Source organism: Vibrio sp. V38_P2S17PM301, assembly GCF_009904845.1.
In the GTDB taxonomy this organism is placed as follows: Bacteria; Pseudomonadota; Gammaproteobacteria; order Enterobacterales; family Vibrionaceae; genus Vibrio; species Vibrio proteolyticus.
Genome location: NZ_WXWO01000050.1, coordinates 1 through 57,671, shown reverse-complemented (window position 1 = coordinate 57,671; position 57,671 = coordinate 1). Strand labels below are relative to the sequence as shown.

The 57,671-nt window shown below is 50.7% G+C and carries 48 protein-coding genes (1 of these 48 running past the window's edge); 17 read left to right on the top strand and 31 right to left on the bottom strand.

Annotation, left to right across the window (positions count from 1 at the left end):
• Positions 1 to 2,444 carry the 3' portion of an efflux RND transporter permease subunit gene (locus tag CAG64_RS10865; RefSeq protein WP_161448358.1) on the top strand. 598 nt of this gene lie to the left of the window's left edge, so the window shows 2,444 of its 3,042 coding nt (coding positions 599-3,042); its start codon lies off the left edge, out of view; the stop codon is at positions 2,442 to 2,444.
• A gap of 62 nt (positions 2,445 to 2,506) precedes the next feature.
• Here the strand turns inward: CAG64_RS10865 and CAG64_RS10860 are convergent, their stop codons facing one another.
• Entirely contained in the window at positions 2,507 to 3,262 is a 756-nt protein-coding gene (locus tag CAG64_RS10860) for a TetR/AcrR family transcriptional regulator (protein WP_202599241.1), read from the bottom strand.
• A gap of 208 nt (positions 3,263 to 3,470) precedes the next feature.
• Here CAG64_RS10860 and CAG64_RS10855 point away from each other — a divergent pair, with 208 nt between their 5' ends.
• The 5 genes from CAG64_RS10855 to CAG64_RS10835 all read left to right on the top strand — a co-directional run bounded on the left by CAG64_RS10855 (position 3,471) and on the right by CAG64_RS10835 (position 9,841).
• A complete protein-coding gene (locus CAG64_RS10855) occupies positions 3,471 to 5,099 on the top strand; it encodes a methyl-accepting chemotaxis protein (protein ID WP_161448356.1) in 1,629 nt (542 codons plus the stop codon).
• A gap of 248 nt (positions 5,100 to 5,347) precedes the next feature.
• Entirely contained in the window at positions 5,348 to 5,983 is a 636-nt protein-coding gene (ompW, locus tag CAG64_RS10850) for an outer membrane protein OmpW (RefSeq protein ID WP_021706386.1), read from the top strand.
• Positions 5,984 to 6,200: 217 nt separating this feature from the next.
• A complete protein-coding gene (gene pepT, locus CAG64_RS10845) occupies positions 6,201 to 7,433 on the top strand; it encodes a peptidase T (RefSeq protein ID WP_161457927.1) in 1,233 nt (410 codons plus the stop codon).
• A gap of 75 nt (positions 7,434 to 7,508) precedes the next feature.
• Entirely contained in the window at positions 7,509 to 7,976 is a 468-nt protein-coding gene (locus CAG64_RS10840; RefSeq protein WP_021706384.1) for a DM13 domain-containing protein, read from the top strand.
• A 1,010-nt stretch (positions 7,977 to 8,986) separates the two neighbouring features.
• Positions 8,987 to 9,841, top strand: coding sequence for a mechanosensitive ion channel family protein (locus tag CAG64_RS10835; RefSeq protein ID WP_161488258.1), 855 nt, complete (start codon positions 8,987 to 8,989; stop codon positions 9,839 to 9,841).
• A gap of 49 nt (positions 9,842 to 9,890) precedes the next feature.
• Here CAG64_RS10835 and CAG64_RS10830 read toward each other — a convergent pair whose 3' ends face one another.
• The 13 genes from CAG64_RS10830 to CAG64_RS10770 all read right to left on the bottom strand — a co-directional run bounded on the left by CAG64_RS10830 (position 9,891) and on the right by CAG64_RS10770 (position 20,696).
• Positions 9,891 to 11,525, bottom strand: coding sequence for a pilus assembly protein TadG-related protein (locus CAG64_RS10830; RefSeq protein WP_161488257.1), 1,635 nt, complete (start codon positions 11,523 to 11,525; stop codon positions 9,891 to 9,893).
• 2 nt (positions 11,526 to 11,527) lie between these two features.
• Positions 11,528 to 11,788 carry a DUF3613 domain-containing protein gene (locus CAG64_RS10825; RefSeq protein ID WP_021706381.1) on the bottom strand — a complete coding sequence of 87 codons (261 nt, stop codon included), beginning with the start codon at positions 11,786 to 11,788 and terminating at the stop codon, positions 11,528 to 11,530.
• On the bottom strand, positions 11,785 to 12,471 hold the full coding sequence (locus tag CAG64_RS10820) for a tetratricopeptide repeat protein (protein ID WP_237668198.1): 687 nt from the start codon (positions 12,469 to 12,471) through the stop codon (positions 11,785 to 11,787). The genes CAG64_RS10825 and CAG64_RS10820 overlap by 4 nt, the downstream gene beginning before the upstream one ends.
• Positions 12,472 to 13,356, bottom strand: a complete 885-nt coding sequence (locus CAG64_RS10815) for a type II secretion system F family protein (RefSeq protein ID WP_021706379.1) — start codon at positions 13,354 to 13,356, stop codon at positions 12,472 to 12,474. It lies immediately after the preceding gene.
• A gap of 9 nt (positions 13,357 to 13,365) precedes the next feature.
• Complete coding sequence (locus CAG64_RS10810; RefSeq protein ID WP_161451962.1) at positions 13,366 to 14,226, bottom strand: type II secretion system F family protein; 861 nt, start codon at positions 14,224 to 14,226, stop codon at positions 13,366 to 13,368.
• On the bottom strand, positions 14,223 to 15,485 hold the full coding sequence (locus CAG64_RS10805) for a CpaF family protein (RefSeq protein WP_021706377.1): 1,263 nt from the start codon (positions 15,483 to 15,485) through the stop codon (positions 14,223 to 14,225). The genes CAG64_RS10810 and CAG64_RS10805 overlap by 4 nt, the downstream gene beginning before the upstream one ends.
• 11 nt (positions 15,486 to 15,496) lie before the next feature.
• On the bottom strand, positions 15,497 to 16,657 hold the full coding sequence (locus CAG64_RS10800; protein ID WP_161488256.1) for a type II and III secretion system protein family protein: 1,161 nt from the start codon (positions 16,655 to 16,657) through the stop codon (positions 15,497 to 15,499).
• Positions 16,658 to 16,667: 10 nt separating this feature from the next.
• Complete coding sequence (cpaB, locus tag CAG64_RS10795) at positions 16,668 to 17,621, bottom strand: Flp pilus assembly protein CpaB (protein WP_161488255.1); 954 nt, start codon at positions 17,619 to 17,621, stop codon at positions 16,668 to 16,670.
• Positions 17,622 to 17,630: 9 nt separating this feature from the next.
• Positions 17,631 to 18,173 (bottom strand): TadE/TadG family type IV pilus assembly protein, encoded by a 543-nt coding sequence (locus CAG64_RS10790; RefSeq protein WP_021706374.1) that lies wholly within the window; start codon positions 18,171 to 18,173, stop codon positions 17,631 to 17,633.
• A 20-nt stretch (positions 18,174 to 18,193) separates the two neighbouring features.
• On the bottom strand, positions 18,194 to 18,592 hold the full coding sequence (locus CAG64_RS10785; RefSeq protein WP_161452968.1) for a prepilin peptidase: 399 nt from the start codon (positions 18,590 to 18,592) through the stop codon (positions 18,194 to 18,196).
• An 18-nt stretch (positions 18,593 to 18,610) separates the two neighbouring features.
• A complete protein-coding gene (locus CAG64_RS10780) occupies positions 18,611 to 18,823 on the bottom strand; it encodes a Flp family type IVb pilin (RefSeq protein ID WP_161452970.1) in 213 nt (70 codons plus the stop codon).
• A 330-nt stretch (positions 18,824 to 19,153) separates the two neighbouring features.
• Positions 19,154 to 20,224 carry an ACR3 family arsenite efflux transporter gene (arsB, locus tag CAG64_RS10775; protein WP_161488254.1) on the bottom strand — a complete coding sequence of 357 codons (1,071 nt, stop codon included), beginning with the start codon at positions 20,222 to 20,224 and terminating at the stop codon, positions 19,154 to 19,156.
• Between the two features lie 130 nt (positions 20,225 to 20,354).
• Positions 20,355 to 20,696 carry an ArsR/SmtB family transcription factor gene (locus CAG64_RS10770; protein WP_021706370.1) on the bottom strand — a complete coding sequence of 114 codons (342 nt, stop codon included), beginning with the start codon at positions 20,694 to 20,696 and terminating at the stop codon, positions 20,355 to 20,357.
• Positions 20,697 to 20,879: 183 nt separating this feature from the next.
• Between CAG64_RS10770 and CAG64_RS10765 the strand changes: the two genes are divergently transcribed.
• A complete protein-coding gene (locus CAG64_RS10765) occupies positions 20,880 to 23,747 on the top strand; it encodes an alkaline phosphatase family protein (RefSeq protein WP_161488253.1) in 2,868 nt (955 codons plus the stop codon).
• Positions 23,748 to 23,777: 30 nt separating this feature from the next.
• Here CAG64_RS10765 and CAG64_RS10760 read toward each other — a convergent pair whose 3' ends face one another.
• The 8 genes from CAG64_RS10760 to CAG64_RS10725 form a co-directional block, all read right to left on the bottom strand.
• Positions 23,778 to 24,395 (bottom strand): esterase/lipase family protein, encoded by a 618-nt coding sequence (locus tag CAG64_RS10760; RefSeq protein WP_161454546.1) that lies wholly within the window; start codon positions 24,393 to 24,395, stop codon positions 23,778 to 23,780.
• Positions 24,396 to 24,503: 108 nt separating this feature from the next.
• Positions 24,504 to 26,564 (bottom strand): VIT and vWA domain-containing protein, encoded by a 2,061-nt coding sequence (locus tag CAG64_RS10755; protein WP_161488252.1) that lies wholly within the window; start codon positions 26,562 to 26,564, stop codon positions 24,504 to 24,506.
• A 127-nt stretch (positions 26,565 to 26,691) separates the two neighbouring features.
• The gene (locus CAG64_RS10750; RefSeq protein ID WP_161488251.1) at positions 26,692 to 27,438 is read right to left on the bottom strand and encodes a helix-turn-helix domain-containing protein; all 747 of its coding nucleotides are present in this window, start codon (positions 27,436 to 27,438) and stop codon (positions 26,692 to 26,694) included.
• On the bottom strand, positions 27,431 to 28,075 hold the full coding sequence (locus CAG64_RS10745; RefSeq protein WP_021706365.1) for an HD domain-containing protein: 645 nt from the start codon (positions 28,073 to 28,075) through the stop codon (positions 27,431 to 27,433). Before CAG64_RS10745 ends, CAG64_RS10750 begins: the two co-directional genes overlap by 8 nt.
• A 17-nt stretch (positions 28,076 to 28,092) precedes the next feature.
• Complete coding sequence (locus CAG64_RS10740) at positions 28,093 to 28,887, bottom strand: PhzF family phenazine biosynthesis protein (protein ID WP_161488250.1); 795 nt, start codon at positions 28,885 to 28,887, stop codon at positions 28,093 to 28,095.
• 111 nt (positions 28,888 to 28,998) lie between these two features.
• Complete coding sequence (locus CAG64_RS10735; RefSeq protein ID WP_161488249.1) at positions 28,999 to 31,839, bottom strand: FAD-binding and (Fe-S)-binding domain-containing protein; 2,841 nt, start codon at positions 31,837 to 31,839, stop codon at positions 28,999 to 29,001.
• A 95-nt stretch (positions 31,840 to 31,934) separates the two neighbouring features.
• The gene (gene lldD / locus CAG64_RS10730; protein ID WP_021706362.1) at positions 31,935 to 33,074 is read right to left on the bottom strand and encodes an FMN-dependent L-lactate dehydrogenase LldD; all 1,140 of its coding nucleotides are present in this window, start codon (positions 33,072 to 33,074) and stop codon (positions 31,935 to 31,937) included.
• A gap of 167 nt (positions 33,075 to 33,241) precedes the next feature.
• Positions 33,242 to 34,933 carry an L-lactate permease gene (locus CAG64_RS10725; RefSeq protein ID WP_021706361.1) on the bottom strand — a complete coding sequence of 564 codons (1,692 nt, stop codon included), beginning with the start codon at positions 34,931 to 34,933 and terminating at the stop codon, positions 33,242 to 33,244.
• A 165-nt stretch (positions 34,934 to 35,098) separates the two neighbouring features.
• Between CAG64_RS10725 and CAG64_RS10720 the strand changes: the two genes are divergently transcribed.
• Positions 35,099 to 35,998, top strand: a complete 900-nt coding sequence (locus CAG64_RS10720) for a LysR family transcriptional regulator (RefSeq protein ID WP_021706360.1) — start codon at positions 35,099 to 35,101, stop codon at positions 35,996 to 35,998.
• Positions 35,999 to 36,055: 57 nt separating this feature from the next.
• Here the strand turns inward: CAG64_RS10720 and CAG64_RS10715 are convergent, their stop codons facing one another.
• The 5 genes from CAG64_RS10715 to CAG64_RS10695 form a co-directional block, all read right to left on the bottom strand.
• Positions 36,056 to 37,942 carry a methyl-accepting chemotaxis protein gene (locus CAG64_RS10715; protein WP_161454554.1) on the bottom strand — a complete coding sequence of 629 codons (1,887 nt, stop codon included), beginning with the start codon at positions 37,940 to 37,942 and terminating at the stop codon, positions 36,056 to 36,058.
• Between the two features lie 231 nt (positions 37,943 to 38,173).
• The gene (locus CAG64_RS10710; protein ID WP_161454555.1) at positions 38,174 to 38,635 is read right to left on the bottom strand and encodes a VOC family protein; all 462 of its coding nucleotides are present in this window, start codon (positions 38,633 to 38,635) and stop codon (positions 38,174 to 38,176) included.
• 11 nt (positions 38,636 to 38,646) lie between these two features.
• Positions 38,647 to 39,276 carry a glutaredoxin 2 gene (gene grxB / locus CAG64_RS10705; protein ID WP_161488994.1) on the bottom strand — a complete coding sequence of 210 codons (630 nt, stop codon included), beginning with the start codon at positions 39,274 to 39,276 and terminating at the stop codon, positions 38,647 to 38,649.
• A 67-nt stretch (positions 39,277 to 39,343) separates the two neighbouring features.
• Entirely contained in the window at positions 39,344 to 40,531 is a 1,188-nt protein-coding gene (locus CAG64_RS10700; RefSeq protein ID WP_161488993.1) for an MFS transporter, read from the bottom strand.
• 76 nt (positions 40,532 to 40,607) lie between these two features.
• The gene (locus CAG64_RS10695; RefSeq protein ID WP_161488992.1) at positions 40,608 to 41,276 is read right to left on the bottom strand and encodes an SDR family oxidoreductase; all 669 of its coding nucleotides are present in this window, start codon (positions 41,274 to 41,276) and stop codon (positions 40,608 to 40,610) included.
• Positions 41,277 to 41,393: 117 nt separating this feature from the next.
• Between CAG64_RS10695 and CAG64_RS10690 the strand changes: the two genes are divergently transcribed.
• Entirely contained in the window at positions 41,394 to 42,314 is a 921-nt protein-coding gene (locus tag CAG64_RS10690; RefSeq protein WP_161454558.1) for a LysR family transcriptional regulator, read from the top strand.
• A gap of 674 nt (positions 42,315 to 42,988) precedes the next feature.
• Complete coding sequence (locus CAG64_RS10685) at positions 42,989 to 43,891, top strand: hypothetical protein (protein ID WP_161488878.1); 903 nt, start codon at positions 42,989 to 42,991, stop codon at positions 43,889 to 43,891.
• A gap of 61 nt (positions 43,892 to 43,952) precedes the next feature.
• Here CAG64_RS10685 and gcvP read toward each other — a convergent pair whose 3' ends face one another.
• The 3 genes from gcvP to CAG64_RS10670 form a co-directional block, all read right to left on the bottom strand.
• Positions 43,953 to 46,823, bottom strand: coding sequence for an aminomethyl-transferring glycine dehydrogenase (gcvP, locus tag CAG64_RS10680; protein ID WP_161488879.1), 2,871 nt, complete (start codon positions 46,821 to 46,823; stop codon positions 43,953 to 43,955).
• A gap of 109 nt (positions 46,824 to 46,932) precedes the next feature.
• On the bottom strand, positions 46,933 to 47,313 hold the full coding sequence (gcvH, locus tag CAG64_RS10675; RefSeq protein WP_021706351.1) for a glycine cleavage system protein GcvH: 381 nt from the start codon (positions 47,311 to 47,313) through the stop codon (positions 46,933 to 46,935).
• Positions 47,314 to 47,349: 36 nt separating this feature from the next.
• A complete protein-coding gene (locus tag CAG64_RS10670; RefSeq protein WP_161488880.1) occupies positions 47,350 to 48,645 on the bottom strand; it encodes a serine hydroxymethyltransferase in 1,296 nt (431 codons plus the stop codon).
• A 420-nt stretch (positions 48,646 to 49,065) separates the two neighbouring features.
• On the opposite strand from CAG64_RS10670, the gene CAG64_RS10665 reads away from it, so the two are divergent.
• The 5 genes from CAG64_RS10665 to CAG64_RS10645 all read left to right on the top strand — a co-directional run bounded on the left by CAG64_RS10665 (position 49,066) and on the right by CAG64_RS10645 (position 54,067).
• Positions 49,066 to 49,689 carry a helix-turn-helix domain-containing protein gene (locus CAG64_RS10665; RefSeq protein ID WP_040902896.1) on the top strand — a complete coding sequence of 208 codons (624 nt, stop codon included), beginning with the start codon at positions 49,066 to 49,068 and terminating at the stop codon, positions 49,687 to 49,689.
• 286 nt (positions 49,690 to 49,975) lie between these two features.
• Entirely contained in the window at positions 49,976 to 51,094 is a 1,119-nt protein-coding gene (gene gcvT, locus CAG64_RS10660; RefSeq protein ID WP_161488881.1) for a glycine cleavage system aminomethyltransferase GcvT, read from the top strand.
• A gap of 110 nt (positions 51,095 to 51,204) precedes the next feature.
• Positions 51,205 to 52,197, top strand: coding sequence for a S1 family peptidase (locus CAG64_RS10655; RefSeq protein ID WP_161451460.1), 993 nt, complete (start codon positions 51,205 to 51,207; stop codon positions 52,195 to 52,197).
• Positions 52,198 to 52,447: 250 nt separating this feature from the next.
• Positions 52,448 to 53,122, top strand: a complete 675-nt coding sequence (locus CAG64_RS10650; RefSeq protein ID WP_439654059.1) for a LuxR C-terminal-related transcriptional regulator — start codon at positions 52,448 to 52,450, stop codon at positions 53,120 to 53,122.
• Between the two features lie 222 nt (positions 53,123 to 53,344).
• On the top strand, positions 53,345 to 54,067 hold the full coding sequence (locus CAG64_RS10645; protein WP_161488882.1) for a carbonic anhydrase: 723 nt from the start codon (positions 53,345 to 53,347) through the stop codon (positions 54,065 to 54,067).
• A 44-nt stretch (positions 54,068 to 54,111) separates the two neighbouring features.
• Here the strand turns inward: CAG64_RS10645 and CAG64_RS10640 are convergent, their stop codons facing one another.
• The gene (locus tag CAG64_RS10640) at positions 54,112 to 54,558 is read right to left on the bottom strand and encodes an exoribonuclease R (RefSeq protein WP_161488883.1); all 447 of its coding nucleotides are present in this window, start codon (positions 54,556 to 54,558) and stop codon (positions 54,112 to 54,114) included.
• A gap of 254 nt (positions 54,559 to 54,812) precedes the next feature.
• On the opposite strand from CAG64_RS10640, the gene rarD reads away from it, so the two are divergent.
• Positions 54,813 to 55,685: an EamA family transporter RarD gene (rarD, locus tag CAG64_RS10635; protein WP_237668272.1), complete on the top strand. Its 873-nt coding sequence runs from the start codon at positions 54,813 to 54,815 to the stop codon at positions 55,683 to 55,685.
• A gap of 473 nt (positions 55,686 to 56,158) precedes the next feature.
• Complete coding sequence (locus CAG64_RS10630) at positions 56,159 to 57,367, top strand: NupC/NupG family nucleoside CNT transporter (RefSeq protein WP_161451931.1); 1,209 nt, start codon at positions 56,159 to 56,161, stop codon at positions 57,365 to 57,367.
• Positions 57,368 to 57,671 lie beyond the last annotated feature (304 nt).

The window sequence follows — 57,671 nt, the reverse complement described above, 5'->3', positions numbered from 1 at the left end:
AACCTGAGGTGATCATTGGACAACTTCGGCAAAAAGGGTTAGCCGTTGACGGAGGGCGCGCTCGTCTTGGTCGTGCGTTCGTGACGATTAAACCGACTGGTGGTCTGCAGTCACTTCAGGATATTGAAAGTTTGTTGATCAGCAGCCCTGTTAATGGGCGGCAGATCTATCTACGCGATGTGGCTGCAGTTACCCGAGATTATGTTGATCCAGTGAATAATGAGATTCGTTTCAATGGGTTAGCTGGGATCGGGCTGGGAATCTCAACGGTTTCCGGTGGCAATGTGGTGACCATGGGAGAGGCTTTGCTATCTCGCTTAGCCGAGCTTGAAAACCAACGGCCAGTTGGCATCCAAGTCAACACCGTATCCTTTCAATCCGATTCAGTACAAAACGCGATATCAGGTTTTGTCACTAGCCTTATTGAGGCAACGGCGATTGTCATTGTTGTTTTGTTGTTGTTTATGGGGTTGAGAAGTGGTCTCTTGATCGGCTTCATCCTGATTTTGACGATTGTAGGATCGTTCCTATTCCTAGCGCCTTTTGGTGTTGCACTGGAGCGGGTGTCATTAGGAGCACTCATCATTGCGTTGGGGATGCTGGTCGATAACGCTATTGTTGTTGTCGATGGTGTTCTGATACGGATGCAAAAAGGGAAGCCAGCGAAAGAAGCGTCAATCGATGTAGTCAGAGAATCAGCCTGGCCATTGTTGGGAGCAACTCTCATTGCGATTCTGGCTTTTGCCGCTATCGGAACATCAAATGATGAAACCGGTGAGTTTTGTCGCTCTTTATTCCAGGTCGTATTGGTGTCGTTGTTGCTTAGTTGGCTGACAGCAGTAACGGTGACGCCGTTGATGTGTGTCTTATTTTTCAAAAAAACTCCGGCGTCCGACAGCAATAGTGACCCGTACGATACTCGTTTTTACAATCGCTATAAGACGTTTCTGCGTAGCTGTATCCGTCACCGATACCTCAGCTCAGCGTCGGTGGTGGGTTTATTTGCCCTATCTATGTGGGGGTTTACGCTCATAGAGCAAAACTTCCTTCCCAGTGCAACACGACCACAGTTTTTGGTTGATTACTGGTTGCCGCAGGGGACACACATAGATGAAACCCGCGAAGATGCCAAAGTAATCGAGAAGATATTACTTGAGCAAAATGGTGTTGAGACCGTGACCAGCAGCGTCGGTGAAGGAGCACTTAGATTTTTGCTGACTTATCAACCTGAGCAGCCAAACAGTTCTTACGCGCAATTTATTGTGGGAGTGTCTGATCAAAGTGTTATTGATGAGTTGCTTCCTAAAGTTGAAGCCCAGATTTCCGCGGCGCTTCCAGATGGCCAGGTTTATGCTTCAACATTTCTACTGGGGCCTGGTTCAACGGGGAAAATTCAGGCACGTATAAGTGGTCCGGATACTGATGAACTTAGACGCATTGCCACACAAGTCGAACATATATATCGAATGGAGCCAAACACTAAGTCTGTACGCACCGATTGGCGCCAACCAGTAAAAGTGATCAAAGCCGTCATGGCTGAAGAGCAGGCCGATACGAATGGCATCACGCACCAGATGGTGGCTCAGGCTATTCAGGAGGGCTTCCAGGGGGTCGTGAGTGGTGTGTACCGTGAGTCAGATTTACTTCTGCCTATTATTGTTCGCTCAGATGAGAAAAGCCGCAATGACATAGGCAGCCTGTCGGATCTGCAAATATGGAGCCATTCGGCTCAACGAATGATTCCGCTAAGACAGGTGGTGACGTCTTACGAGGTCGCGTTTGAGGATGAAATCATCCATCGCAGAGATCGTAAACGAACGATCACCGTTTTTGCCGACCCTATAAAAGGAAATGCCAGCAAGCTATTTGAGCAAATTCGTCCTAAGGTTGAAGCACTAAACCTGCCGGCTGGCTACACACTGGAATGGGGCGGCGAATATGAAGATTCACGGAAAGCTGAGTCTGGTTTAGCGTCTTCGATACCGATTTTTGTGATTGCGATGATCCTCATTACCATCATGATGTTCAACTCATTACGCCAGCCTCTGGTCATCTGGCTTTGTGTGCCGCTGGCTTTGATTGGTGTTACGGTTGGCCTGTTGGTGTCGGGAGAAACATTTGGTTTTATGGCCTTGTTAGGGTTTTTAAGCCTGGTCGGAATGCTGATAAAAAATGCGATTGTCCTTATCGAGCAGATTAATTTGGAGCTACCGTTAGGTCGAGGTCTCACCACTGCGATTGTGGATGCATCAGTGAGTCGTTTAAGGCCAGTATCCATGGCAGCGCTTACTACGGCGCTCGGAATGATTCCTTTGATCTTCGACAATTTCTTCTCGTCCATGTCGGTGACGATCATTGGTGGGCTGCTCTTTGCTACCCTGCTGATCATGATTGTGTTGCCGGTTCTCTACGCATTGATATACAGGGCACCGCACACAGAATAATCTTAAAAAGCCGGATATTTATCCGGCTTTTTATTATTTGGGGGGCATTAAGGGACGCCGATTTATTGGCCGGGTTTGATCAGCGTAAGGACTGCGTCGGACAGCAATTGAATTTTCTCCGGTGTGAACCTTTCTGGTTCAATAGACATCATCATCATCCAACCATCACCAAGCGCACTAAGCTGTTCAGCCAACATATCGGCAGTAATATCATTTCGGATAATTTGATTTGACTGACCTTTTTCTACCAGAAATGTCAAAGCTTCTCTGATTTTTGCATAGTGACGTTGAATGACTGGGGCAAATGCGGGCTCTTGTCTAGCGTGAGTGAGTAGCTGTAAAAATGCCAGCCATAAGCCCGGTTGTTCAGAATCATCCCAGGTTAACAGCTTTTCTATGACTAAGTTAATGTCGGCGTGTGGCGTATCAAATGCAAGCTGCTTGTGGAAGCGTATAAACAGTTCTTCTGCGACTGCGGCTAGCATTTCTTCTTTATTGGCGAAGTAATACGTTACGGTGCCTGTCGTCGCCCCCATTCTCTTGGCGACTTTGCGCAGTGACGCACCCGAATAACCTTCTTCTGCCGTTACGGCAATTGCCGCAGACATCAGCTCAGCCTTTCTGGAGGCTCGATCACCAACAGGGCGTCCCCGGTTGCGTTTGGTGACGCCTTTTTCAGTCGGCTCCTCTGAAGTCGATCCTATATTGCTCATAGAGTTTTGACTAATGTCTCTCAAAGTATGGTCTTTGTATTCTATTACTAACCCCAAGTTGATAGAAGGGCTGGTGTCCAATACCGCAACGTTTGAAGATGACATTTTTCTTCATAAATTGTTATTTCCTGTCATGTTGTCATTAATATGTCGAGCTGTCATAACTTTGACAATGATTTTTATGCAACTCATTGTAATAAATGCACTTTTACCTAGACTGATTTGTGATCTAAGTCTAGAATTCTGGCCTCAAAGAAGTGGGAATAATCTTAATCAGTAGGGACACGCTCAAATTCACCATAAGGGCCAAGAAATGCAGTTTTCCCTAAAAAACATGTCTATTCGCAAGCAGGTGCTACTGCCTGTCATGTTTACCACTCTGGCGTTGTTGATCTCACTGTGGGTGACGAAAAACAATCTGGAATCTGAACAAGCACTGATCATCTCCAACACCAACGATCTGGTGTTCTACAAAGACACTCTCGCTCAGATTGACGATGAGGTTTATCCATTGCGCATCAGCGCCGTGTACGCCATTTACGATGCTGACCGCCGCGACGCCTTTCTCGCTGAGCTAAAGCAAAGCATGCAAGCCATTCAGCACGATCTGAATGAAATGGCCAAGCGCAAAACCTTTGCCGATGATGTGCAAAATGTACGTCAGGCGATTGAAGGTTACGTGAACTATTCCGTGCGTGCGGTCGAGTTTTTGTTTCGCAGCGATCAGGGGCTGGTCGGTGAGCACGAATACGACCAGTTTATCTCAGGCTACCGTGATGCAGGTATCCAGATGGTTAAGGCGATCAACACCCTGTCTCGCAAGGTCAATGAGTTCTCCACCCGTTCAATGGAGAAAAGTGCTGAGCAGAATAAGCATGTACAGAATGTCGCGTCGTTGTCGGTACTGGCTGTGCTGGCAGTCTCATTACTGGCGGCTTGGTTCCTGTCGGGCATGATCGTTACCCCAATTATCAAGTTGCAGGGCGTGATGCGTGAACTGGCGTTAGGGCATCTCAATGTTCGGGCTGATGCTGACGGCGAAAATGAAATCGCGATGCTGAGTAAAGACGTCAACAAGACAGCTATACAATTACACTCAACTGTAGAGCAACTGATCCGCATCAGTGAAGAAGTGGCCTCTGCCTCAACTGAGTTGGCGGCGGTCATGACTCAGGCAGAACAGAATGCGCAGCAGGAGCTGTGTGAAATCGAGCAGGTGGCATCGGCGGTTAACGAACTGGCCAGCACTGCCAACAATGTCAGTGACAACGCAACGGCAGCTGACTCTACTGCCCGTGAAGCCGACGAACTGGCGAAATCAGGTTTAGCGATATTTGGCGAAAGCAAACAAGCCAGCGAACAGATGTCGAATGCACTCAATGACGCTGCGTCGGTCGTGCAGACACTGAAACTGCAATCGGAACAGATCAGCAATGTCATCGAAGTAATCCGTGATGTGTCTGAACAGACAAACCTGTTGGCACTGAACGCGGCGATTGAAGCTGCGAGAGCGGGAGAATCTGGACGCGGCTTTGCCGTGGTGGCTGATGAAGTTCGTATGCTGGCGGCGCGCACCCAGGAATCGACGGGCGAAATTCAGGCGATCATCGAAGAGTTACAAAAGCAATCTGGTCTGGCTGATACCAGCATGCAAACCAGTTTGGAAATGCTGCATCGCAATAACGAGCTGGCGCAGCGCGCTAATGATGCTCTGGTGGGGATTACGGAGTCGGTATCAGACATCAATGATTCCAATACTCAGGTGGCCACTGCCGCGGAAGAGCAGTCTCAGGTCACTCAGGATATCAATCGCAGTGTCGTGAATATGTCTGAACTGGTCAATCAGAATGTGGCCGGGATAAGCCAGAGCGCCAGCGCGAGCAGTGAGTTGTCACACCTGGCAGAGAAACAGAAATCACACCTGTCGTTCTTCCATTTGTAAACGACCCAAATGGTCAAAAGCCGCTGCGCATCAGCGGCTTTTTTGTACCCGAAAAACAGTGTGATGCACACAAAGTTTGCATTACATAACTGTAATTTTGATTGCAGAAAAAAGTGATCGATGTTTGGAAAATGTATTTGAGAGTTAGATAATTTTTACAAATTGATTTCCATCAAAATGGTGGGGTTTTTATGTGTTAGGGTGCTCACCAATTCCAATAAATATTGCCACACCAAAAGGAAATAATAATGAAAAAGACGCTTTGCGGCCTTGCCGTACTTTCTGCCCTGATGTCTGCGAATGTTCTTGCGCACAGCAAAGGTGACTTTATTCTTCGCGCTGGCGCAGCGACCGTGGTGCCAAACGACAGCAGTGATAAAATTCTTGGTTCTGATGAAGAGCTGAAAGTCGATTCCGATACTCAACTGGGACTGACTTTTGGCTACATGTTTACCGACAACATCAGTTTCGAAGTACTGGCGGCATCGCCGTTCAAACACAACATTTCGACCGGTCTGGGTGACCTGGGTGATATCGCAGAAACCAAGCATTTGCCACCGACTTTTATGCTGCAATATTACTTTGGTGATGCACAGAGCAAGTTCCGTCCGTATGTGGGGGCAGGTATTAACTACACCATCTTTTTCGATGAGAAGTTCAACAACAAATCGGGTCTTAAAGATCTGGATCTGGACAACTCATGGGGACTGGCGGCAAACCTGGGTGCTGACTACATGATCAACGACAAATGGTTTGTGAACGGTGCGGTCTGGTATGCAGACATTGACACTGAAGCCACTTACACCGACGGCGTCAACAAGTACAAAACCGACGTTGAAATCGACCCTTGGGTCTTTATGGTGGGTGTTGGCTATAAATTCTGATCAACTCTGATTGTGTAAAAAGACGGCTCCGGCCGTCTTTTTTAATGGGCCGTACCTCTGAAAACACGGCGACGCCGAGAGCATAAACTGAGTAAAAAGCTGATTTACAACAAAGCCCGTGAAATTGTGGAGAGTAGTATAAAAAGTCACTCACGGCTCCGCTGAACACGAACAGACCGGGCAACCCGGATAGAATAGACAGATTGAGAATACGAACATGAAGAATCTGGTAAATCGCTTTTTAAAATACGTCAGTTTTAATACCCAATCGAACCCTGCTAAGTCATGCTGCCCGAGCTCGGCGGGTCAGATGACGTTTGCCGAATACCTTCGTGACGAACTGACCGAACTGGGCCTCAGTCAGGTCAGTCTGGACGAGCACGGCTACGTGATGGCAAAACTGCCGACGAATGTCGACTTTGCAGTACCGGCGATTGGGTTTATCGCCCATATGGACACTGCTCCCGATGCGTCTGGTCGTAACATTGCACCACAGTCTATCGAAGAGTATCAGGGGGGAGATATCGCTCTGGGTAAAGGTGACGAAGTACTGTCACCGATTCGCTATCCAGAGCTGCATCAACTGCATGGGCACAACCTGATTACGACAGATGGCCGGACACTGCTCGGAGCCGACGATAAAGCCGGCATCGCCGAGATTGTTACGGCAATCGAAGAGTTGATTCAACACCCCGAGATCGCGCATGGCGACATTTGCATCGGTTTTACCCCGGATGAAGAAATTGGTCGCGGGGCAAATTTGTTCGACGTAGAACGTTTTGGGGCGCAGTGGGCTTACACCGTGGATGGTGGGCCACTGGGTGAACTGGAATACGAAAACTTTAACGCCGCAAATGCAGAAGTGATCATTTACGGCAACAACGTCCATCCTGGTTGGGCAAAGGATAAGATGGTCAACGCAATGAACATTGCGGCCCGGTTTCAGGTGATGATGCCGCAGGCAGAGACACCAGAGCAGACCGAAGGCTATCAGGGGTTTTATCATCTTAAATCAGCGAAAATGAGCGTGGCTAAGAGCCAGTTGAGTTACATCCTGCGTGATTTTGAACGTGAAGGGTTGGAAGCGCGCAAAGCCTACGTGCGACAGCTGGTGGATACGTTGAATGCCCAACTGCATCATGGGCGTGTCGAATTGCAAATGGAAGACTGTTACTACAACATGCGCGAAATGATTGAGCCGCATCCCCATATTGTTGAACTGGCTAAGCAGGCAATGATGGAGTGCGATGTTGAGCCCGTGGTTAAACCCATTCGTGGCGGCACCGATGGGGCGCGATTGTCGTTCATGGGATTGCCTTGCCCGAACCTGTTCACTGGTGGGTATAACTTCCACGGTATTCACGAGTTTGTTTCGGTCGAAGCGATGGAACAGGCCGTCAAAGTGATCCTGCGTCTGTCAGAAAAAACCGCACAGTATCACAGAGAATAAGGCGTCAGGCGGTGTCAACCATTACACTGATGGTGTAAAGTTATCTTATCTCTCTGATTTTACGGATGATAAGACATGAAATGGTTATTTTTGCTGGTGTCACACTTAGCGGTGGGCGTGTTGGGCGTTGGCTTGGGAATCTATCTGCTGCCGATTTTAACGCAACCAGACTCCCCGGATATGGCGAAAATTGAGCGCCTCAGTCAGGATGCCCGCTATACGGGGCAATTTGATCGCGCACGCAAAGACAGTGATTTCCTGCATTGGGGAGAAGGGGAGATCAAGATAACCAACACGGATGTGGTGTTTCAGGGGAAACTGGCCCCGGGTCCAGATTACAAACTGTATCTTTCACCGATTTTTGTCGAGAGCGAAGCTGACTTTGCCACGTATCAATCATCGATGGTGCAGATTGGCGATGTGAAAACCTTTGACCGTTTTACTCTCAAACTGCCTGAGGGAGTCAATATCGACCAGTACAATACCGCGGTTGTCTGGTGTGAAAGCTTCGGTGAGTTTATCAGTTCGGCAAAGTACCAGTAACAAAACCAGAGACGAAAAAGCGACACTTAGAGTGTCGCTTTTTTTGATCGTCAGAAACGGACTGTTATTCATTTGTTGAATAAAATGGATAACATGCTTATTACTCAGTAATTTCAGTGAATTAATCATCATGATGCAATCACGGTAATGTTTTCTGCTCAAATGAATATTCCCCGTCAAGTCGGAACTTTCCGATAATTTTAGAATATCAAACCTGAGAGAATTATATGTTTCAAGTGATTGAGGATTCGCAACTAATAATGCAAGGTGTTTAATATTGGGCGTTCCTTTAGGAGATGGAGAGCGCAGTTAATATTTTGCTACGAGATTATGACATTCTGAGCTTAGTCCAGTTATTCCCGGTGATTTTTTAATGGTGTCGAGAAGACGCTCACCAAAGCGCCACTTGTGCAAGCAATGGATAAATATCAAACAATAAGCGACATAGATGCTGATCTCCAAGCAATATCAAAGAGGTGGTCATGAAAACGATCTTTTTTAATAAAGTTGTCATCAAAGGGTAAAACACGTCATTTGTCTTAAATTTAATATTTTTTCCTGTGTTATACTCCTCACGGCCAAGTTGATTATCCCTTACTCAACCGAGTCAGTTGGTGTTGACGATTTGTCTGTAGGAATTAACCTCATTGAAAATAAGAAAAATGAACTTCTTTGTATTTGTGGTGGCGTTTAACTTTCTGTATTTAACGTTTGTGGCAGCCTATTATAATTTTTTATATTAATACTGTTTCTTTTATTGTGCTTATTATATTGGCGCAATATATTCGCGTTGCTACTTTATCGTTGTGTTAAATACTTCCCCATTCCTGCTTCTCTGCGCCCGCTTTTGGCGCGGTGTAAAAGATACTGCTGTTATAACGTCCAAATGGCCTACATTTGCTTAACACAGAGCACACTATTTATAGATTTATTTGCCTTATACTAAGAACGCTTCACAATGTTCGCAAACTAATCAGAGAGTGTGCCTTTCTCTTTTTCAGGGGTGATGAATGGAAAAAGTGGTGGTGGTATGGGATTTTCTCATCAACCATAAGTTATTGTTTACAGCACTGATTATGCTTCTGGTGGTGCTTCTGCGTCGCCTGATCCTGGCCAGAATACGCGGTGACGACGCGTTCCTCTCCGACAAACAACGTAAATGGATGTCGCGCACCAAAAACAGTAGCTTTGCAATGTTCCTACTGATGATGTTTATGCTCTGGCAATCGGAAATCAGTGAGTTTGCACTCTCAGTCACCGCAATTGCGGTTGCTATCGTGGTGGCGTCAAAAGAGATCATCCTCTGTTTTACCGGTTCAATTCAACGTGCCAGTTCGCGCTCTTTTCGCGTTGGGGACTGGATTGAAGTCGGCAAGTTGTGCGGTGAAGTGATTGACCACAATATGATGGCGACCGTGATTCAGGAGATCGACCTTCACCACGGCCAGTATCACTACACCGGCAAAACTGCGACGTTGCCAAACAGCATGTTCTTTACCTATCCGGTAAAAAATCTCAACTTTATGAAGCGATACGTGTACCACAACTTTTCCATTGTGGTAAAAGACTTCGTGAACCTTTATCCGATGCTGGAAAAAGTTGAGCATAAAATTGAGGAGCATTTTCACTACTTTGCCGATGTTGCCCGACGCTACAACGCCATGATTGAAAAACACGCCGGTGTGGATTTGCCAGGTGCAGAGCCGCACATACACATCAGCAGCGCGGCAACCGGGGAGCAGATCGTGCATATCATGATTTTCTGCCCGACCGACAAAGCCAACGAGCTTGAACATGCGATTCGCCAGGATTTCATGCAGGAGTACGAAAAAGCCTTTCCGGCAGAAACGTCACCGACTGCTTAAGTGCGCGTTATCATCGAATCAGGCGACAGAAATCAGGCGGTTTCTGTCGCTACTCAATCAAGCCATATTGGCTGACATTGGCCGCATCCACCCACATATCTGCTCCGCCCACTTGCAGGCCCAGCGACTCCAGAATCGGGATCAGCAAATCAGAAAGTAAACTGTCCACGATGGTGGAGACTAACGGGTTAAGTGTCGCAAGCAGGGTGTTATTGACGATCGCTTTGATCAACGGCCCGAGGATGGGAATGGCATCGATATCCGTTTCCACTGTCAGGACCACGCTGGTGGAGAATTCTTGATCGCGAGTAACGGTCACGACGTATGAGCCGTCCGCTGTAGCGACGTCTTCCAGATCGATGCTTAAGGTATTGCTGACCGGGTCTTTGTTCTCGACGTTGATTTGCGCTGTAATATCGATATCTATACCGAGAATGGTTGCCGTAATAGTCAGGTTATCAACGGAAATATCCGCCAGTGAACTGAGCGTAGAGAAGTTCGCGGTGTTGTCGGCCACGTCAGTGAGTGTGGCGGTTGATTGCGACGTATCGACCTGTATCGACAGCGGGGTGGTGCTGATATCAGTGACATCCCCGATGCTGATAAGGCCGAACAGATCCAGATCGGCCTCTATATTGACCTGTGTCTGGGCATTGGTGACTTTCGGCTCCATGCCAGCGACCACTGGCAGAGTAGCGATCGTGAACTGGGGTGGTTCAATCACGCTGACTTGTGATGTTGAACTCAACACGCCAGGAATCCCCAGCGACAAATCCGGTATAGAGAGGAAGTTATTCTGGTTGGCGGCATAGACGGTGGCAGTCAGTAAGTCGAGGGCGTTCAGGTCGCTGGTCAGTGCGGCGGCTTGCGTGTTACTGCCATCCGGAATAGTCAGAATGTCACCCAGCACCACCTCAGGTAGCCCGACTGCCAGAGCGAGCTGGTCAACGACCAGGTCAAGTCCATACGTGGCATCGTCGTCATTGGTCAGCAGCGAGACATACGTTGTCATGAGGTCGGCAATGTTAATGCTGGCATCCAGCACTTCCTGCGGTGTCGCCAGACCTTCTTTGATCGCCAGTTCCGTCAGAACGTTGCTCAGCTTGATGGTGCTGTTGGCGACGCCCTGATAGTCGGCGACCGTAAGATCAACATCGACCCCCAAAGCATCGCTGAGCACCGCATTCAGAATATTCCCTTCTTTAGTGGCGAGGGTTTTGGAGCCGATACCAAAGCGGATTAGGCCACTTTTTTGAATGGCCGCCTGGGCTGTCAGTGTCATGGTGGCATTATTGAACAGCCCCCCGGCAATCATGCTTTGAGGAACCACTTTGGTGACGATGACCTGAGCGGCGGAGTAGCCGTTTTCAGGTGAATCGTCAGTATCGACAACCCATTGATTATCAACAACCCGAGCGGTGCCAAAGCGTACCTGAACGGAACTGATTTTATCTTGATACTTGTTCGAGAGCGCCGTTTCCAGCTGTGTTTTGACTGCGTCGTCGACAAAGTAGGGGGTGGAGCGCACCACTTCGAGCGCCGACAGATCCGCAATCGACTGGAGTGACTGTCGCTGGTACACCAAACGCGCCGTATCGACCGCCAGAGAAGCAAACAGAATCAGGCTCAGCATCGCTGCGACAAGTCCAATTCCGATGGCACCCCGCTGGCGTCGGAAGGTCATGGTTATTCACCAAATTCGTTGTCGATGAAGCTGTCAGGCAGCGGGTGTTTGAAGCTGTTTTCAACTCGCTCCTGCGCGGCTTTAGCCTGCTCTGGTGTCAGTTTATCTTCGTATTGGGTCGACTGAAGATTCTTTTTCTGAATCAGTAACCAGGCCCTTGTAGTGTCTTGCTTTACGACAGTTTGGTTAGGTTTAGTGCTTTCGTAAGCCGCACTGGTCACACTGGTGGTGAACAGCAAGGTTCCAAGGATCAAGCGTATCATTGCGTTTTCTCCATAACAGATATCGGTTTGAGCTGTTTGGCGGCTTGGGTCATCTTCTGACTTTCGGTATCGCTCCAGGCAAAGCGCGCTTTCAACTGAGAAGCAGCCATATCCTCGTGGTTTCGCAGTAACACCAGCCAGAGGTTTTTGGCCGCGGTCTGGTGTTGAGGATTGAGTTCAAGCGCGGTGATAAACTCATTGCGCGCCTGTTGTTCCTCGCCGGTTGAGAGCAACAGGAAGCCGTAATCGTTGCGGATATTGGCATTGGCCGGCTCTTCGCGCACGGCCTGACTCAGCCATTGCTGCGCCTGTCTGACATCACCCTGATAAGCGGCGATCAGGCCAAGCCCATGCGCCGCGTTGCCTTCGATGCAACTGGAGAGCAAGTGGGTGTAGAGGGTTTGCGCTTTCGCTAGCTGGCCTGTTTTTCGGTAGGCGCTTGCTTGTAACGCTTGCTTGGTCACTAGGCTGCTGTCGATCTGCTCAAGCGTGGCCAGCGATGAGAAGTATTGACCACGCTGGAAAGCCTGCTTCGCCATCGAGATCTTCATGCCATCCTGTTTTGACAGCGATTCACCACACAGGCCTTTGGTGGTCTGGGGTGTTTGCTTCGCGACTGGCGCAGGGGTAACCGCACAAGCCGACAAGGTGATTGCCACAGCCGTAATCACAAATCCTTTCATTTAACCTCCAAATGCGGCGATGAGTGCCAGTGCGGCTGGGCCGCCCAGTACGATAAACAGAGCAGGAAACATAAATGCCATCATGGTGACAGAGATTTTTCCCGACATTTTGGTCACCTTTTCCTGTAAATCCGTTCGTTTGCGTTCCTGAAGAATTTTGGCCAGTGATTGGAATGAACTGCGCAAACCACCGCCGGTATCACCGGCTTGAGACATCATGGTCAGTAAATCCTGAAAACCGACCGACAAGCTGATGGTCGCCACGTCGTTGAACACAGTTTCGCGGCTCTGGCCGGCATCAATTCGCGCCAGAATCAGAGCGATCTCTTTATTGACCTCGGGCGTTAAGTCTTTGGCTTCGTTGTAATAGGCGCGCAGCAGGCTTTCTAACGACAACCCGACCTGCCACAAGATGGCCATCAGATGTACTGAGACCAGCATCTCTTCGTCGATTTTCTTGGCGCGTTTTCGCGCCTGCGCTTTGAGCCAGCGTAGGGTTAACCAAAAGCCAGCCGCGAACAACAAGGTGACATACAAGAAGGTGTCGCCGAATGTGGGTGTTGTGATGACGAGCTGTCCGAACACCACCATCGCCAGGCTCATCCAGACAAAAGCGATTTTAAACAGACACATGATTTGCTGACGGCTGCTGATGTAGCCGGCCTGACGCATGGTGACCACCATGTCGGATAACTGGCTCTGGTGCTGTTGCTTCGAGCGTCCCCACCACTTTTGGCTGGTCTGGAGGATTTTTTCTTTTTGTACCGAGCCGGTGGAGGGGGCCCGGGCTTGGTTGAGGGTCAGTGCCAGATAGATGCAAACCACAGACAACCCCAGCACCAACATGGAGCCGCCCAACCAGTAGAATGTGATGTCACTGTACATACGCGCCTCCTACAAGCTGCGAAACATCCGCCAGATCATAAAAATCCCTGTGGCTTGCAACCCCAGTCCAAAGAGCAAGGCGTGCCGGCCACTGTCTGATTGCCACATGTTCACCAGTAGCTCCGGGTTCTGGCTCATCATGTAAATGCCGACCATGGTGGGGGCAATACCGATAACCCAGGCGGTAATGCGCGTTTCTCCGGTAATGGATTTGAGCTCCCGCTGACTGAGATCCTGCTGGCGCAGTAACTGAACCAGGCTGTCGAGCGGATCGGTGATGCTGCCGCCGAAACGAGCATTGATGTTGAAAATCGAACCCAGAAGGCGAAACGGCTTTACTCCGGTAATCACACTCTCTTTGTAGAACGCATCTTGTAGTTCAATACCGATGTTTTTGCGGTGGTTGACTCTGTCCAGCACCAGACTGAGTGGCTTCGAGGTGGTTTTGGCCGATTGCTCGACGGCTTTGGCGATACTCATGCCGACTTTGATACGCCGGTTAACCTGATCGATGAACGAAGGGAGTTGCTGGATAAGGCGACGTTTGATGTTGCTACGTCGCCACTGTGCCAGAGCAAACAGCACCAGCATGGTCAGCGCTGCGCCCAGCATGGCTCCCGGTAGGCCAAGCACGGTGTCGCTCAGATAGGTATTGGTCGCCAGCAGCAAAGCCAGTACCAGGTTTTTGGCTGGCGAGCGACTAAATCCGGCCCGTTGCCACCATTCGTTCAACTGTTCCTGATAATTGGTTTGTTTTTTCTTGCGCTTGGCAAGCGTTACCGGTTCGATACTTTGTTGTTTCACTAGCCATAAAAGTGCTGCCACGACCATACAAAGCAGCAGTGCCGACGCCAGTAACCAGATGTTCATAGCATGTCCTCCAGTTGCTGCAGGAGATGATCCGACAGGGAATTCATGCTGTTGAACTGCTTTCGGGCAGCGTCGTAGCGATAGAGTGGGGTGGTGGTAATGTGACTGCCTTTCACCTGATTCACTTCGACAATCTCGGTGATCAACCGTTTACCGCTTGGCAGACGGTTGACCTGAACGATCACATCCACCGCCGACGCCACCACTTTGCGAATGAAGTTTTCGCTCGAACTGAAGCCGGCCAGGGTCACCATCATTTCCAGTCGGATCAACGCATCGCTGGGTGAGTTGGCGTGCAGCGTACTCATTGAACCCAGATGACCGGTGTTCATCGCTTGCAACATGTCCAGTACTTCACCACTGCGGCTTTCCCCGAGAATGATTCGGTCTGGCCGCATCCGTAGCGCGTTCTTGAGCAGTTCACGCGCAGTGACTTCACCGCTGCCTTCTGAGTTTGGCGGACGAGTCTCCAGGCGCACCACGTGACCGTTTCGCAACTGTAATTCCGCCGCATCTTCGATAGTGACAACACGTTCGTGGTCGTGAATATATTGGCTGAGGATGTTCAGTAGTGTGGTTTTACCGGCTCCGGTCGCACCGCTGATTAGGATATTGAAGCGGGCTTTGACGCCCTGTTTCAGGAAGGTCATCATTTCATGACTCAGCGCGCCATGCTCAAGCAGGTAGTCTTCGGTTAAGGCGTCCTGTTTGAACTTACGCACCGATAAGCATGCACCATCCAGCGCCAAAGGCGGAATAATCGCGTTGATCCGGCTGCCATCAGGTAAGCGGGCATCGACCATGGGATTCGACTCATCAACGCGTCGGCCAAGAGGAGACAACATACGTCGAATCACCCGAATCACGTGTTCATCGTTGAGGAAGTGGTGGTTCACGCGTTCCAACTGGCCGTTGCGTTCGACATAAACGCGCTTGGGGCCGTTGATCAGAATATCGTCGACACTTGGGTCTTGCAGCAGAGATTCGATGGGCCCGAAGCCGATCATCTCATCCAGGATCTGTTTGGCCAGACTGTCAATTTCAACCGGAATGTCCAGTTTGTGGGTGTCCAGATATTGATGAATATACGAGGTCACGGGCAGCAAAATGTTGTCTTTTTCAACCGCTGCCATATCGAAAATGACGCCGTCATCTTCCATTCGCTCCAGAATAAACTGATGGAGATCCGCTTTCAGCTTGAGATCCAGCTCCTGATAGGCCGGCGGTATAGGTGAAGAAAACCAACTCATCCCTGTCATGGTGTTCTCCTTTACAAGCCTTCCGAGAAGCCGATGCCTGCAGGCAGTTCGTCCGGCTCCTGGTTAAGAAAAATCAGTTCAAAAAAATTGGGGTTATAGCGGCGGTAAACCTCTCCCGGTAACGGCGGTAGTTTGGCGTCTTTGGCCAGCGGTTTGACCAGATGCGGAGTAACGACCATCATCAGTTCTTTGTCGTTTTGCTCCAGGCGGCTGGAGCGAAAGAACGCGCCGAGAATCGGGATATCGCCCAAGCCAGGAAAGCGGTCGGAGTTTTTCATGGTATTGCTGCTGATCAACCCACTGATCACAAAGCTTTCGCCGTTGCCTAGTTGTACGGTGGTGTCGGTGCGACGTACGCTGATGCCGGGCACGATAATACCGGCGGTGCTGACGCCCTGGTTATAGTTCAACTCGCTGACTTCCGGTGCCACTTTGAGCAGAATACGTTCGTCTTCCAACACCGTCGGAGAGAGGTGGAGGCGAACACCAAACTCTTTGAAATCAATAGTGATGTCGCCTTCGTCTGAGCTCTTTGGATACGGAAATTCACCTCCAGCCAGAAAGGTCGCCGTGTGACCCGACATAGTCACTAAGCTGGGCTCGGCCAGCGTGTAAGCAAAACCGTTGGCGTTCAGTGCACTGATGGTGCCAAGAATGCCTTTGGAAGCGTCTCCAATAATCACGTTGAACGCATCTGAGAAGGGCAGAAAGCCGTTATTGGAAAACAGGGAGCCATCGCCAAAGCCGTTGACTGACGAGCTGTTGCCTATCCCTATGGTGGTATTGCCGGTTTGTTTGCCGAAGAAAAAGCCGGCCTCTTTGAGAGCGGTTTTACTGATCTCGACGACTTTGATGTCGGTTTGGACCTGAATATTGGCCAATGCGACTGAACCAGGCGACACGGCGACGGTATGGCGCTCTGGTTCAGACTGATTGCGATACCAGAGCAGTAAAGTCGTTTCACCGATGGCTTGGCCGGATATCAGCAGCTTGTTCTTACTCAGGACATCCAGGGTGGCAATGCTGGGGTTGCCCATTGCAGCGCGGATAATGGTTTTCTCTTTACTGTTAAACTCGGTTTGAGCGCCCGGTTTGAGGGCAATGGTATCGTTGGCAATGCAAGCGAAAGATAGCCAAAAAAAAGAAAGGATGCCGAGTGTTACTCTTCTCATAGATACTCCATTACTTGCCTGCTTTTACCCAGGCGCGTTCACTGCCCTGAATGACTTCAATGTAACTGGCCCGTTGCACGGGTTTTTTTGGGGTTGTTTTCTGATTGGGTTTGACTGGTTCAGGCTGCGGCTGCTCACGGGTCAGGTTCTTCAAATTGACACTGTAATCCTGCCTTGGTGGCTTAGTTCTAACCGCAAGCTCGGCGCTGGCTGGCGAATATTGAGCTGATGCGAACGTAAGGCGTTTCGCTAATAACGGATAGGTAGGCGCGGGTTTAGCTGGCTGTGGCAGGTCGTCGTGTCCGACAACGGCCAAACGCAATTCACCGGCTGACTCGGCCAGCAGAATCAACGGCGCCAGGCTTTCATGAATGGCGAGAACCACCGACTTAGCATTGTCTTCACGGCTGGTGGAGGCGGAATTGGTCAACTGATCTCCGATGGCAAGTACTTCAACCTTTTCAGCCAGACGACGGGCCTGCGGCATTGGACCGGTGGTTTTGTTTGGCTTGAGCAGGTAGATCAAATCGACCCGGTCTCCGGCCCGAATATGGCCACCCACGGTCATGACTTCGTTGGCTTTCACCGCCACGGCTCGGTAGTCTTCCGGCAGCTCATCGATGATGGCACGTGGCTCAGAGAGCATATCAACGGTTAAGTCTGTACCGGCATAGACGGCTTTTTTCAGGCGTTGACCGATAGCGACGGACAGATCTTCGACATGCTTTTTGCTGTGAAACGAAATGCGGGTCATGTCCAGATACTGGCGCTCAAGCAGCTCGCCCTCGGGCAGATCGCGATTAAAACGCCAGACAATAAACTCAGGCTCGGCGGGCTGCACCTGCACGGCGGTGGTTGGTACTGGTTGACTGTTCAAGCCCATCCAGCCAAGTATCAGTGCCGCGGAAAACAACAGGCCAGCGACCACTTTGAGCAGATCCGGAGTGAGATGTGGGATTCGCATAGCCAGCTCCTAGTTCAGTTTCAGTACCGCTGTGGCGGTAATGGCGTCAGGAAAAACGGATGTGTCACCGGGAAGCAAACCGTCGATGACATTGAGAGGCAAAAAGGGGGTATTGCGGTAATTATCGAGTGTGATTGACACTTCACAGCAACCACCGCCATCAATCGCGGAAACCGAAATCAGCTCGTTGCGGGCTGGCAATGTGACGCCAAACAGAACCCCTAAACTGTTGCCACTGCCGTGTGTTACGCCCTGAATCACTTGAGTCGCACTGTCGAGGATCACTGGGCTGACCAGCGTCAGAGTGTCGCTATCGCTACAACCATCTACGTTGAAGTAACAGTTTTCATCCACCTGAGACATGGCACTGCGGATGCTTTCTTTGGCCGCGTAGTCAAACAGTGTGGTCGCAAAAAAAATCATGCTGTAGTGGACAATCGCAAACAGCAGAATGATAACAATCGGCAGCAGGAAAACCGTCTCAATCGCGACGGCGCCCCGTTGTTTAAGTATTAACTTCTTTCCCTGAAAACCGGCATAGGATTGGCCCATACCGCCTCCTTATCACAACTTCAGACGATAAACGTTTGCAGACACACAGCAACAAATAGGGCGGGTACAAAAGGGGCGTGTTCCTTATCACGGTAAAATACCCACCAGTAAATGATGAAGAGCACAAAAGCAGTGATCAGCAGCCAGAGCATCTGTTCATAGCTGCTGAGCAGCGCCAATGCCAGCAGTAGTTTGATGTCTGCGCCGCCCAACCAGCCTTTGATATAACCGGGCAATGTGATCGCCATCGTCACCAGAATGGCGGCGAGTAAGGCTTTAACCGACACTGGCTCGGGCTGCACAACCAGCGCGAATACCGCAATCACAAAGACAGCCAGGCTAATAAGATTGGGCACTCGCTGGGTTTTAATATCCCAGACACTAGCAATCGACAATGCTGCAATTACAGCGAAGCTCATTGTTCACCGCTAAACTTTTTAAGTACTCGGGCTAAGTGCTGTTCTTATACTGGTGAAAATCTCTGTGATTTTATCTGTGATCGTACTATCACCTAAGGTTGCTGCAGCAATTGCAACCGCAGCAATGGCTGCAACAATGGCGTATTCGATACCGGATGCACCTTTGTCATCGCGAATAAAGGCAGACAGCTTGCACCACAGCTGAGTGGTGTAGTGATTGATTCCGTTCATTCTGATTCTCCTCATTGATACGAGATTTGGCGCGGCTGGCATGGATTATGTGTATTGATCCTGATTCCAGTTTTCATTCCGCCTTAACAATGAGATTAGGAGGTCATTGATGAGTTTCTCGTTTAAATATGTGACCTAAGTTTGGTTTTGGTTTGAAATACGGTAAAAAGTGATCCAATAAATGCTTTGTTTTTATGTGGTTATTGCAACGCTTTGTCAAATCGGGGCGCAGAGATGTCTGGAAAGGTGTGGGGCTTCAGAACGGTTGGTGAGTGACGCTCTATAGCCCTCCGGTGCTGGAGGGCTATTGGCTTTTTTACGCTGCTTGATTCAAACGTCAGCGGTGCGGAAACGGTATTTTCGTTTCATTCGCAGCGCCACATTCACCAGCGCAATCAGCACTGGCACTTCAATCAGCGGGCCGATCACGCCGGCAAACGCTTGATCGGAGTTGATACCAAATACAGCGATCGCCACTGCAATCGCGAGTTCGAAATTATTCCCGGTAGCGGTATAGGCGATTGAGGCGTTTTTGTCGTAAGGAATCCCCATGCGTTTACCGATGAAGAAGCTGACAAAGAACATCAATACAAAGTAAATGGCCAGCGGAATCGCGACGCGAACAACGTCCATCGGCAGTTGCATGATCATCTCACCTTTGAGGCTGAACATCAGCACGATGGTCGCCAGCAGTGCTAGCAGGGTGATCGGCGAAATACGCGGAATAAACACGTCGTTGTACCACTGTTCGCCTTTGGCGCCCACCAGATAGTTACGGCTGATAAATCCGGCGGCAAATGGGATGCCAAGATAAATCAGGACGCTTTCGGCAATATCTCCCATTGAGATGTCGACGGCAAACCCCTGATAACCGAACACCGGTGGCAAGACAGTAATAAACAACCAGGCCATAAAGCTGTAGGTGATAATCTGGAATGCACTATTGAGGGCCACCAGCGCCGCGCCATACTCTTTATTGCCCCCCCCAATGTCGTTCCACACCAGTACCATGGCGATGCAGCGTGCCAGGCCAATCAGAATCACTCCCACCATATAACCCGGATAATCGGCGAGGAACGTCAGTGCGAGCACAAACATCAGGATCGGACCGACCAGCCAGTTCATGATCAATGACAGGGTGATGGCGCGTTTATCCTGAGCGACTTTACCCAGCAGGCTATAGTTCACTTTCGCGAGCGGAGGATACATCATCAGGATCAGGCCGATGGCGAGCGGAATATTGGTGCTGCCGACCGACATGGATTCATTCCACTCAGCCACTTCCGGGAACCAGACTCCGATGGTGACGCCAATGCCCATGGCAACGAAGATCCATACGGTGAGATAACGGTCGAGAAAACTCATTTTTTGTGTCGAGCTCGGCGTGCATTCAGTGCTCATAGCGTGTCTCTGTTCGTTTATCGTCGAAAGACGATGTTTGGTGGTTAAATGTTTCGTTTTTTATTAACGGGTTATCGTACTATTTGGCTTCGTGCGCGGTCGTATTTAACCTGTGGCGATGCGAAGCGCCTCAGGACAACATGGCCTCAAGCAAATTCAGGTGGCCATTCAGCGCCTGGCGTTCGATCCGGTAACACATTTTCGGCGGATTCGGCTCGGCACTGATAAAACCAGCCTGTTTCAGAATGCGCAAATGTTCAGATACAGTCGATTGCGCCAGTCCGAGCTGGCTGACCAGATCACTGTTGAGGCAACCGCCGAGATTATCCAGCGTCAGCAATAGCTTGAGGATGCGAATCCTGGCCGGATGCGCCAGTGCTTTGGCCTGAGCCGCCAATTGTTGCTCTTGTTCCAGTTGTCGCGCAGAGGCCTCAAACGCGCTTGGATCCGTGATGTTACATTGCGTCGCCATAGGTACTTATAGTTAATCGTCGAATGACGATTAATATAGTTCGGTTTGTACTGGCGATCAATGCTCAAACGACCAGTCCGGGAGATTTTCGGATCGGATGACCGGTTTGTTTCGTCGGGAGTTGCATATCCGGGCATAATTGAGGGACTATTAGGTCATTCAGATTTCAAGGAAAAGTGCAGGATGGCAACGTCAAACTGGAACAAATGGCTGCTGGGGCTTTCAATGCTGCCGCTTAGTGGTCAGGCTGATATCGGTAATACCCCGGTGATCGGTGGGCTGTTTAACTCAACTCAAGTGCTGAAAAATCAGGTCGTATCCTCACTGAGTTACTCGACCCGCTTCGCCCGCGACACGACGCTGTTTACCATTGGTGGCATGACATTGGATGCCTTTGTTTTAACGTTGCCACTCGACGGCGACACCAAAAAACGTGTTATCAGTCAGATTTCCAATCCGCAATACGCAATCCCACTGGGGTATTTTCTCTATCAGTATTATGACCGTTATACCGGCATCAGCAGTGAAGATACCTTCAAACGATATTTGCGCAATGTCTATGACGACCAAGCGCTGACGGGCTTTCAACACAGCTTGTTTCAACTCAGCGAAGAGGTCAAATCTGAGCAGAATAAGCATAAAAAAGATCAGGGCCATCAGCAGGGGATCAAAATTGACGATGATTTCTATGCGGCGATGGTCACCATCTACGATGCGCTGGTGGAAATTGGGGAGTGGCAGGATATGGAGCGTCTCCCCGAACAGTATCAGTACCTGTCAGACACCCCTCATGATCGCGAGTTAATAGCTAAGATCCAGCCTATTGTGGTTGGCCTGATGAGTCAGGCTGCTTCCGGCATGGAAGAGGGCGACATGAAACACGCGTTGCTGGCGGTGATCGAAGACGGCAGACCGGAAAACGCCGACAAAGAGAACAACAAAGCGCAGGCGCTGACCATTACCCTGATTGATTTTGTGCGCCTCAATGTGCTCAAAGCTTACCGCCAGTTCGTGTATCAGGATGAACGCCAGGTCGCGCTCAATAACTGGATGCAGGCTGCGTTCGATGATGAGCCGCAACAACTGATTGATTTTCTTGAGTCACAGCAACGGCGCCGCTTTGCTGTTCAGATCACCGTCGACGGCTTGCAGCAAGGGCTCGTTGAAGGCTTGGTGGATCCGAATAAACCGTTTATCCAGCACGTTTATCGTCAGTATCAGGCTCGGCAGGGCATGGAACCAAACATCCGCGCGATAGAGCCAGAACATCAGCAGGATATGCGTTTTGCGGAGGTGTTGTCGGAGCAGGTGTACCGCGATCCACACTATCTGCCCTTTTTTAAACGCCTGTACGCCGATCATCGTGATTCGATTGCGCGGGTCGGGATCTCATCGACGCCGACCATCAGTGTGCGCAATCTGCCGATCATAAAAACCGGTGCGAAGGTGTCTGGTGAGCACGGCACCGGTATCCCTAATTTCCATTTTGTTGACCGTCATGAAGATCGTGCTTACTACTTCTTCGGCAATGATGCGCTGCAACTCGACCGCATCATGCAGAAAAATCAGGTTCAGACGATGTTTGATCGACTCAATTACCTGAAAACACTAAACTGTAACGCGCAATACGACTGGAATGCGCACACCAGTTACGATGGCCTGGTGAACCTCGGTGTGGGGGAAGGTCTGCGGGATTTCGGTGAAAAGCGCTGTGTTCGGGAGCTTGAAAAACGGGCGGAAGTGGAGACGCAGTTGCGCCAACGCCGGGCCGCCCTGATCCGTAATATCCGTGATTACCAGAACATCTCCTACTGGACCTTCTACACCAAGTTCACCCGCAAGTGGAAGATTGAGCAGGATATCGAGCAGTACACACAACTGGATGGGCAGGGAATGCCGGATTACACCCTGATCTACAACCCCTGGCCGGATCATTTTGCCCACTTTGTTGGCCCGTTCAGTGATGAGATCATCATGCCGACCGGCGAGTTGAATCGTCTGGATTACTGGATTCGTCGGGTTGAAGAAACGTACAAGGATGCCGGAATTTATGGTCAGACTTTGTGGGGCATGGCCGGTGACCACGGTCTGGCGCCTGTCTATTATGCGTTGAACCCGGAAAACGTGGTGTTCCACGAACTGGAGCAGGAACTTGGTTATCCGCTGGTGGTGCGGAAAATTTCTTCTGACGAAGGCGAGGGCCCGAAAATCACCAACGCGCTCAATTATCCGAGCAACCAAGGGATTGATGTGGTGGTGGCGTCTACCGCCGGTGGCAACTTCATGCTCGATTTCTTCAACTCCGCATCGGGTTGGCAGGTACAACCTGTCTATTCTGAACTGACCACCTGGACGCCGAAACACAGCCAGGGGCAGCCTATCGATATTATGGCAGAAACGCTGGCGCGCCTCGGGGATACGCTCGATTACATGGCGGTGCGAGAAACGGCATGTGAGCCAGCGCGCTGCGAGACACGGCTGATCGGTCAGAGGGGTGGGAAGCGTCTGGATGAATGGGTGATTCGCGATGGCGATCGCTTGTTCTATCGCGCTGAGAATGGCAAGCCTCGTTTGTTGGGTATTGAGACGCTCAATCCGTATCTGACGCTGCCGGATGAGCGGGAGCTGGCGCAACGTAACTCGCTGCTGAAAAAATGTCTGTCTGCCGACCTGAATCACGTCAGCAGTTGGTGTCGTGCCGATGAGTGGCGAGAGCTGACGCGCTTTAGTAACCGTCCGGATTCGGTTGAACAGATTGCGGCTTTGTACGAAGAGGACCGGGCCGGAACGGTGAACCTGTTTCCACGCGAAGGTGTCGGCTACAACACCAAAGTGCCGGGGCGTCATGCGGGTGAAAGCTATCTGGAAAAAGACGCCTTTATCGGTTTCTGGGGCGCACCGATTGGTCAGCAGGTGACACCGATGACCAGCGAGGAGAACGGCTCTCTGGCCCCAACCATCTATGAGTATCTGACGGGAGAAACCGTGCAAGCGGGAGAAAATGGCTGGGGTTACCCGTCCTTACTGAATAAGTTGGATATTCAGCGTTAAGACAAGAAGCCAGGTGAACGCCTGGCTTTTTTAATGGTGTTGAAACCGGTTGTGACGAATGAACGCATCAATCTGATCGGTAACGTAATTGCTGTAAATCATGCTGGTGTGACTGTGTCGGGTGACCGCATGATCGGTCATACCCTCGATTTTGGTCTCCTCGACGGTGACGGTGCCGTCAGAGAGTAACGCGGTTCCCAGCAGAATCGGCCGGAAGCCAAACGGTAAGGTTCCGGCGATACTGCCGAGCTTTTGTGCAAACCGCCAATGATCGTCGTGCTTTTCCAGACCATAGAGTGTTGAATTGCCCAGCATGGCGCCGAGGCCGAGGTTCTGAATTTTCCCGACGATGGACGCGCCTCTGAGCGGTGAACCCAACGCCACCACATGGGAGATCAGCGACGTGGACGGTTGCCGTGAAGCCAGATAGTGTTTGATCATGAGTCCGCCGAGACTGTGCCCAACCAGTACGTTGGTTTGCGTGCGATCCAGCGCCATATCAATCGCTTTGAATACCTGGTCGTCGTTAATGGCCACTGTGTTGTAGCTGATCACCTGGGTTTGATAGCCCATCTTCTGCAATTTCTGGCTGAGCGGCTGCATGATAAAGCCATGCATGTATAAGCCGTGCAGAATGATGATTTTCATTGCGTTATGCTCCTTTGTCTGGCATCGGGATTACTCTAACCTGTTTAAATCTAAAAGAGAATATGGCCCTGACGTTTATCAGGGCCATTTGTTTATCAGCGCTTAGCGTTAATGATAAACGCGGCGCCAGCGCCGATAACCACCGACGATAACGAGGAGCAGCACCATCCAACTACTCAGGCTTCCCCCTCGGCCTCCAGAGTGGCTTGGTGCCGGTTGAGAGAACATAGGGTCGTGTTGATCGGCTCTGTTAGGACGGGCCGGCTGGTGCGCACGCTGGGTACGAGCCTGTTGCTCTTTTTCTACTCTCACCTGATTGCTGCGGCTGATGTTCAGTTGCTGGAACACATCTTCTTCGACTACCAGCAATGAGGTGTAGTCGGTCAGCAGCCCATAGTCGAGCGCGATGGTTTCAATCGCCTGCTCCCAGTCGGCATCGGCGGTTTCGAGATAGTCCATCTTGTGTTCAAGATCGCGGATCTTGGCAAATGCCCATAAGCGTTCCAGTTCGGGATTGTGTGTGGCACTGTCCGGCAGGTTTAGTGTGGTGCGGTACTTTCGCTCGATGCCACCGACCTTCGCGGTCAAGGTAATGGTGGTGTTACCCGGTTTAAAATAATGGCCGAACACACTCAGTTGCTCGCCACGGTAGAGGCTGCGGATCTGAGCGGGCGTCAAGTCAGTGATTCGGCGTCCGTCAATATCCAACTGCACATCCCGGTAGGCCTGATGGGTTAGTTTACTGGTGGCATTGATGATGTGACCAAGAATGTCATCGGCGTTCGACACACTGAGTGCAAATCCGTCGGACACTTGCGTCATGGGCTCCAACAGCGGACGGTTGGCGCTATTACCCATGATGAAGGTATACAGACGAATGTCGTGTTTTTGCATCAGCTTGAGGAAGGCTTTCTTTTCCGTCGTGCCGACATTTGCCACACCATCAGTCACCAACACCATCCCGGTGGTGCGATCGCGGTCTAATGATTGTGTCGCCTTCTCCAGACCATCGTACAAATTGGTACCACCGCCGGTCTGGGCCTCGATCACCGAGGTCATTGCGCGGTCAATGTTGTCGGATGTGGCCGCTAACCAGTTTGGTGTCAGCGTGTAGGCCCGGTTGTCGAACAGGATGATGCGAAAGCGATCATCACCGGTAAGTGTGCCAAGTGCCCGGCGAACCCCTTCCGCCAAAGTGGCGTATTTGCCCGCCATCGAGCCGGATTTATCCAATACGAAGACCCAGTCACGGCCCTGAACAATCGGTCCAAGATCATCGCCGGGGGTAAACGTCAGTTTGATGGTGCCTTTTTCACTTTGTGTTGGATCGCGATACGCGATCATATCAAGACGTCCGGGCAGGCCTTCCTGCAAGCGCCAGTAAGCGACGATATCCTGATCGAGACGAAACGCCGGATCTGGTGAGGTGCTTTCTGATGTTGCAATTTGATTAGCGAGGGTGGCAGACCAGACAGTTTGCTCGCCTTCCGGCGTTGAAGCAATGGATGCCTGAGGATGCTCGGGCAGACGCAGACCATCGACCGGATAAGTGGATTTAACCGTCAGTTGGAAGGAAAAGTCCTGCTCAACCTCATCGTTTCGGGTCCAGAACGCTTCCGCAATCTCATCCACACCCCCTTCTTCCATCGGGTACACATAGCGACCTACGCCATGGTCGAGCAGAGCGTCTTGCAGGTAAACCAGACGAATTTTAACCGTCTGTTTGGGTAACACAGGGAACACTTTTATTTCAAATGTTTTGAACTCGTTCTTTGTGGTCAACGCCGTCGAGCGGCCTTGCTCTTTTTGGGTTTGATAGATCTGTTCCGCGTCGTCTTTGGCGACCGCTTCGGCGACCACCGGCTGACCGTTAACCCAGTAAATGAATTCTCCGACAACCGCCTGCTCCGGTACCGGGAACGAGTACCGGGCTTCCATTTGCGTATTGTTCGGGTTGTAAAACACCTGTTCCACTTGGGTGGTTGCGTAGCCGTCTTCAATCACGACATTGACATGATGGGTCTGGATTTTCAGATCCTGATATTGACTGTTGACTGGCTTAAGCAAGCCGCTGGCAAGCGCGATCGGACTCAACAGGCCAGCCAAGAGCGTAAGACAGACCAAGCAGAATACGCGTGATAACGCGGTAAATGGTTGAACAACAGACATAGTGTGCCTCCTTTGCATCATGTGGCGTCGCGCCACAATCCTGATGTGGGGCAGCATGCATGTATGCGGCGACTTAGGAGAGCAAAAAGGCTCAGGTAACGGATAGTGTCACCTGAGGTTACGCCATTTACGACTTGGGCGTGCGCAGCAGATCGTCGAACAAAGGAAAGGTCCAGCGCCGCAGGCCAATCACCATGGATGTACCATGACGGTCATTGAGATCGAGTACTTCATCGGCTTTACAGCCGGCATAGAACTCATCCACCAACTTCTGAATCTTGTGTTGCAGCTTGTGGTTGCTTGGCAGTGACATCAAACCACTGCTCATCACCAGTTTTTCGTCATCGGCGGAGAAATAACTGTGGAAGAATTCGTTTTGTACCTGCTGCTGGAAGAAACACTGAATCGGTCCGCCCGGAACCCAACGGAAATCCGGTGAAATTTTCATCTTGATTCGGTTAGCGGGTAGCAGTTCAATCACGCCGAGTTTGTCCAGCGCCACCAGTTGCTGGATCAATTCAGGCTCGGAGAACTGATACTGACTGCGGATTTCTTCAAAGCGATAACCATTCACCACGCACACCGCAACCAGCAGCAGACCTTTATTCGCAACCAGCTGTTTCTCTTGTTCAAAACTCAGGGCGTCGAGTCCTTTCTCTGCCTGACTAGCCAGTTTAAACAGTTCACCCATTTCCAATCCGATTAACTGGCAGATGGCCGAAAGACGCTCGAGACTGATTTGGCTGCCTTCGGCCAGCAGGCGCTTCACCGACCCTTCACTGAGACCAAGGGCCGCCGCGATATCCTGATATTGGATGCCGTGGCCTTTGAGTTGCTTTTTCAGTTCGCTGATCAGTCGCTGGGTTTCAGTCATGCGCGTTTGCTTCGTGTTGGAGCTGATCTAAGAATAGCTGCATAAATGCTTTGCGTTTACGTGCCTCTGCTTTGGCGGCTTCGGTATTCATGGTGTCAGCAATGGCGAACAGCTTGGTGAAGAAATGATCCAGCGTAAAGCGGTTATCATTCGGGGGGCGCGTGTGACACAAGGGGTCGTCTGCGTTATACAGCGGACGCTGCAGAGCGGTGCCGACCTGAATGGTGCGTGCCACGCCTATTGCGCCGAGTGAGTCCAGTCGGTCGGCGTCTTGCACAATTTTCGCTTCCAGCGTGTCGGGGTGAATCCCCGCGCTGAAACTGTGCGCGCAAATCGCATGATGCACCGCTGCCAATAGTGACGGCGGATAATCTATCTGTTCCAAAAACGCCACGGCTTTGTCTGCTGCAATGGCCGAACTTTGTTTACGCTCCGGGTGATCTTTCGGATAGGTAAAGCAATCATGCAGGTAGGCCGCGGCGACCACTACCTGCGGATTGGCCTGCTCTTCGTCGCACAGCTGTTTTGCAGTCGCGACCACACGTTTTACGTGGTTCAGGTCGTGCGCGGCATCGGTCTGCATTTCTCGCTCGATGAACTCGAGCATCAAAGGTTCCAGTTGGTTGATGGACGTCATCAGTGGTTGGCCTTCCTTTAAGAAACAAACAGTGAACCGTGTGCGTACAACACGCCATGCCCGGCAACGATGACACGATCACTGCGAATATGACAGTACAGTACTCCTCCACGTTGAGAGGCCTGATAGGCGACCAAATCTGGCTGGTCGAGTTGTTCCGCCCAAAATGGCGCCAGTCCGGCGTGAATGGAGCCGGTAACCGGATCCTCGACGCCACCGTTGGCGGGCCAGAAGTAGCGTGAGACGAAATCGTATTCACTGCCTGCCGCGGTCACCACCACGTCATAGGGAGCGAGCTGTTTGAGGGTTTCACTGTCACTAACTACATCCAGTACCGACTGTTCGTTGTCGTAAACGGCGAAATAGGCTTGTTCGCTGCGCAGCACCTGTTGCGGGGCGATAGACAAGCCATCGAGCAGAGACTGTGGGATGTTGTCGACCGGCACAGGCGCCCGATTGGGGAAACTCATCACAATTCGGGCGCTGCTGTCTTGTGTCACCTGCAGCTCGCCAACGTTTAGCGTCGAAAAGGTGATTTTGCCCTGCACGTCAAAATGTTGAAACAACACGTAGGCGGAGGCGAGCGTCGCGTGACCGCAAAAGTCGATCTCCTGCAGGGGAGAGAACCAGCGGATCTGGTAGTGGTTGTTTCCCTGTGATTGGATGAACGCGGTTTCTGACAAGTTGTTTTCGGCGGCGATATGTTGCATCTGTTCATCGCTGAGCCAGTCGGTCAGCGGAACAACAGCCGCTGAATTGCCTTTGAAAGGTTCAGAAGTGAACGCATCAACAATGAAATATTCCAGTTCCATGGGGGTATCCTGTATCCGTGTAGCAGACCTCCAAGGTAACGATTTTTCTGCCAATTGAAAATGGGGCAGATGAAATAGTTGCGCCCCGGCCGGGGCGCGAAGAAGGGAATATCAGGTGTGCGGACGGGAAACTTCATCCACCAGATACAAAATAGACTGGTAGGGGATGCCACTATGGTGCGACAGACCAATCTCGCAGGTAAGGCTGTTGGAGAAGCCTCGGCTACAACCGGACGGTACCTGTTCTTTGAGCGGATGCACGGCGGCCGCATTCAGCTCCGGCGTGGTAAAGCCTTTGTCGCCGGCCCAGCCACAGCATTGAATGTGCTCCGGCAGCACCACCTCGGTGGCGCACGCTTGCGCCAAATTGAGCATGTCTGTTTCCAGCCCCATGCGGCGGGCACTGCACGTCACATGCAGCATCACGGTTTCCTGCTTTGGCGTGATGTCGAGATGTGGCAGCAGGTATTTGCTGACAAACCCCGTCGGTTCCAACACTTCCATCGGTTTGGTGAACAGTTCAATACTGCGTTTGGCGCACGGGCTGGTGTCCATCAGCACGGGATATTCTCCCTGTCGACACGCCTGCCACAAAGCGTCTTCCAGTTGTCTGGCTTTTGCGTTGGCGAGTTCGGTCATGCCCTTGCTGTCGTATGGCATGCCGCAGCACTGCTCGTTGAGTTCTCGAGGAATCACGACCTGATAACCGGCTTTGTTCAACAGAGAAAGCGTCACCTCGGTCAGTGGACGCTGATCCTGCGCACTGCTTTGCTGGCCCATGTTTCTAGTGGCACAAGAGGGCAGGTAGACCACTTTTTTCTCTGTGGCCGTTTGCGCTTCGATGGCTTGGCTGAGATCTTGGGTATTGGCTTGTGGCATCTCTGGCATCCACACCGGCGTGGCGCCTTTGGTCAGCTTGCGCAATCCGTTGGTGACCTTGCCGACACTGCTTTCACCCAGCACCTTAGTGGCCAGCTGATTGGTTTTCAGTCCGGCGCGAGCCAGTTTGGTTGTGGTTGCAAAATGCTCGGCTGTCCAACGCGCAATCGGAGTAAACTTCTGATATTTCGCGGTACGTAGCTGTTTCACCAGATCGCCGGTATTAATGCCTACCGGGCAACGTTCAGCGCACAACCCGGTGGCGGCACACGTATCCAAACCTTGATATTCAAACACCTGTTCCAGCTCAGAGGCTTCGACCTGTTCTCCAGCGGCGCGACGACGTTGCAGTTCACGATATAGTACGATGCGTTGGCGTGGCGATAGGGTGAGTGTCCGGGATGGACAAACCGGCTCACAGAAGCCACATTCAATGCAGCGGTCAACCAGTGGATCTGCCGCTGGCATCGGTTTGAGGTTCTCAATGTGCGCATGTGGGTTGCTGTTGATGATCACGCCGGGGTTGAGCAAGCCTTCGGGATCAAACAGGGTTTTGATTTGTTGCATCAGGGCATAGCCGTCTTTGCCCCATTCCAGCTCGATATAGGGCGCCATATTACGGCCAGTGCCGTGTTCGGCTTTCAGTGAGCCCTGGTATTTCACGGCCACCAGTTCGGCAACGTCATCCATAAAACCGCCGTAGCGGTCAATTTCTTCCTGTGAATCAAAACCCTGGGTGAAGACGAAGTGCAGGTTGCCTTCCAGGGCATGGCCGAAAATGATCGCTTCGCTGTAGTGGTATTTATCAAACAGCGCTTGCAGATCGCGCACGCCGTTGGCGAGGTTGTCGACCGGGAAAGCCACGTCTTCAATAATGACCGTGGTTCCAACTTCTCGTACGGCGCCAACGGCAGGGAACATACCTTTGCGAATGCCCCACAAGGTCGCGACGGTTTTTGGCTCGGAGGTAAACGGAACGGATTCAATAATGGTGTAATCCGTCAGTGATTGCATGATGGTCGCGCACTGCGCCGCCAACTCCACTTGCGTGCTGGCGTGAGATTCTACCAGCAGCGCTGCGGCTTCGAGATCCAGTGTCTGAATAAATTCGGGCATGCCGGGTTTGTCCGCGACGGAGCGCATTGCCCGGCCGTCCATCAACTCGACCGCCGCCACTGGCGTGTGAGAGAGAGTGGTGACCGCGCGGCTGGCTTCTTCGATATCGGCAAACACCAACAGGGCAGAGGCTTTGTGGGCGTGTTCAACGACGGTGTTGTAGGTGATTTCGGCGATAAAGCCGAGCGTGCCCTCTGAGCCTATCATCAGGTGCTCCAGTACTTCGATTGGATCCTGATAATCCACCAGCGCATTCAGGGCGTAACCTGTGGTGTTTTTCAGCCGGTATTTATGGCGGATTCGTTCGGTCAGTTCTCGGTTTTGTGCCGTCTGTTGGCACAGCTGTTCAATGCCCTCCAGCAGTTCTGGCCGGGTCGCTTTAAACGCGGCGATGCTTTCTGAGCTGGCGGTATCGAGCAAGGTGCCGTCACTGAATACAATTTTGATGCTGTCGACGGTACGGTACGAGTTCTGTGCGGTGCCGCAACACATGCCGCTGGCGTTATTGGCGGCGATACCGCCGATTTTGCAGGTGTTGATGGACGCCGGATCCGGGCCGATTTTACGTTGATAAGGTGCCAGGTATTTGTTGGCATCGGCGCCAATGACCCCTGGCTGAAGAATGATTTTTTCACCGTTATCCACGATCTGATGCCCACGCCAGTCGTCGGTCAGAGTCATGAGCACCGAATCGGACAACGCTTGGCCCGACAAACTGGTGCCGGCTGCGCGGAAGGTAAACGGCACCGCCATCTCGCGACAACTTTGAATGGCGAAGATCACTTCATCAAGCGATTTCAGGCGCAGAACGATTTTCGGCACCAGACGGTAAAAACTCGCGTCGGTGCCGTAAGCCAGACGTTTGGCTTCCTGAGTGACAATGCGCTCCCGGTCGATATTCACAGCAAGGATATCTTCCAGTTGTTGATACGTGGCATTTGATATTGTATTTGCCATCTATTGCTTCCTTGTGGTGATTACTGGTTAAACGGGGAAAGAGAAAGGTTTCCAGTAACAATGGTGCCACCGCCAGTGTGGCACCCTGAGCGAATTTAGCCCATGCTGACCAGCGACTCTCGGGTCAGTTCTGAGATGTTCTTCGCACCCGTGAGTGTCATGGCGACGCGCATTTCGTTGTCGTACAGATCGAGCAGGTTTTCGACCCCAGCCTGACCTTGCGCAGCCAGCGCGTAAACAAAGGAGCGGCCCAGTAAGGTACAGTCTGCGCCGAGCGCCAGCATGCGAACCACATCCAGCCCGGTGCGAATACCAGAGTCGACCAGAATTTTCAGATCGCCTTTGACGGCATCCGCGATGTCCGGCAGCGCACGGGCGGTCGAAAGCACGCCGTCTAACTGACGGCCGCCGTGGTTGGATACCACAATACCATCCGCGCCGAATCGCACCGCGTCTTTTGCGTCTTCCACATCCAGAATCCCTTTGATGACCATAGGGCCATCCCAGAAATCCCGGATCCATTCCAGATCTTTCCAACTGATGGACGGGTCGAAGTTTTCTCCCAGCCAGCCGATGTAATCTTCCAGCTTAGTCGGTTCACCGCGATAGGCGGAGATGTTGCCGAGATCATGGGGTTTGCCCAGCAAGCCAACATCCAGAGCCCAGCTTGGATGACGCATCGCCTGGAAAACACGGCGCATCGCCGCGTTTGGCCCACTCATACCGGAATGCATGTCGCGGTAACGTGCGCCGGGGACCGGCATGTCGACGGTAAAGACCAAGGTGGTCACCCCGGCGGCTTTGGCGCGTTCGAGCGCATTTTTCATAAAGCCGCGATCTTTTAACACGTACAACTGAAACCACATCGGCCGCTCAATTGCAGGTACCACCTCTTCGATCGGGCACACTGACACGGTCGACATGGTAAATGGGATGCCTTTGTTGGCCGCGGCTTTGGCGGCCTGCACTTCGCCGCGGCGCGCATACATGCCGGTCAGGCCAACGGGAGCCAGTGCGATCGGCATCGACAACGACTCGCCGAACAGCTCGGTTTCCAGACTCAGATCCGACATGTTTTTGAGTACCCGCTGACGCAGCGCAATATCGGATAAATCTTCGGTATTGTGGCGTAAGGTATGCTCTGCGTAAGATCCGCCATCAATGTAGTGGAACAAAAACGGTGGCAGTTTGGCCTTGGCGGCTGCGCGGTAATCAGTAGAAGCAGAAATAATCATAGAAGTCGGTCCTGATATGAGAATGTTTTGTCCCCTTGAGAGGGCGTCTTTAAGCGAGTCGGGAATGGCGCAATGACCGGTTATGCGTTACCTGAAGTAACAGCACGTACTTGTCGGTCTGGTCACCGCGCCACATCGGGAACAGGTTTGAGCCTGCGTTAATCGGTTCAGTTCATCAGTGCGTCAGTGACGTGGAATCCGTAGATCACGACCAGACCAATCACGCCCGTTACCAAAAGATAGTAGAAAGTCGGGATGATGGTTTTGCGCAGCGTCGCACCTTCCCGGCCGAGCAGGCCGACTGTGGCGGAGGCCGCCACCACATTGTGGATGGCGATCATGTTACCGGCTGCCGCGCCCACCGCCTGCAGAGCGACCACCACGGCACTGGAAATGCTGAGTGTCTGTGCCACTTCAAACTGGAACTGGCTGAACATCATGTTAGAGACGGTATTGGAGCCCGCGATAAAGGCGCCCAGTGCACCGACGGTCGCACTCAGTGCCGGAAACGCGTCTCCCACCAGCCCGGCGGCGAAATTGGCCGTTGTGACGGGCATGCTTGCCAGATCCGCACCGTTCACGCCTGAGTTGATAAAAATACGCACCATAGGAATGGTGAACACCAAAACAAAGCCGGCGCCAATCAGTGTTTTACTCGATTCGCCAAAAGCCTTGGTTAGCGGTGCGGTGCTACGTGATTGCAAAAGCACGGCCAGCAACGCAACAAACACCAGAATACCTCCTGGCAGGTACAGAGGTTGAATGGCACTACTCACGCCAGTCTCGCCGAGAATATTGTCAAATGAGAGCGCGACACCGGTGAGTAATCCTTTGAACTCTGAGTTGACGCGGCTGGCGACCAGAATCACGGCCAGTAGGACATAAGGCAGCCAGGCCATTACCATGCTCATGGGCTTCTGAGTGCTGTCAGCCAGATCGACTTTGAGCGAGCCCAGCCACTCCGTTGGCCATAGCTCTTCTTTTTCAAAATCCCAGGTCGATTTGGGAACCAGAAAGCCGCGTTTAGCTGCCGAGACCACTACGGCGAGGCCGACCAGTCCGCCAATCAGTGAGGGAAATTCTGCACCGAGGAACACGCCGGTCAGGGCGTATGGAATAGTGAAAGCGAGACCTGCAAACAGCGCGAACGGCAGAATATCGAGCCCTTCGGTCCAGCTTTTGTTTTTGCCAAAGAAGCGAGTCAGCATCATGGCCATCAGGATCGGTATTAGTGTGCCCACTCCGGCGTGGATCAGGGCAACGTTCGAGGTAATTTGTTGCAGATACGCATCCCAGTTTGAGCCGTGAGCGAGCAGATTTTCACTGATATTGTGTGTATCCAGACCTTTGTTCACTCCAACGATGATCGGCGTGCCCACGGCGCCAAATGACACTGGCGTTGACTGGATCATCATGCCCATCAGCACCGCAGCCAGAGCAGGGAAACCGATGGCCACCAATAATGGCGCTGCGATTGCGGCTGGCGTGCCGAAGCCAGATGCGCCCTCAATGAAAGAACCAAAGCACCAGCAAATGATGATCGCCTGAACACGACGGTCGGGTGAAATATTGGTAAAGCCATTGCGAATGGTCGCGATGGCACCCGTGTGTTTGAGCGTGTTGAGCAAAAAAATCGCGCCGAACACAATCCACAATACGGAGACGGTAATGATCAGCCCCTGAAATACAGAAGCGAGCACGCGGTTGGCCGACATGTCCCAGAACAGCAGGGCAATCACGACAGTCAGGGTAAAGGCGACAGGCATAGCCTTCTTCGCCGGCCAGTTGAGGCCGACGAGTAAAATAGCAGCGACCACAATGGGTGAGAACGCCACTAAAGCTAACAATGTTTCGGTCATTGGTACTTCCTCGTACAAGTTCAATGTTCCCTATCAGGAATCGATGATTTGTTGTGGTTTTTATAATTGTGTTATTTGTGTTAATTCGGCGTGAATTTACCCCTTTCTTTTTTGGTGATATAGGGAAATAATGAAAATAATTAGTTCCAAAAATCACATAATAAGATGCGTGCAGATGATTTAATCCTGTTTTCTCAGGTCGTAGAATTGGGCAGCTTTAGTAAGGTGGCTGAGCAAAATAACCTTACAAATTCAGTAGTTAGTAAAAGAATTGCGCGTCTGGAGGAAGAAATAGGCGTGCAATTATTATATCGGACAACGCGTAAATTAACCCTGACCGAAGCGGGCAAGGCGCTCATCCACGGGGCGAAAAATGTGAAGCAAGCCACCCAGGAAGCTATGGACGCGGTTGCAGGGTTTGGCGAAAGTCTGAGCGGTCACATCAAAATGTCGGTGCCGAGCATTTCCGGCGATCTGATTCTGGCCGATGCGGTGGCGGAATTTTGTAACCAGCATCCGGGACTGAGCGTCGATATGTCACTCGACAACCGCTTCGTGGATCTGGTGGAAGGTGGATACGATCTGGTGATCCGGACCGGTTATTTGGAAGACTCCAGCCTGATTGCCCGGCACATACTCGACTCCCAGTGGGTGGTGTGCGCCTCGCCATCCTACATTGCCCGGCACGGAAAACCGCTTAAGCCGCAGGATCTGACCAGACACAACTGTTTGCAGTATGCCTATCAAACCACGGGAGCCAGCGAATGGGAATTCAAAGCAGACAAAGGCAACTATATTGTGCGGGTGGCGGGCAGTTTCTCGACTGACAACGCCACTGCTCTGCGCAAGGCGGCACTGGGCGGGCATGGCATTGCCTATGTGCCGCGTTGTCTGGTTTACCATGATTTTCGCAACGGGCAATTGGTGGATCTCTTCCCTGAACTGGTGGGCAAAAAACTTGGTATTTATGCGGTTTATCCGTTTACCCGTCAGCCGCCGCAGAAAGTGAAGTTACTGATTGAACACATTCGCACTCGCTATCTGGCGATCTCTCATTATTTCTAAACGGGTATCACAGCTATACAAAAGCGGAGCCGAAGCTCCGCTGTTTTCTTTTTTAGATTAGCTGACTTTAAACGTCGCCACTTTGGCGTTAAGTTCGTCGGCCTGATTTTTCAATTGTGTGGATTGCTGCAGGGAGTCTTCTGCGCCGATCACCAGTTGATCAGTCACGTCTTTAATGGACGTCACGTTCTGGGTGATCTCACTGGTGACATGGGTTTGCTCTTCGGCGGCGGTGGCAATCTGTGTCGCCATATCGCTGATCAGCGCGACGGCGGTGTTGATTTCATCCAGTGCCTGCGTTGCACGGTCCGCATCTTCCACCGAGCCCAGCGCCAGTGAAGAGCTGCTTTCCATCAGAGTAACGGCTTTTTGCGTGGTATGTTGCAGGGTATCGATGGTGGACTTAATTTCCTCGGTGGAGGTGTGAGTTCGCTGGGACAACACACGCACTTCGTCAGCAACCACGGCAAAGCCACGGCCTTGTTCCCCGGCACGTGCCGCTTCAATTGCAGCGTTTAGCGCCAGCAGGTTGGTCTGTTCGGCGATACCCTGAATGGTCGACAACACCGTCGAAATATCCTGCGCGTGTTGGTTAAGCTCGCGGATGACGTTGCTTGCCTCGTTCACTTCATTGGCCAGATTGTTGATCGAACCTTTGGTGTTGACCACCAGATCGTGACCGTTCTGGGTACTGTGTGAAGAGTCTTGCGCGGCTTTCGCGGTTTGCTCTGCGTGTGAGGCGATTTCCTGAGTGGCGGACGCCATTTCGGTGACCGCCGTGGCGACCATGGCAATTTCTTGTTGCTGGTGGTTGAGTTCGTTGACCGACTGGTTCGCGCGTGATGTGCTGATGTCAGACTGTTGATTCAGATCCTGCGCCTGGCTGCGGATGTGGCCAATAAGCTGCTGCAAGCTGGCCACGAACTTATTGAAGTTCTCCGCCAGTTCACCCACTTCGTCGTGGTTTTCAACGTCGATTCGGCGGGTTAGATCGCCGTTACCGTTGGCAATCTGAGACAATGCCTGGGAAACGTTGTAGAGCGGACGGAAGAGGATGTTACACAGCAAATTGAACAGCGCCACACAGATAACGACCACAAGACCGGTCGCGATCACTTGGCCCCAAACCGCATCGTACAGCGGTGCAATCAGCGAGTCGTGGCTGATCACTGTCACCGTAGTCAGCTTGGTGCCTTCAATCGCGTCGGCGTAGATCACGTAATCGTCGCCGTTGAGCGTGACTTTGCGGTCATGCGCATCGCGGGCGATGCTTTGAATATCGGCGTAATTCAGGCCAAGTTGACTCACCGGCTGATTGAGCAGCTTGGTATCCGGGTGCGAGAAAATCTTGCCCTGATCGTTGGTAATGAACATATATCCTTCGCCCGGAAGAATCACTTTGCTCATACTGTTCAAAATGTCGCTGATCTCAACGTCAGCGCCGAGCACCACTTGCTCGCCGTGCAGACTGAGCGCTTTACCCAGCGAGACCACGTTAGCACCGGTTGCCGCAGCAACGGTTGGGTTGTCCATGAAGACTTTGCTTGGGTTAGCAACCGCATTGGTATACCAGCCCCACTGGCGTGGGTCATCGTTACCCGGTGGCAGGATTACGCCGTTGGCGTTGTCCTGAGAGCCATCCGGATACGCCAGAAAGACATTGTCAAACGCCGCGGAATCACGTACTTGTTTCAGATGTGTAACAATGGCCCGTTTTTCGACATCCGGTGAAAGGGACGTCAGTGCGCGCTCTTTCGATAGCAGCCAGTCACTCACGTATTGGTTGTATGACGCACTGGTACTTTCCAGACGTTGCTCGACTTCGACGTCCAGGCGCTGCAGTGAATCCCGAAAAGACAGACCTTCAACCAGCAATCCCCCGACAATAATGGCTGCACTGGCAGAGATGGCCAATTTGTTTTTCAAAGAGAGTTTCTTAAACATAGGAAACCTTATTCAATTGTTATATTAGTTGTGTTGCAATGGTCATTGCTCTGTCATTATATTTTCATGCTCGAAATAAATGCTGATTTATCTCTCGGATTTGCTCTCCATGTCAGATTTTCTGAGCGGTAGATATAAAAAAGAGCGCATAATACGCTCTTAGTGTAGGCGACCGTTTCAGGCTCAAACTGGAACGATCTAACATTTTTGGCTGCAAAATCCGTGATGCGTTTAGCGCAGCTTGAATGACGTCAGCGATTCGCCAACGATACGGTTGTCCGCTGAGTAAGGAAATATCACTTCGATGGTGATGCCATTCGGATCACGCACGAAGAGCTGATGTTCCTGCAGATCCGGAACGATGCGCTCCTGAAAACGCACGTGACTCAAGCGGCTTAAATGGCGTTGCATCTTATTCAGTTCGGTGCCGCGCAGCGCTATATGGTCAATGGCACCAGAGCCGTTCATGTTGGTGTGTTCCCCCAAATAGTGATTCAGTGCACCCACGGCCCGGTCATTCGGCTGGTAAACCAGGTGAAGAATCGGCTCTGCGCCTGCGTAAAGCCAGCGGCCAGGGAACCCAAAGTTGGGACGCTCCCCCACCTCCAGTCCAATCACACGTTGATAAAACTCCGTGGTCTCTTCCAGCAGCGCAGTACGAATCGTAAAGTGATGCATTCCCTGTATCTGCATGGCGAAGCTCCTTATCTTAAAAGCGGGACTCGGGTTTGGTTGCTGACCGCTTCCATCCAGCTTTGCACAATCGGATCCCACTCAATTTCAGCAGCGCTGAAAAAGCCACGCAGGATGGAGAAGACAATCGCTTCATCAACAACGGAAATGCGTTGAAATGCGTTGATTCGTAGCGTTTCTCCCGCTTGCTGGATAAGGGCTGCGGCGTCCTCGGCAATGGATGGCGTGTCTTGCAGCAGCGCGTCAAAGTTGAGGGTTTCGGTTTCTTTTTTTGCGCGCCACGCGGCTTGGGCTGAGCGGGTTCTGAACTCGGCTAAATTCATATTTGCCCAGCGTGGATAGCCCACTTTCTGCAGGGGTAGAAATGCGTTGCGTTGCCAGTCTAGAACGGCTTGTGAAGGCTGATGAGTTTCGTCACAACCTGCAAGGTGCAGGAGGTACTGAATAATGTCGAGGCTTTCTGCCAGTGCGTCTCCGTTGTCTTTAAGCAGCAGCGGTACTTGTTTGGCGCCAATGATCTCTGTCGTGGTCTGGTCATCATCGTAATCAATGGTGATCGTTTCCAACGGAGTCTTCAGCATTCCGGCAACGTAGCGGACGCGCGCGCTGAAAGGGCAATGTTCGTAAATGTAGAGTTTCATCTGGATTTCCTTTTTATCTATTTATTTTCGCAGCCAGACATCGGGGCCTGGCTACGGGATGTTGGGGTTAGCGACACAGGCGGTTAGCTGGTGTGGCAAATTGGTTTTCTCTGCGGTTGGCGCTGATGATGAACAACAGGCCAATGACGGGCACAATAAGGGCTGCGTACGGGATCATGTCGGCACCAATATGGCTGTCGAGTACCATGCCTCCGAGGAAACCACCAAATGCGTTGGCGAGATTAAACGCGGAGATGTTGGCTGTTGCGGCCAGTTCTTGTCCTTCACCGCCGTGATTCATCACCCGTAACTGCATCGCCGGTACGTTGGCAAATGAAGCCACACCGAAGATAAAGGCCGCGGCAATGAACATCAGTTTGCTGTCAACCGTCAGGCCAACTAAAACCAGTGAGCCAATCATTGCCAGTGCCCAGAACAATGATGCCTTTTGTAAGTTTTTGTCTGACGAACGCCCACCTAAGGTGTTGCCGACAATTAAACCGATCCCGACGACCACCAGAATCCAGGTGACGGCGTTTTCGCCATACCCCGTCACATGTGTGGCAATTGGGGCAAGATAGCCGTACAAGCTCATAAAACCTGACCAAGCGAAAACGGTGATAGCTAAGCTGATCAGCAACATCGGATTTTTGAACGCGGCCAACTGGGCTCTGACGTCTTTGGCGCTGTCATGGCCTTGAGAAGCAATCACTGTCGTAATGAATAGCAGGGCAATCAGGCCGAATGCCGCAACGGTCAGAAATGTCATATGCCAGCCGAACTGCAACCCAATCCAGGTTCCGCCGGGTACGCCTAATACATTGGCCAGCGTCAGTCCGGCAAACATTTGGCCGACCGCACGTCCGGCCATTTTCTCGGACACCAGACTGGTCGCGACCACCGCGCCGATGCCGTAAAACGGTCCCTGAACCAGGCCGGTTATCACACGGCTGATCATCAATACCGTGTAGTTCGGCGCGAACGCAGACATCAGGTTGCCGGCGATAAACAGCATCATTAATCCAGACAACACGGTTTTCTTGTTAAAACGCGCCAGGTAGATGGTGAGTAGAGGGCCACCGAACACAATAGCCAGCGCGTAAGCACTGATCAGGTAGCCAGCCTGACCTTCGGTAATCGATAGGGAGTGGGCCACTTGGGGCAGAATACCGGCGATCACAAATTCTGCGGTCCCGATGGCGAAAGCAGCAAGCGTCAAAATCCACACCTGCAGCGGCATTGGTTTATTGTTCATGGCAAATTTCTCTATGTAGGTGAATCCTGACGTGCCAGCACGAAGTTGTGTCGGGCACCATAGTGACTTTTCTGGATCAGTTGAGTAGCGCGCCGCCTTCAACATCAATCACGGCGCCAGTCATATAAGCATTGTTAATCAACATGTGGTAAGCCATGGCAATATCACTGGCTTCACCCACTTTGCCGACTGGCAGGTTGGTTTGAGTACGCAGATACATGGCGTTACGGTCTTGTTCACTCATGCCTTGATAAGCCTCTGTTCTGGTCAATCCCGGGCTGACCGCATTCACCCGGACAGGCGCCAGCTCTTTCGCCAGTACTTTAGTGACGGATTCCAGTGCGGCATTGATGGCGGTTTTAACGTAAGTGTTGGCCACCACTTTGCGTGACAGCATGCCGGAGGTCAGCGTGATGGTGCCGCCTTGTTTGATATAACGTGCGGCATGTTTGGCTGCGTTAATTGCGCCCCAGAACTTCGTATCAAACGCAGACTTTGCTTCAGCCAGTCCGACTTCAACCACGCTGCCTGTCGGGGCGTAAGAACCAGCAGTGATGATCAGGTGGTCAAACGCACCAATGTCTTCGAAGTAGTAATAGACCGACTGCTCGTCACTGATGTCCAGGCCGGTTTTGCGGCTGGCGACGTGCACCACGCTGTTTTTATTGTTTAGCTGGCGCGCAACTTCTGCGCCGATGCCGGATGTGCCGCCAATAACGACGTATACGGTTTTGTCTGTATTCATAGTGTCTGTCTCCAGAATTGAGTAGATGGAGTCAGTATATTGATTAGACATAATTTGATAATGGGTTAAAATTTGAATTAATTGTTCAGCTCATACGAATAATAAATAGGAAGGTGCATGGATAAGTTCGCAGATATGACACTGTTTATCAGCATTGTGAAAAATCAGGGACTGGCGGCAGCGGGCCGGGAACTCGGCTTGTCGCCAGCTACAGTCACGGCCCGGCTGCAAGCGTTAGAAGATCGCTACGGGGTGAAACTTCTGAACCGCAGTACACGCCATATCTCGCTGACCGATTCCGGGGCGTTGTATCATCAGGCCTGTCTGGAAATCATCGACAGCGTGAAAGAAACGGAAAACCTATTGCAAACCGGTACGAAAGAGGTGCGTGGAACGTTGAAGATCTCGGCACCGAGGGACGTGGGTAAGCAATACATCTCACCCATGTTGTCTGAGTTTTCAGCGCAGTATCCGGAGGTGATACCTTATCTTTACCTGAATGATAATCTCTCAAATCTGGCGGAATCCGGACTGGATATTGTGATTCGCTATGGTGAACTTGCCGACAGTAACCTAATCTCGCGCAAGCTGGCTTCCAGCCGTCGGGTACTGTGCGCTTCGCCGGAGTATTTAGCCAAGAAAGGCACGCCGTTGACGCCACAAGATCTGGCTCAGCACGATTGCCTGGCCATGGTTCGCAGTAACGAAGAGCTGAAAACTTGGCATTTTCAGGACAGCGAACAACATAAAGCCATCACTGTGGTGCCGAAACGCTTTTCGGATGATGGTGAAGTGATTCGACAATGGGCGTTGGATGGTGCAGGCATCGCGCTTAAATCCGTCCTTGATGTTCAGGCGGATATTCAACAGCAACGCTTAGTCACCGTACTGAACGGGTATATGAAAAACTTCAGCGCACTGACCTCTGGCGCCGATGCCGACTTAAACGTGATTTACCTCAGTCGCCAACACCAGCCCAAGCGTATCCGTTTGTTTCTCGACTTTCTGATTGAACGATTTAAGGTGCAGTTTTCGTAATTGGGTTGTGAGAGGAGCAGTGCTTTGGGAGGGGGCTATATATTAACACAGTATCACGGGCACTTAATGTAGGATGTTATTTGTAACAAGTAATTTGACATATTCATAATATGATTAAGTTGCTTTTAGGTTATTTATTCTATCCATTTTAATGGAATGCTAAGCATTTTATATCAATAAAATTAATTTCATGTCAGAATTTGGCAACTATTAATGGTTTCATATACCTTAGTAACTCTCATAAGAATATAAATTTTTATTGTCAATAATCTATTCATATTCTTCTGTTGCAAAGGAGACCGCGTTGTTTAGTGTTAGTTAATTGCAGCGTTTAGGTTGTGATAGTAATTCACCTCCATATCATGCTCTATAGAAGCAAGTCTTCTGATGAAGGAGCTGGTGGCAACTCCAATCACTAGCGCAGAATGAGTGTGTTTTTTCCATTAAGCCGTAAGGCGGTGAAGGGAGGCAAATGTTTCATTTTCTCCAGTTGCTGTCATCTACGGTATTTAACCAAACAGGAATAGCTACCTCTTTATTAACATTGTCTATTTTCGTCAGTCGTTGTTAACAATGCGCGTACATCTTCTTGTATTAATGTCGGCTTTAACGGCTATCTACACATAAATCCGTACTACTATCAAATTCACAATAAAGGAGTGTATAAATATATTATGATTCTGAGTGTAATAAAGGATCTTTGCTGGAGAAACCAGTTTTACGAACCATCTGCTGAGCGTCTCGACCGTGATCGTTACTTTATGGCGCAACTGCTGATCCTAATCATAGCGACGTTTGCTGATTCTTTAATATTTGCGATTGGGACCGCCGGTGTTTGGTTTGTTAGTGTGTCCTGGGTATTTTTACTATTATTATTGACAGCACACCTTCTATTGGCTTACCGCTCGGCAGGAAAGTGGATGGCTTTCCCATTAGCTATCATCAATTTAGGTACCACGCTTTTTATAATCACACTGATACACATCTCAGCAAATACAAGTCTGGTGTTCAATAGTGATGTTTTTATGATTGAATTCGTTTTAACCTTGCTTTGGCTGACGTTACATATATTTTGGTTCCGTAAGCAGCCACAGTTAGAACGGTATCAGCCAAAGCATCCACTACTAAAAATTAACCCAAAACACAAAAGTCGCGATCAACTTCATGCTGTTGGTTACTTTTGGCAAAACTTACGTCTGATGATGTGGAATGGTGCACTACTGATACCGTTTGTTATCATTATTGTTGTGGCCAAATTGGATGGTAGAGATGTTAGCTTGACTAGTTTTGATGCTGGCGAAATCGTTTTCTTTTTATTTTGGTGGCTACTGGTGTTTTTTTTCGCAAGTCGATTATTGTATCGTCGCTGTCTCAACATTGGGTGGCGTTTTGGTAAAACCCTCGTGCTGCTGATCTTGCCTTTCGCGTGTAGCGTATTGCTGAAAGTCATAATTCCTGAACATGCTTCGTTTTCCAATTCGCAAATTCAGCTAATAATTTGGTTACAATTACTCGTAAGTTGGGCTATTAGTGCAGTGATAGTGTTACTGATGCTAAAAACTACACCACAAGAATAGCCTAATAAGACTTAAGAAAAGCAGCCAGTGGCTGCTTTTCAATTAAGCTTGTACAACAACCTTAATCTTCATAGTTGTCGATGCTTGGGCATGAACAGATTAGGTTACGGTCGCCGTACACGTTGTCGACACGATTAACCGTTGGCCAGTACTTGGATTGCTTGGCCGCTTGAGACGGGAAGCAAGCCAGTTCGCGCGAGTATGGACGGTCCCATTCTGCGTTGGCCAGATCTGCCTGGGTGTGCGGTGCGTGAACCAGTGGGTTGTTGTTCAGCGGCCATTCACCGTTTTTCACTTTGTTCATCTCTTCACGGATGGCAATCATGGCTTCACAGAAGCGGTTCAGCTCTTCTAAATCTTCCGATTCGGTTGGCTCGACCATCAAGGTACCTGCTACCGGGAAAGACATAGTCGGTGCGTGGAAACCGTAGTCCATCAGACGCTTCGCGATGTCTTCCTCACTGATGCCTGTTTCTTCTTTCAGTGGACGAATATCGATAATACATTCGTGTGCGACGCGGCCGTTGCTGCCACGGTAAAGAACCGGGTAGTGTGGACGCAGACGCTCCATCACGTAGTTCGCGTTCAGAATTGCCACTTTGGTTGCCTGTGTCAGGCCTTCTGCGCCCATCATTGCGATGTACGCCCAGGAGATTGGCAGAATCGACGCGCTGCCCAAATCCGCTGCGGCTACGGCGAAGTCTTCACCTTCCAGACCACCTTCAATGTGACCAGGCAGGAATGGCGCCAGGTGCGATTTCACACCGATAGGCCCCATGCCCGGGCCGCCGCCGCCGTGCGGGATACAGAACGTTTTGTGCAGGTTAAGGTGCGAGACGTCAGAGCCGATAAAGCCCGGGGACGTCAGGCCAACCTGAGCGTTCATGTTAGCACCGTCGAGATAAACCTGGCCGCCAGCTGCGTGAACCATCTGACACACTTCTTTCACCTGCTCTTCGTATACACCGTGAGTAGAAGGGTAGGTGATCATGATGCTCGATAGATTGTCTTTGTGCTTCTCTATCTTCGCTGCCAGATCGCCGATGTCGATGTTGCCGTTGTCGTCACATTTCACCACCACGACTTTCATCGAAACCATGGACGCCGTTGCCGGGTTGGTACCGTGTGCAGAGCTTGGGATCAGACACACATTGCGGTGGCCTTCACCACGGCTTTCGTGGTAACGCTGAATCGCGATCAGGCCTGCGTATTCACCAGAAGCGCCTGAGTTCGGCTGGAGTGAGAACTCATCGTAGCCAGTGATTTCACACAGCTTCTCTTTGAGATCTTTCGCCAGTGCCGCATAACCGGCTGCCTGCTCTTTTGGTACGAACGGGTGGATGGAACCGAACTCTGGCCAGGTCACCGGAATCATTTCCGCTGCGGCGTTCAGTTTCATTGTACAGCTGCCCAGTGGGATCATACCGTGAGTCAGAGAGAAGTCTTTGTTTTCCAATTGCTTCAGGTAACGCATCATCTGCGTTTCGCTGTGGTGCGTGTTGAATACCGGATGCGTCAGGTAAGACGAGGTACGACGGCAGTTTTCTGGAATCGCTGCAAACTCATTGGCGGCGATGTCACTCGACAGCGCATTGATGTCTTCAGACACGCCAAATACGGCAAACAGCGCTTCGATGTCTGATGTGGTGGTGGTTTCGTCGAAGCTGATGCCAAGCTTACCTTCACTGGCCAGCAGGCGCAGGTTGATGTCTGCGGCTTGCGCTTTAGCGTACAGTTCTGCGGTTTTGTCACCAGCATTGATGGTGATGGTGTCGAAGAAGCTATTGTGCGCCAGCTCGTAACCTGATTTCGTCAGGCCTGCTGCCAGAATTGCAGTCAGATGGTGAGTACGACGCGCGATGGTGCGCAGGCCTTCTGCGCCGTGGAAAACCGCGTAGAAAGAGGCCATGTTGGCCAGCAGTGCCTGAGCAGTACAGATGTTGGAGGTCGCTTTTTCACGACGGATGTGCTGTTCGCGGGTTTGCATTGCCATGCGCAGCGCCTGGTTGCCACTGGCATCGATAGAAACACCGATAACACGGCCCGGCATGGTACGCTTGTGCTTGTCACGCGTGGCCATGAAAGCGGCGTGAGGGCCGCCATAGCCCATCGGGACGCCGAAGCGCTGTGCGGAACCGATCACGACATCGGCACCCATTTCACCCGCAGGTTTCAGCAGCGTAGAGGCCAGCAGGTCAGTGGCCACCGCAACCAGCGTTTTGTTGGCTTGCGCTTTGGCGATGATGTCTGTCAAATCGCGGATTTCACCCGTAGTGTTCGGGTATTGAACCAATGCACCGAACGCTTCAGTTTCCGTCAGGGTATCCAGTGGGGCAACGTGCACGTCAAAGCCGATAAAGGCAGCACGGGTTTTCACCACTTCTATGGTTTGCGGGTGTACGTCGTCTGCAACAAAGAAGACGTGGCTCTTACTCTTGCCTGCACGCTTACACAGTGTCATGGCTTCAGCGGCCGCGGTTGCTTCGTCCAGCAGAGAGGCATTCGCGATTTCCATGCCAGTCAGGTCCATTACCATCTGTTGATAGTTCAACAGAGCTTCAAGGCGACCTTGGGAAATTTCTGGTTGATACGGCGTGTAAGCGGTATACCAGCCCGGGTTTTCCATGACGTTACGCAGTATTACATTCGGCGTGAACGTGTTGTAGTAACCCTGACCGATGAATGTCCGTTTAATTTGGTTTTGGGCAGCAAACGCTTTGATGGTGCGTAGCATGTCTGCTTCGCTTTGCGCAGCAGCCAGTGCCATTGGTTTCTCAAGACGAATCTGAGCCGGAACCGTTTCCTGGATCAGCGCGTCGAGGCTCACTGCATTAATGGCTTCCAGCATTTTTTGCTGGTCGTTTGTGTTTGGTCCATTGTGGCGTGCAACGAACTCGTTTTGTGTGCTTAGGCTTTGAAGTAATTCAGTCATTTTTACCTTCTCCAAAAGGCCCACAAGCAGTGTGACACCGTGATATTGGGCCTTTAAAAAAAAGCTGCCCATCATGTAATTATGGGGCAGCTTTCGTTTTCTTCCCTGATTAATCTTCTTCGATTGAGTTCAGGTATTCTTCAGCGTCTTTCAGATCATCCAACTCTGAAGGCTGAGACAGTTTCACTTTAACAATCCAACCGCCTTCATACGGTTCTTCGTTGATAAGCTCAGGGCTGTCTTCCAGCTCCTCGTTAATTTCTACCACTTCACCAGAAACAGGAGCGTAGATATCTGAAGCGGCTTTTACAGACTCCACCAGAGAAAAGCTTTCGCCGGCTTCGATTTCGTCTTCCACGTCTGGCAGGTCAACGAAAACTACGTCACCTAGCATTTCTTGTGCGTGCTCAGAAATACCAATCGTCACTGTGCCGTCGCCGTTATCGCGAACCCACTCGTGGCTGTCTGTAAACTTCAGGGTCTTGTCCATTGCTTGATCTCCAAATACTGTGAGGATTTAAATCTGTTATTGGTAAAGTGGGTAGCGACGGCAAAGCTCTTTGACTTCTTTGCGAACGCGTTTTTCTACGTCTGCGTTACCTTCAGGGTGTTCAACTAACCCATCCAGTACATCACCAATCCAGTTACCGATCATTTTGAATTCTTCAACGCCAAAGCCGCGGCTTGTGCCGGCTGGGGTGCCTAAACGGATACCCGAAGTAATCATAGGTTTTTCTGTGTCGAACGGGATGCCATTTTTGTTACATGTGATCCCAGCACGCTCCAGCGCTTCTTCTACCTTGTTACCTTTCAGGCCTTTAGGGCGTAGGTCCACCAACATCAGGTGGGTGTCTGTGCCGCCGGTGACAATGTCGCAACCGCGAGTTTGCAATACTTCAGCGAGAACTTTTGCGTTGCTGATCACCGAATCAATATAAGTTCTGAATTCTGGACCCAGCGCTTCACCGAACGCGACCGCTTTTGATGCAATCACGTGCATCAGCGGGCCACCTTGCAGGCCAGGGAATACCGCTGAATTGATTTTCTTAATGATGTCTTCGTGATTGGTCAGGATCATGCCGCCACGTGGGCCGCGCAATGTTTTGTGTGTTGTGGTGGTGACTACGTGCGCATGGGGTAGCGGGCTCGGGTGAGCACCAGTTGCAATCAGGCCAGCGATGTGCGCCATATCCACCATCAGGATGGCGTCGACTTCATCGGCGATCGCACGAAATTTAGCAAAATCGATGACGCGAGGAATGGCGGAGCCGCCTGCAATGATCATCTTAGGCTGGTGTTCCAGCGCCAGTGCACGGACCTCGTCGTAATCAATTTCCAGAGTGTCACGGTTAACGCCGTACTGAACCGCGTTAAACCACTTACCAGATAACGCCGGGCGCGCACCGTGTGTCAGGTGGCCGCCCGCATCCAGGGACATACCCATAATGGTGTCACCTGGTTGAAGCAAGGCCAGTTTGACCGCACCGTTGGCTTGAGCCCCCGAGTGAGGTTGAACGTTTGCGTATTCACAGTTAAAAAGCTTTTTCGCGCGTTCGATAGCGATCGCTTCAACGGTATCGACGTGTTCACAACCGCCGTAATAGCGACGGCCTGGGTAACCTTCGGCGTATTTGTTGGTCAGGCAGGTGCCTTGTGCCTGCATCACTGCCTTCGAGACAATGTTTTCTGACGCAATCAGTTCGATTTGTTCATTCTGACGCGTGAATTCTGCCTGAATACCAGCAAAGACGGCGTCGTCGGTAGCAGCGAGGTTGGTAGAGAAAAAGTTTTCCAGGCTGTGGTTTTGGTAAGTTTTACTCATGGTAGATGACCTTCCATTTCTACTGACGAACGATGTGATTGTGTTTTTGGCTGTCGTCAGTCCTGTCGTTTTTATCTGCACTGTTCCACGGTAGGGAGCGTGTTGGCTGGGCCAGAACAGAGCAGGGCGAATATCCCTCATCCGGGGCGATACCGGGATGAAATCCGGGTATCCAGACTCCGAAAAAAGTTGTTAACAACCTCGGTGTTCAGAGTCAGAAATAGCATCTCTACATCTAACAAGTCGATAACATACCCCCTGTCATGAGAACAATCAATCAAAAATTTCCAATAGGAAACACAGTTTCCATTTCTGTTACCCAGAGCACGCTTTATTTCCTGGTGTGGTCTTTAATCAACAATGAGCTTCGTGCAACAATGATTTTCAATACAGGGAGAAGACGTGAAACAGAGGGAAAGCATGTCAGAAGACATTTATGATGAGTACCCGTCGTTGACGCTGGCAAAAGAAGCTGGCGACCAGAATATAGAGCCGTTAAAACTGGGACAACGCATTAAAGATATTCGTGCGAAATTGGGCCTCACTTTGGAAGAGGCCAGTCAGCGTACTGGATTGGCTCGTTCAACGCTGAGTAAGATAGAGAATGAACAGATCTCTCCGACCTTCCAGGCGATGCAAAAACTGGCGGCTGGACTGCAAATAGATATGCCGCAACTCTTTGAACCACCTAGAAAAAAGGTAGCAACCGGTCGGCGAGATATTTCTCGCGCTGGCGAAGGGAAACCGCATCCGACACCGACCTACGAACACGAGCTGCTTGCTACGCAATTATCCAATAAAAAAATGATGCCGTTTAAGAGCCGTATCCGTGCCCGAACGTTTGAAGAATACACCGACTGGGTGCGTCACGATGGCGAGGAATTTCTGCTGATTTTATCCGGTGAAGTGATGTTCTATTCTGAGTTCTATGAACCGGTAGTGATGCACGAAGGTGACAGCGTTTACTACGATGCCAATATGGGTCACATGCTGGTTTCTGTCAGTGAAGAAGATGCGCATATTTTGTGGGTCACTGCGAAGTGATATCGCAAAAAGTAAAATTTCCTATAGTGAATGCAAACGTTTGCTATTGCGGTTAACGTGAATGAAAAAGCGTCATGTTGATGTGAAAGTCATCGATGTGGCGCTTTTCTTTAACGATTTTTAAATGTGTCTAACTTGTTAAATGTCACATTTTGAACTGTTTTGAACTTGTTAATGGTGAAAAAGAGGCGCATGCTTGTTTACTATAGGAAACACGGTTTCCGTTTCGGAAAAAATCGCAATTCATCGCGGCTAACTCAGAGAGTCTGGCTTAATGGAGAAGAAGATGACTCAAGAACTACTGAAAACACCTTTGCATGCGCTTCACGTTGAAGTGGGTGCGAAAATGGTCCCTTTCGCTGGTTACGATATGCCAGTGCAATACAAGCTGGGTGTCAAGAAAGAGCACCTGCATACTCGTGATGCTGCGGGTCTTTTCGATGTTTCTCACATGGGTCAACTTCGTCTGCATGGCGAAGGTGCGGCGGCGTTCTTGGAATCGCTGGTGCCAGTCGACATCATCGATTTGGGTGCAGGAAAGCAACGCTATGCCTTTTTTACCAATGAGCAGGGCGGCATTATGGATGATCTGATGGTGGCGAATCTTGGCGATCATCTGTTTGTGGTGGTGAATGCGGCGTGTAAAGAACAGGACATCCAACATCTGCAAGCACATCTGCCCGCTGAGGTTGAGCTGGAGCTGATCGAAGATCGCGCGCTACTGGCATTGCAGGGTCCAAAAGCCGCAGAAGTGTTGAAACGCTACCAGCCAGCGGTGGCCGACATGCTGTTTATGGACGTACAGAAGCTGACGATCGATGGCGTTGAATGCATTGTAAGCCGCAGCGGTTATACCGGTGAAGATGGCTATGAAATTTCTGTACCGGCAGAGCACGCGGCAGCGTTTGCCAGCAAACTGACCGCAGAAGACGAAGTGGAGTGGATCGGCCTGGGCGCTCGTGATTCGTTGCGTCTTGAGTGTGGATTGTGCCTTTACGGTCATGATTTGGATACCACGACGACACCAGTTGAAGCAAGTTTGCTATGGGGCATTCAAAAAGTGCGTCGTGCGGGCGGCGAACGTGAGGGCGGCTTCCCTGGAGCGGATATCATTCTAAACCAGATTGAAACCAAAGATGTGTCACGCAAGCGGATTGGCTTGGTTGGTCAAACGAAAGCGCCGGTCCGTGAAGGCACCGAACTGTATGACGGTGAAGGCAACAAAGTCGGGAGCGTGACCAGTGGTACTGCTGGCCCAACAGCGGGTAAGCCGGTTTCAATGGGTTATGTCCGTACGGATCTGTCGGCTGTCGGCACCGAACTGTTTGCCGAAGTGCGCGGAAAAATGCTGCCAATGACCGTTGAGAAAATGCCCTTCGTTCCACAACGTTACTATCGTGGCTAGAAACTAGCGAATAATTGACTTAATTTATGGGAGAGACCGTATAAAATCGGTGTCTCCCATTTTTTATAACTCAAATAATAAGTTGTTCCTACAGGAAGGAGTCATACCTTATGAACAAGTGGACGTGTATGGCTGCCGTGTTGTCTATTTCTGCCAATGTGGCCGCAGCCGATTTTCAACCTTATATTGTCAACGGAACCAGTGCGTCCGTGACCACCTATCCATCGTATGTTGCCCTGTTTTACGACCGTATTGATTACGATGGACGCTATGGCAGCGGCAGCTACTGTGGTGGTACCCTGCTGAACAATCAGTATGTTCTGACCGCAGCACATTGCGTGTTTAACGATGAAGAGGGCAATCTGTTTACCTCTGTGGTGCCTAAGCTTCAGCTCGAAGGTGACTTTCCTTCCAACGTGCAGGAGCGGGTGATGGTCTCCGAGATTTATTATCCGTCGACCTATGAAGATGAAACCCTGTTTAACGATATTGCCATTTTGAAGCTGGAGCGGGCGTTAACGACCGTCAGCAGCGCGGATTACGCTATTCGACCGACAGTGGACGATTACTCAACCTACCGCGCTTACAGCGAAGAGTTTAAGGCGGTTGGCCATGGTGATACGCGGAGTAACGCTGATGAAAGCAATGAGTTACTGCAAACCACACTGACCTGGGTGCCAAACAACCAGTGCAATTACACGGTAACCACCGACAACAACTTGTGTATGCAAGGTGAAGTGCCCACTGGTTCAACGCTGGAAAATGCGACTTGTCAGGGCGATTCTGGCGGCCCGCTCTACTGGTACAACGGTACGGAATATGTTCAGGTTGGCGTCACCAGTTTTGGTCCGGATACGCAGTGTGGCGATCCGAGCGCCAGCATCAATGCGACATCGGTATTTTCTGAGGTGATTCGCTTTTCAAGCTGGATTGACAACGTGTTAAATGGTGGGGAATCGCCAAAATTCGTCGCTACAGATTCGCGCCGCAATGACTTCCTGTCTGGCACCGACAGCAGTTCATCGGGCGGCGGTGGCGGCGGTAGCCTCGGCATCATGACTTTCGTATTTTTGTTGATGGCGGGTGCCTTACGTAAGCGCTAAGCCGTCCATGCGATTCGATTTAACGAGATAAGCGCGAAAGGAATCCTTTCGCGCTTTTTATCGACCGGAGAAGAAATCAGAGAAATTAATGGTTATTGATAGTTTTCTTATAAATGAGAATGTCAGTGTAACCTTATGATTTGAATTTAATAAAATCGTTTGCATATCTACTCCTTTAGTAGTGACCGATTGACAATTGACCACTAAACGATAGTTTTAGGTTATTACAATACGTTGGCTAGTTTGGAGGATGAATATGTTGGGCAACGGAAAGGCTCAGGTCACACTGCTATCTGATGTCAGTATGCAGTCGAACCTGTTTAAAGATTCGCTCGAATCCCATTTGAACATGTCCGTTAGTGTGGTTCCATTCGCCACATTCTCAGATGCTCCTCACCCGGATACCATCTTCAGTGAAGTGGTTCTGATTGATTTCTCTTATTTGGATGACAAGAAATTTGAGGTTTACACTCAGATTAAGAGCCGTCTTGATTACGAGCTGAAAGAGATCGTGATTAATTGTCCGAAAGACATCCCATCTGTCGATTTATTTAAATGGCGCAATCTGGTGGGGGTGTTTTACCTCGATGATGATCTGAAATTGCTGATCAAAGGTATGGAAAAGATCCTCGAAGGTGAGATGTGGTTGTCACGCAAGCTCGCACAAGATTACATTCATCATTTCCGTAGCTCTAATGCGGTAACCACGTCTCAGACCTACGCAAATTTGACCAAACGTGAAAAAGAAATCATTCGTTTGCTCGGGCAGGGGGCTTCGAATATTCAGATCGCCGATGAACTGTTCGTCAGCGAAAATACGGTCAAAACCCATCTGCACAACATCTTTAAAAAGATCAATGCCAAGAATCGATTGCAGGCTCTGCTTTGGGCTAACAATAACATTGGTATTGAAGAAAGGGTGTAGCAGCGCGTTAACAAGATGGATACAGGGAAGCGGAATGCTTCCCTGTTTTATTTCTGCTTCGTGCGATTACTCGAGCGGTTTAACGCCTCGCAAGACGAATAATTGCAGCCAAACGTGCGTTTTATTCCAGTTATTTTCTGAAAACAAAGATTGCGGCATACTTCTCAGCGCATGACTGTTATTAACATGGCTGAATTTTATTCGCATTTTCAGGGAGTAACTATGAAAAAAACGTCGTTAGCATTATCTCTGCTGGCACTGATGTCCACCGGTAGCGTTCAGGCTGCAGAATGGGGTTACAGTGGTCAGCATGGCCCGGCGTATTGGGGCAATGTATCGTCGACCTGTGCCGATGGCAAAAACCAGAGCCCGATCGACATCAGTGGAGCGGTGGACGCGGATCTCAAGGATCTCGAGATTACCTACCAGGGAAATGTGACTGCATTAACCAATAACGGCCACACACTTCAGGCCGAGGTGTCGGGTGACAATACCCTGTCTCTTGATGGCACGACGTACAAATTACTGCAGTTCCACTTCCATACCCCGTCTGAAAATCTGATCCGCGGTAAGCAATACCCGTTGGAAGCGCATTTTGTTCACGCAGATCGCAGTGGGAATTTGGCGGTACTGGCCGTAATGTTTGATAACGGCGCCGAGAACCCACAGATGACTCAACTGACAGACACCTTGCCGGGCAAAGGGGAAAGCGTGAAACTTAACCCATCTTTCCCGGTTGCATCATTATTGCCAAAACTGGCACATTACTATCGGTTCAACGGTTCATTGACCACACCTCCTTGCAGTGAAGGCGTACGCTGGTTGGTGGTCAAACAGCCACAGCAACTGGCCGGAGAGCAAACTCAACAGTTGATGGATGTGATGGGACACAATAACCGCCCGGTACAAGCGAAGAATGCCCGGGTAGTTCTGAAAAACGACTAGGACGGCGCCGCGATTCAGCCTGTCTTTCCGACGGGCTGAAGATACTATTTTGGCTGGTTCAGTTCAGCGTACTGATGCAGTAGCTCAGTGAGTGCTTTAACCCAACCAAATGCATCGGAAGGGGCTGATTTGAGGAGCACTTCCACATAGTTGCAGTGCGTTTCCAGACTAATGACTTTTTCCAAGTTAAACGAGACTGCATAGAAATGCCACAGTAGTAAACGGCTCATGCGTACGATATTCTGCTGAGCATTGTTCGATTCACCAAATAAAGCCGGTAACTCGCTCAACGCTATTGCATGCAAACGTAACATTGCGTCAAACTTCGCTGCCTGCAGGCGCTCTTCGTTTTCTGTCTCTTCGGCATCAAAGGTAAACAACTCACTGGCAGACTCTTCCGGTACCAGTCGATGCAACATGCGCATACTGAATGTCTCCAGCTCTTCTCTGGGCATTGATTGCAGGTTGGTCAAAGTGTAATCCGTTTGCATGTGGCTCTCCGGGGTAGTCGAACAAAAGGCCGCTATTGTAACGATTCACTGCCAGATTACCATGTTCTTATTGATTGAAAGACGGCCGATTTTTTCTTCATAATGCCGGGTAACTTGCGCTTATTTCTGAATCGCTTCATGACCCCTGATGAAAAGCGGTAATTCGCTTTACAGCCAGTGAAAAGGGGCTAAAATCGCGATCAATCTCTTCACTTTAAGGTATTGATGTGTCACCAGTTATGATTGGAAACTGGATGGCAGCGCTTTCATTTGTCCTCTGGGGCCTGCTACCGCTTTATTACCAACATTTGCCCGCGGCCGCGCCGGATGAGTTACTGGCCGTGCGTTTGATCGCGTCTGTCCCTGTTGCCTGGTTGATTGTGGGGCTGTTTGGCAAGCTATCTGATCTGAAGACGTTACTGCAAGACAAACGATCATTGTGGTATGCCTTTCTCGGCAGCAGCCTGATGTCAATCTCTTGGGTTGCTTTCACCTGGGCGATGACTCACGAGCGGGTGATTGACGCCAGTTTGGGGTTCTTTATCAGCCCGCTGACCATGAATGCGCTCGGGATTTTTGTCTTAAAAGAGACCATCTCAGCCGGAAAGAAACTCGCGTTATTTCTGGCATTTATTGGTCTGTCCTATCAGGTATACCAGTACGGGCAGGTCCCCTACGTTGCATTGGTTATGGCGATTTTCTTCACCTTGTATGGCTGGTGTAAGAAGAAAATTCAGTACACCTGGAGCGTAAGCTTGTTTGTGGAAGCTACTACGCTCGCTCCTTTGGCCATTATGTACTTGTTGTTCAAACACGTCAGTGTCGGCGCCGTGTCGTTGAATTCAGGGTGGGAAACGCTGGCATTATACGCCGGTGCGGCGCCAATGACGCTTGGGCCGCTGGTGTTTTATTCGATTGCGCTGCGCCTAACGACCATGTCGACTGTGGGTTTGATGCAGTACATTGAACCGAGTATCCAGTTTTTGTTGGCGGTGTGGTTTTTTGGTGAGATCTTCGACAGTGTAAAGGCGGTCAGTTTCGCATTTATTTGGGTTGGCTTACTGCTGACCATTTCTGAGACGTTGATTAGACGGGCGAGAAACCGACGGATGGCCCGCCTTATCTGAAACAAATTATATCTCCGTATGAGAAGGCCTCACCGTGATGGTGAGGCCTACTTTGATTACCTATTTAAGCCGACGCTGTTAGCGAGATAATAGAATTGAAGGCATTACTTACAAAAATAACGTTAGTACTAGTTCCTGTCCCTTGCCATTCGTTCGAAAGTTTGCATCTCGAATTCATGCCTTAGTGTGATCTACGTTCAACTTCAATGACGCTCAATCCATACAACCAATAATTCAGTGTGATCGGTAGCGATAGGTGAATCGGGTTGTATGATTTTTGTTCTGCTCTGGTGGTTATTTGAACGCTTGAACGTTTGCGCAAAAATATGTGATGAATATCTCGTTATGATGGCTATACTTGCCGCCCGGTTATGAGCCTTCGCTCAGCCAATACAAGCCGTCACATGGAAAGTGAATGACCCCACGGACCGGACCAGCTACGTTCCCCAAAGCTTGTATAAGGTGATCTTTACATGAATGTTGTATTTGGATTAATCGGCATCGTTGTCCTGTTGATATGCGCGATCCTGTTGTCAGAGAGTCGCAGAGCCATCAACTGGAAGACGGTTTCCAGAGCCCTGTTGCTCCAGGTTGGGTTTGCAGCCCTGGTGCTCTATTTCCCATGGGGACAAGCGGCTCTGACCAGCCTCAGTAGCGGTGTTTCCAGCCTCCTTGGTTTTGCCGATGAAGGCATCCGTTTTCTCTTCGGAGATCTTGCAAGTTCTGGTTTTATCTTCGCTGTCCGCGTCCTTCCTATTATCATTTTCTTCAGCGCCCTTATCTCTGCCTTGTATTATCTGGGCATCATGCAGAAAGTCATCGAATTCATTGGTGGCGGTATTCAAAAATTTCTTGGAACCAGTAAAGCCGAATCTTTGGTGGCCACTGGTAATATCTTCCTCTCTCAAGGTGAATCTCCGCTTTTAGTCCGTCCTTTCCTGGCCCGAATGACCCGCTCCGAACTGTTTGCTGTAATGGCCGGTGGTATGGCGTCAGTTGCCGGTAGTGTATTGGGTGGATACGCCGGGCTGGGTGTGGATCTGAAATATCTGATTGCCGCCAGCTTTATGGCAGCGCCGGGCAGCCTGATGATGGCCAAGATCATTGTACCGGAGCGCGAAACAGCGGTTGACCAGTCAGACATTGCGATGGACAAAGCTCAGGAGAGTAACGTTATTGATGCGCTAGCAAGTGGCGCGATGAACGGCATGAAGGTTGCTGTGGCCGTTGGTACTATGTTGATTGCGTTTGTCAGTGTGATTGCCATGGTGAACACAGGCCTTGAGAGCCTGGGGGAAGTGTTCGGATTTGCAGGTATTACGTTGCAGGCAATTTTCGGCTACCTGTTCTCGCCACTGGCATGGGTGATTGGCGTGCCAGCAGACGAAGTGCTGATGGCCGGATCGTACATTGGCCAGAAGATCGTCATGAACGAATTCGTTGCCTTTATTGATTTTGTCGAGCACAAAGCTTTGTTGTCAGAACACTCGCAAATCATCATTACTTTCGCACTGTGTGGCTTTGCCAACATTGGCTCGATTGCTATCCAATTGGGTTCAATCGGCGTGATCGCGCCAGAGCGTCGTTCGGAAGTGGCCAGCCTGGGCATCAAAGCCGTATTGGCCGGTACACTGGCCAATCTGATGAGCGCTTGTCTGGCGGGTATTTTTATTCTGTTGTAATGATGGCCTGAGCCTCTGTATCGCGGAGGCTCTTTTTCTTCTCTTCCTCATTGTCTTTTCAATCTGGGTTTGAGTGCTCGTAAAAAGTAGCGCCAAACTTGCGAATTTTTGTTCAGAACACGCCTTGCAACTGCATGCTTCCGGCCACTTTTAGGATCGTAGGATGTGTTAGCCTCGCATTGGGTCTGCATAAAATATCACTATTTATTTCAGTAGGTTACAAATTGACCGCTTTTTTGGTGGGTGAATCATGCACTTTTTTGGTGCGCAAGTCATTGAATTTTATTGATAAATCTGTGTAATG

Coding starts and splice junctions, on each gene's coding strand:
- CAG64_RS10640 (WP_161488883.1), bottom strand. CDS start 54,558: ATGCAAACGGATTACACTTTGACCAACCTGCAATCAATGCCCAGAGAA.
- CAG64_RS10800 (WP_161488256.1), bottom strand. CDS start 16,657: ATGAGAAGAGTAACACTCGGCATCCTTTCTTTTTTTTGGCTATCTTTC.
- CAG64_RS10830 (WP_161488257.1), bottom strand. CDS start 11,525: ATGACCTTCCGACGCCAGCGGGGTGCCATCGGAATTGGACTTGTCGCA.
- CAG64_RS10695 (WP_161488992.1), bottom strand. CDS start 41,276: ATGAATACAGACAAAACCGTATACGTCGTTATTGGCGGCACATCCGGC.
- CAG64_RS10650 (WP_439654059.1), top strand. CDS start 52,448: ATGAATATGTTGGGCAACGGAAAGGCTCAGGTCACACTGCTATCTGAT.
- gcvT (WP_161488881.1), top strand. CDS start 49,976: ATGACTCAAGAACTACTGAAAACACCTTTGCATGCGCTTCACGTTGAA.
- CAG64_RS10780 (WP_161452970.1), bottom strand. CDS start 18,823: ATGAACGGAATCAATCACTACACCACTCAGCTGTGGTGCAAGCTGTCT.
- ompW (WP_021706386.1), top strand. CDS start 5,348: ATGAAAAAGACGCTTTGCGGCCTTGCCGTACTTTCTGCCCTGATGTCT.
- CAG64_RS10690 (WP_161454558.1), top strand. CDS start 41,394: ATGGATAAGTTCGCAGATATGACACTGTTTATCAGCATTGTGAAAAAT.
- CAG64_RS10740 (WP_161488250.1), bottom strand. CDS start 28,887: ATGGAACTGGAATATTTCATTGTTGATGCGTTCACTTCTGAACCTTTC.
- CAG64_RS10735 (WP_161488249.1), bottom strand. CDS start 31,839: ATGGCAAATACAATATCAAATGCCACGTATCAACAACTGGAAGATATC.
- CAG64_RS10785 (WP_161452968.1), bottom strand. CDS start 18,592: ATGAGCTTCGCTGTAATTGCAGCATTGTCGATTGCTAGTGTCTGGGAT.
- CAG64_RS10670 (WP_161488880.1), bottom strand. CDS start 48,645: ATGAGTAAAACTTACCAAAACCACAGCCTGGAAAACTTTTTCTCTACC.
- CAG64_RS10760 (WP_161454546.1), bottom strand. CDS start 24,395: ATGAAAATCATCATTCTGCACGGCTTATACATGCATGGCTTTATCATG.
- CAG64_RS10805 (WP_021706377.1), bottom strand. CDS start 15,485: ATGACAGGGATGAGTTGGTTTTCTTCACCTATACCGCCGGCCTATCAG.
- CAG64_RS10745 (WP_021706365.1), bottom strand. CDS start 28,075: ATGACGTCCATCAACCAACTGGAACCTTTGATGCTCGAGTTCATCGAG.
- CAG64_RS10685 (WP_161488878.1), top strand. CDS start 42,989: ATGATTCTGAGTGTAATAAAGGATCTTTGCTGGAGAAACCAGTTTTAC.
- CAG64_RS10715 (WP_161454554.1), bottom strand. CDS start 37,942: ATGTTTAAGAAACTCTCTTTGAAAAACAAATTGGCCATCTCTGCCAGT.
- CAG64_RS10725 (WP_021706361.1), bottom strand. CDS start 34,933: ATGACCGAAACATTGTTAGCTTTAGTGGCGTTCTCACCCATTGTGGTC.
- CAG64_RS10825 (WP_021706381.1), bottom strand. CDS start 11,788: ATGATACGCTTGATCCTTGGAACCTTGCTGTTCACCACCAGTGTGACC.
- CAG64_RS10720 (WP_021706360.1), top strand. CDS start 35,099: ATGCGTGCAGATGATTTAATCCTGTTTTCTCAGGTCGTAGAATTGGGC.
- arsB (WP_161488254.1), bottom strand. CDS start 20,224: ATGAGCACTGAATGCACGCCGAGCTCGACACAAAAAATGAGTTTTCTC.
- rarD (WP_237668272.1), top strand. CDS start 54,813: ATGGCAGCGCTTTCATTTGTCCTCTGGGGCCTGCTACCGCTTTATTAC.
- pepT (WP_161457927.1), top strand. CDS start 6,201: ATGAAGAATCTGGTAAATCGCTTTTTAAAATACGTCAGTTTTAATACC.
- CAG64_RS10630 (WP_161451931.1), top strand. CDS start 56,159: ATGAATGTTGTATTTGGATTAATCGGCATCGTTGTCCTGTTGATATGC.
- CAG64_RS10645 (WP_161488882.1), top strand. CDS start 53,345: ATGAAAAAAACGTCGTTAGCATTATCTCTGCTGGCACTGATGTCCACC.
- grxB (WP_161488994.1), bottom strand. CDS start 39,276: ATGAAACTCTACATTTACGAACATTGCCCTTTCAGCGCGCGCGTCCGC.
- CAG64_RS10710 (WP_161454555.1), bottom strand. CDS start 38,635: ATGCAGATACAGGGAATGCATCACTTTACGATTCGTACTGCGCTGCTG.
- CAG64_RS10835 (WP_161488258.1), top strand. CDS start 8,987: ATGGAAAAAGTGGTGGTGGTATGGGATTTTCTCATCAACCATAAGTTA.
- gcvH (WP_021706351.1), bottom strand. CDS start 47,313: ATGGACAAGACCCTGAAGTTTACAGACAGCCACGAGTGGGTTCGCGAT.
- CAG64_RS10815 (WP_021706379.1), bottom strand. CDS start 13,356: ATGTACAGTGACATCACATTCTACTGGTTGGGCGGCTCCATGTTGGTG.
- CAG64_RS10855 (WP_161448356.1), top strand. CDS start 3,471: ATGCAGTTTTCCCTAAAAAACATGTCTATTCGCAAGCAGGTGCTACTG.
- CAG64_RS10840 (WP_021706384.1), top strand. CDS start 7,509: ATGAAATGGTTATTTTTGCTGGTGTCACACTTAGCGGTGGGCGTGTTG.
- CAG64_RS10790 (WP_021706374.1), bottom strand. CDS start 18,173: ATGGGCCAATCCTATGCCGGTTTTCAGGGAAAGAAGTTAATACTTAAA.
- CAG64_RS10860 (WP_202599241.1), bottom strand. CDS start 3,262: ATGTCATCTTCAAACGTTGCGGTATTGGACACCAGCCCTTCTATCAAC.
- CAG64_RS10765 (WP_161488253.1), top strand. CDS start 20,880: ATGGCAACGTCAAACTGGAACAAATGGCTGCTGGGGCTTTCAATGCTG.
- CAG64_RS10770 (WP_021706370.1), bottom strand. CDS start 20,696: ATGGCGACGCAATGTAACATCACGGATCCAAGCGCGTTTGAGGCCTCT.
- CAG64_RS10700 (WP_161488993.1), bottom strand. CDS start 40,531: ATGAACAATAAACCAATGCCGCTGCAGGTGTGGATTTTGACGCTTGCT.
- cpaB (WP_161488255.1), bottom strand. CDS start 17,621: ATGCGAATCCCACATCTCACTCCGGATCTGCTCAAAGTGGTCGCTGGC.
- gcvP (WP_161488879.1), bottom strand. CDS start 46,823: ATGACTGAATTACTTCAAAGCCTAAGCACACAAAACGAGTTCGTTGCA.
- CAG64_RS10820 (WP_237668198.1), bottom strand. CDS start 12,471: ATGAAAGGATTTGTGATTACGGCTGTGGCAATCACCTTGTCGGCTTGT.
- CAG64_RS10655 (WP_161451460.1), top strand. CDS start 51,205: ATGAACAAGTGGACGTGTATGGCTGCCGTGTTGTCTATTTCTGCCAAT.
- CAG64_RS10750 (WP_161488251.1), bottom strand. CDS start 27,438: ATGACTGAAACCCAGCGACTGATCAGCGAACTGAAAAAGCAACTCAAA.
- CAG64_RS10810 (WP_161451962.1), bottom strand. CDS start 14,226: ATGAACATCTGGTTACTGGCGTCGGCACTGCTGCTTTGTATGGTCGTG.
- lldD (WP_021706362.1), bottom strand. CDS start 33,074: ATGATTATTTCTGCTTCTACTGATTACCGCGCAGCCGCCAAGGCCAAA.
- CAG64_RS10665 (WP_040902896.1), top strand. CDS start 49,066: ATGTCAGAAGACATTTATGATGAGTACCCGTCGTTGACGCTGGCAAAA.
- CAG64_RS10755 (WP_161488252.1), bottom strand. CDS start 26,564: ATGTCTGTTGTTCAACCATTTACCGCGTTATCACGCGTATTCTGCTTG.